The sequence below is a fragment of the Pseudomonas sp. LBUM1661 genome (genome assembly GCF_059695925.1).
The window spans coordinates 6,610,875-6,666,621 of sequence record NZ_CP166794.1 but is presented as its reverse complement, the minus strand read 5'-3'; the positions used below and the strand labels follow the sequence as shown (position 1 = coordinate 6,666,621).

Genomic DNA, 55,747 nt, shown 5'->3' with positions numbered 1-55,747 from the left:
CACCGGGCAATGCCGGTTTGCCGCGGATAGATAGGCAAAAGGCACCTTTCGGTGCCTTTCTGGCTGTTGCATCACCCGGTGGCAGCGGGCTTGCTCGCGAAAGCGGTGTATCAGCCAACATGGATGTCGAATGATATGGCCTCTTCGCGAGCAAGCCCGCTCCCACAGGGGATCTACTGCGTCTCAGCGGCGGCGTTTTTCCAGCGAGTAAACAAACGGTGCAACGATTTCGATGGAGCCGTTGTTCAACATGTCGGCCGGTGGCTTGGGCAGCGGTTGGGCGCGTTTGATCATTTCCAGGGTGGCCCGGTCGAGATCGGCAGTGCCGGAGCCGCCCACCAGTTCGTACGACAACACGTTGCCTTCGGCGTCCACCACGAAGCGCAGACGGTTCATGCCTTCCTTGCCCCGCGCCTGTGCACTGGCCGGGTACTTTTTGTACTTGGCCAAGTGAGCGAGCAGGGTGCCTTGCCAACTGGCCTTGGCCGCTTGCTGCGCCGGCGATGGGCCCGGTGCCGGTTGTGCGGATTTCTCCGTCGGCGCCTGAGTCGGTTGCGCGTCGCTCGGTTTTTCCTCGGACGGCTTCTCTTTTGGCGGCTCGGGCTTCTTTTTCTCCACAGGCTTGGGCGGTTGAGGCTTCGGCTTGGGTTTGACCGGTTTCGGCACGACGATCTCGGCTTTCGGTACTTCAGCCAGTTTCGGGATCGGCAGTTCTTCCACCGGGGCAGGTGGCTGTGGCGGCGTTATGACCTTCGGCGGTGCCGGTGGTGGCGGGGCTGGAACGGGGGCCAGCTCGACCATCATTGCCTGGGGCGGCAGTTCGATAGGCGGGCGGGCGGTCCAGTTCATCGCCAATGCAATGGCCAGCGCGTGAACGCCCAGCACCACGGCCAGGCTCCCGCTATAACGCGTCAGCTTATGGCGCGTCGTGATCATTTCTTGGCTGCCGTCTCGAGTCCGACCAGACCTACCTTCAGGTAACCGGCGGAGCGTAGGTTGTCCATCACGCTCATCAGGTCGCCGTAATCCACGCCTTTATCGGCCTGGAAGAAGATGGTCGTGTCTTTCTTGCCCTGGGTCTTGGCGTCCAATGTGGCGCCGAGTGCGTCGGCCTTCACTTCGTCTTCGCCGAGGAACAGGCGTTGGTCAGCTTTAACGCTGAGGAACACCGGTTTCTCCGGCCGCGGTGCCGGTTTGGCGCTGGAGGCAGGCAGGTCAACCTTGATGTCCACGGTGGCCAACGGGGCGGCCACCATGAAGATGATCAACAGCACCAGCATCACATCGATGAACGGCGTGACGTTGATTTCGTGGTTCTCGGCCAGATCGTCGTCTGCGCCTTCTTTCAAATGCAGGCCCATGGCCGATTACCCCACTTTCACCATGTGCGGTTGCGAGCTGCGCTCAGGCTGGTGGTCGAGGTCACGGCTGACCAGCAGCAGGACTTCTGCCGACGCGTCGGACACTTGCGCCTTGTAACCGGCGATGGAGCGGGCAAAGACGTTGTAGATCACCACGGCCGGAATCGCGGCCACCAGGCCCAACGCAGTGGCCAGCAAGGCTTCGGCAATGCCGGGGGCCACGACGGCGAGGTTGGTGGTCTGGGTTTTGGCGATACCGATAAAGCTGTTCATGATGCCCCACACGGTACCGAACAGGCCGACGAACGGCGCAGTCGAGCCGATGGTGGCGAGGACGCCCGTGCCGCTGCTCATGTTGCGACCACAGGCTGCGACCAGGCGCTCGAGGCGGAAGGCCACGCGTTCCTTGATGCCTTCTTTTTCGCGGCTGTTGGTCGACAGGCGCATTTCTTCCAATGCGTCATGCACCAACAGGTTGGCGAGGGTGCCGGGCTTGGCGGCGGTAGCGCTGGCTTCTTTGAGGGTGGTGGCTTTTTTCAGATGGACGATTTCAGTGCGCAGGCGACGCTTGGCGCCCATCAGCTCGAAACCCTTGGCGATCCAGATCGTCCAGGTGATGATCGACGCAATGGCCAGGCCAATCATCACGATTTTCACGATGATGTCGGCGTTCTGGTACATGCCCCACGGCGACAGGTCGTGGGCCATGCCCAGGGTGTTGTCGGCTTCGAGGACTTCAGGAACGTCTTCGGCGGTGGTGTCTACAGCCTGGGCCGGGTCGGTTGCAACCGGGGTCACGGCCGGAGCGGCGGGATCGGCGGGTGCTGGAGCCGTGGCGGCGGCCGGCGTGGCTGGCGCTTGTGCATCAGCGAAGGCGGCGGTCGGTGCCAGCATCAAGCTGAGCAGCAGGGCGGCCACCGCGCTCCAGGCGCGAGGTCGTTTGGTTGGCGAAGCGGGGAATTGATTGCGTGTCATGCTGGCCGGACCTGAGAAAGAAAAAGGGTAAATGCTCTTCCAGGCCTCGCGAGGCCGAGAACAAAAGTGGCGGGCATTATTGCAAGTAATTCTTGTTAACAAAAGTAATAGAGTTTCTTTTTTTCCTCCATTGCTAGCCGCTCGTCCATTGCCGGCGCTAGTCTGTGCCTTTCTGACGGGAGTTTTCTGATGTCCGCGCCATCTGTTTTAATCGCCGGTTGTGGTGATGTCGGCAGTCGTCTGGCCACCCAATTGTTGGCTTTAGGGTGGGAGGTTCATGGCCTGCGGCGTGACGTCTCGCGCCTGCCCAAGGGTGTGATTGGCGTCGCTGGCGACTTGTTTAATGAAGACTGCCCGCAGACGTGGCCAGTCGGTGCGGTGGATTACCTGGTGTATTGCGCAGCCGCCACCGATCACGATGAAGCCGGTTACCGCGCCGCTTATGTGCAGGGCTTGCAGCATGTGCTGGAGTGGCTGAGCGACTATGGGCAGGTGCCCGATCGGCTGCTGTTCGTGTCCAGCAGCAGTGTGTATGGGCAACAGGAGGGCGAGTGGGTCGACGAGACTTCGCCGACCGTGGCGGCCGGGTATTCCGGGCAGGTGATGCTCGAAGCCGAGCAGGTCGCCCTCAACAGCGGTATCCCGGCGAGCATTGTGCGATTGACCGGTATCTACGGTCCGGGGCGCGAATGGTTGCTGACTCAGGTTCGTCGCGGCTATCGGGTGGCGGTCGATCCACCGCTGTACGCCAACCGCATTCATGCCGACGACGCGGCGGGATTGATGGCGTGTCTGCTTGAGGCGGACCGGCGCGGCGTGGCCCTGGATGACATCTACATAGGCGTCGATGATGCGCCGGCAGCGCTGGCGGACGTGGTGGGTTGGTTGCGCGAGTATCTGGGCGTGACCGAATGGTCCGAGGATGCGAGCGTGCGGCGTACCGGCAGCAAACGCTGCAGTAATGCCCGGGCGAAAGCCTTGGGTTGGGTGCCGAAGTATCCGAGTTTTCGCGAAGGGTATGCCGCGATTCTGGAAGGGCGCTGCTGAAATCCAGTTTCATACAAACAACCGTGGGAGCGGGCTTGCCCGCGATGGCGGTGTAACAGTCAGCCTGGATGCCGACTGTTATGGCCTCATCGCGGGCAAGCCCGCTCCCACAGAGTTATCTGTTGGCTTCAGATCCGGGTTACTGCTTCTCGAGCAACCACTTGCGTTCACCCGGCGTGAACTGCGGCATTTCATCCGCCTGCGCCGTGTTCACCGCCTGGAGAATCTCCAGCTCCTCGCCCTTGCGCGCAAAGATCCAGGTATTGCCCTGGCCGTTCAGTTGCAACCACATGTTGTCGTTGCCGCCGCTCATCGAAGCGCAATCGCCCGCCAGGCAAAGGGCATAACGGTCCGCACCGGGCAAACCGGCAACCTGACCGTCGGCCTGGAACTGCACGGTATTGCCTTCACCCGGACCGCTGACGACTTTCCAGCTCCCACCCATGTAAGCGGAATACAGCGCACGTTCGAAGCTCGCGCCGATCGGTGCGCCCTCGGGCACCGGGATCAGCGCGCGGTCGAAGACCTGTGCCGATTCGTTCTCGGTCGCGGATTGGCTCAGTTGCTTGCCATCACGCTTCAGCTCACTGCCGGAGCTGCCATAAAAATCGACTTTCCAGGCGCCGGACGCTTCGCCCAGCAGCTTGCCTTCGACGTTTTCAAAACCGTTGGTGTAGCGGGCCTGACTGGCCTTGGTGTTGACGTCCCATTCCAGGTTCGGGCCATAGGCCTGGAGTGCTTCACGCAGAGGGCCGCCTTTGGAAGCAGCATCGATCGCCACCTGATTGATCCAGGTGCCGCTGATATCACGGTCGGCAGGGTTGCTGGCACAACCGCCCAAGAACAGGGCGACCAGCGAGAGAACTAGCGCTTTGCGCATGGTGGAATCCTTTCAGAACGCCTTTTATACGTACTGCAGCGGCGCAGCCACACAAGGGCTGCGCCGCACGCATTTACTCGATGACCAGAATGGCATCCATTTCAACCTGCGAACCCTTTGGCAGGGCGGCTACGCCGATGGCGGCGCGGGCAGGGTAAGGCTGGTCAAAGTACTTGCCCATGATCTCGTTGACCTTGGCGAAGTGGCTCAGGTCGGTGAGGAAGATGTTCAGTTTGACGATGTCCTTGAACGAACCACCAGCGGCTTCGGCCACGGCTTTGAGGTTCTCGAACACCTGGACGGTCTGGGCTTCGAAGCCTTCAGCCAGTTCCATGGTTTTTGGGTCCAGCGGAATCTGACCCGACATGTAAACGGTGTTGCCAGCCTTGATCGCCTGGGAGTAAGTACCGATGGCGGCCGGGGCCTTGTCGCTGGTGATAACAGTCTTGGTCATGAATGACTCCTTGTAATAGTGGGCTCAGGCGCGCATGCGGGTGATGCGAATCACCCCGGTCAGTGCGCGCAGTTTCTTGATCACGCGGGCCAGGTGCACGCGGTCGTGCACGCTGACCACCAGTTGGACCACGCTGATGCGACCATCGCGTTCGTCCATGCTGATTTTTTCGATATTGCCGTCGGCCGCGTTGACGCTGCTAGCCAGCAGGGCGATCAAGCCGCGCTGATGTTCCAGCTCGACGCGCAGTTCGACGTTGAATTCGCCGGTGACATCCTTGGCCCACGAGAGCTGGATGCATTTTTCCGGGTTGTGGCGGATTTCGCTGATGTTGCGGCAGTTGTCCAGGTGCACGACCATGCCCTTGCCCGCGGACAAGTGGCCGACAATCGGGTCTCCGGGAATCGGCGTGCAGCATTTGGCGTAGCTGAGCACCAGGCCTTCAGTGCCGCGAATGGCCAACGGACCTTCGGCGCTCGGCAGCTGTTCGCCTTCGCCGAGCAGGCGGCGGGCGACCACGTACGCCATGCGATTACCCAGGCCGATGTCTTCGAGCAGGTCTTCGATCAGTTCGAGGCGGTACTCGGCGAGCATCGCCTTGACGCGCTCGGCCGGGACTTTTTCCAGGGAGCTGTCGAAACCGTTGAGGACCTTGTTCAGCAGGCGTTCGCCGAGGCTGATGGACTCGGAGCGGCGTTGCAGTTTCAGTGCATGGCGGATGTGGGTCCGCGCCTTGCCGGTGACCACGAAGTTGAGCCACGCCGGGTTCGGCCGTGCGCCGGGAGCGCTGACGATCTCGACCGTGGAGCCGCTTTGCAGCGGTTCGGACAGCGGCGCGAGACGACGATTGATCCGACAGGCGATGCAGCTGTTGCCCACGTCGGTGTGTACTGCGTAAGCGAAGTCGACCGCCGTGGAGCCTTTTGGCAGCTCCATGATCCGGCCTTTGGGCGTGAACACGTAAACCTCGTCCGGGAACAGGTCGATCTTCACGCTTTCAATGAATTCCAGCGAGTTGCCGGCGCGTTGCTGCATTTCCAGCACGCCTTTGACCCACTGGCGGGCGCGGGCATGCGTGCCTTTTGGCTGCTCGTCGCCGCTGGATTTGTACAGCCAATGGGCGGCGATGCCGTTGTTGGCCATCTCTTCCATTTCACGGGTGCGGATCTGGATCTCGATCGGAACCCCGTGCATGCCGAACAGCGTGGTGTGCAGCGACTGATAGCCGTTGGCTTTGGGGATCGCGATGTAATCCTTGAAGCGACCCGGCAACGGTTTGTACAAATTATGCACAGCACCCAACACGCGGTAGCAGGTATCGACTTTGTCGACGATGATCCGGAACGCGTAGACGTCCATGATCTCGTTGAAGGCCCGACGCTTGCCGCGCATTTTCTTGTAGATGCCGTAGAGGTGCTTCTGGCGACCGCTGACCTCGCCCTGGATTTCATCGATGGCCAGGCAATGGCTGAGGGACTCTTCGATCTTGTTGACGATTTCCTTGCGATTGCCCCGGGCGCGCTTGACCGCCTGGTTGATCCGCGCGGAACGCATCGGGTGCATGGCCTTGAAGCCGAGGTCTTCAAATTCTATGCGGATGGCGTGCATGCCCAGCCGGTTGGCGATGGGCGCATAGATTTCCAGGGTTTCCTTGGCGATCCGTCGGCGTTTTTCCCCGGACAAGACTTCCAGCGTGCGCATGTTGTGCAGGCGGTCGGCGAGCTTGACCAGGATCACGCGAATGTCGCGGGCCATGGCCATGGCCATTTTCTGGAAGTTTTCAGCCTGGGCTTCGGCCTTGGTCTCGAAGTTCATCTGGGTCAGTTTGCTGACCCCATCGACCAGTTCGGCCACGGTTTCACCGAACTGCGCTTGCAGCGCTTCCTTGGCAATACCGGTGTCTTCGATCACGTCATGCAGCATTGCAGCCATCAAGCTCTGATGGTCCATGTGCATGTCGGCAAGAATATTCGCCACCGCAAGAGGATGCGTGACGTACGCCTCGCCACTGCGGCGGCGTTGGCCGTCGTGGGCTTGTTCGGCGTAGAAGTACGCTCGGCGGACCAGGTTGACCTGGTCCTTGCCGAGGTAGGTCGATAAGCGATCGGCGAGGGCGTCTATGCTCGGCATGATGACTCCTGCCGTTCGTTGTGACCCCGCGCCGTGCTACGTCGACCAGGCATAGGCTTAGACTGCCTCGTTGGACTCGTCCTCGAACGCTGCGAACAGCGGTTCGTCTTCGACGATTTCAGCGTTGGCGATGAACTCGTAGCTCATCAGGCCTTCAGCGATTTCACGCAAGGCTACAACGGTAGGCTTGTCGTTTTCCCACTGAACCAGGGGCTCTTTGCCGCCGGTGGCCAGTTGACGGGCACGCTTGGTAGACAGCATGACCAGCTCAAAGCGGTTTTCCACGTGGTTTAGGCAATCTTCAACGGTTACGCGGGCCATGGTATTCCTCGGAGCGAATGCAATATGCGCGCTGCCCGGTTGGGCGAGCGGACTCGACAGTTTAAAAAATCACCAGCGTTTAGGGAAGCGCTGATTTTTTGACCAAGCCCTTCAACGCGCTGCAAGCACCAATGTAAAGCGCTCGCAGCGGTTTTGGGAAGCGCTGTTTAGCCGAGCAATTCAGCCAAAAGTTTTCCGTTACGCTGCTGCTGACGCTTCTGATGCAGCTGGTTTGCACGGAAAATCGCCTTCAGATCGTCTAAAGCGTGGGCGAAATTGTCGTTGATGATCAGGTAGTCGTAGTCGACGTAGTGGCTCATTTCGCTGACGGCTTCACGCATGCGCCCGTCAATGATCTCGTCGCTGTCCTGGCCGCGATTGGTCAGGCGCTGGTGCAAGGCCTCCAGGGACGGCGGCAGAATGAAGATCGAACGCGCCTGGGGCATCAACTTGCGCACTTGCTCGGCGCCTTGCCAGTCGATTTCCAGGATCAGGTCATGGCCTGCGTCCAGGGTCTGCTGCAAGTGGCTTTGCGAGGTGCCGTAGAGATTGCCGAACACTTCGGCGCGTTCCAGGAAGTCACCGTGTTCGCCCATCTTCACGAACGCTTCGCGGGTGACGAAGTGGTAGTTCACGCCGTTCACTTCACCGGGGCGCATGGCCCGGGTGGTGTGGGAGACCGAGACGCGGATCTCCTGGTTGGAGTCGGTCAGGGCCTTGACCAGGCTGCTCTTGCCCGCGCCCGAAGGGGCGGAAATGATGTAAAGGGTGCCGGTGCTGTGGGTCATGTCGGGGTGGCCTTACTCTATGTTCTGCACTTGTTCGCGCATCTGCTCGATCAACACTTTGAGGTTGACCGCCGCCTGGGTGCTGCGCGGGTCGAAGGCTTTGGAGCCCAGTGTGTTGGCTTCGCGGTTGAGTTCTTGCATCAGGAAGTCCAGGCGCCGACCGGCCGCACCGCCGGATTTGAGCACCCGGCGAACTTCAATGATGTGAGTGCTCAGGCGATCCAGTTCTTCGGCGACGTCGCTTTTTTGCGCGAGCATGACCATTTCCTGTTCCAGCCGCTGCGGGTCCATCTCCGCCTTCATGTCGGTAAAGCGGTCGAGGACTTTCTGGCGCTGGGTGGCGAGCATCTGCGGGACCAGCTCTCGCAGGGTCACCACGTCGCCTTCAATGGATGTCAGGCGATCGTTGATCAACCGCGCCAGCTCCGCGCCTTCGCGCTCGCGGCCAGCCTTGAGTTCTTTCAGGCCTTCATTGAACAGCGCCAGCGCTTCGGCATTCAAGGCTTGCGGGTCGGTGGCGTCACCCACCAGCACGCCGGGCCAGGCCAGGACTTCCAGCGGATTCAACGCGGCCGGATTTTTGATCAGGCCAGCGATGGTCTCGGCGGCGGCGACCAATTGCGCGGCGCGCTCGCGGTCCACTTGCAGCGGTTTGTCGGTGTTTTCTTCGGTGAAGCGCAGGGTGCATTCGAGCTTGCCCCGGGAGATTCCCTGGCGCAGCGCTTCGCGAACCGCGCCTTCGAGGTCGCGAAAGGACTCCGGCAGGCGCAAGTGGGGTTCCAGGTAACGGCTGTTGACCGAGCGCAGTTCCCAGCTAAGGGTGCCTTGGGCGCCGGCTTTCTCGACGCGGGCGAAGGCGGTCATGCTGTGCACCATGGAGGTACCTCGCAATGCAGGTTCGTGCGTTACCAAAGGTTTCGCAGACCTGATCTATATGAATTTAAGCCGAGCGGCAGCAAAGGCGCAGGATTGTAGCGCAGTGGGGGGGATGCGCCCAAACACACGGAGTGACAAAGGCCTGCAGACCGTCGGCAAAGCGCTGTTCAGGGCCTTCAGTCGTCGGCGGATTTTTTTAACAAGTGCCCAGTCGTGGCCAGCGGCTCTATAATGCTCGGCAGTTTTCCGTCCCCCGTACAGGTATTCCCTATGAAACGTCCAAGTGGTCGCGCTGCCGATCAGCTCCGCTCGATCCGCATTACCCGCAACTACACCAAACACGCCGAGGGTTCTGTACTGGTCGAGTTCGGTGATACCAAAGTCATCTGCACCGTCAGCGTCGAGAACGGCGTGCCACGGTTCCTCAAAGGTCAGGGCCAGGGCTGGTTGACCGCCGAATACGGCATGCTGCCGCGCGCCACCGGCGAGCGTAACCAGCGTGAAGCGAGCCGCGGCAAGCAAGGCGGTCGCACCCTGGAAATCCAGCGCCTGATCGGTCGCTCCCTGCGGGCTTCGCTGGACATGTCCAAGCTCGGCGACGTCACCCTGTACGTCGACTGCGACGTGATCCAGGCAGACGGCGGCACCCGCACCGCGTCCATCACCGGTGCCATGGTTGCGCTGGTCGATGCCTTGAAAGTGATCAAGAAGCGTGGCGGCCTGAAAGGTGGCGACCCGCTCAAGCAAATGATCGCTGCCGTTTCGGTGGGCATGTACCAGGGCGAGCCGGTGCTCGACCTCGACTACCTGGAAGACTCGGCTGCCGAGACCGACCTGAACGTGGTGATGACCAGCACAGGCGGCTTCATTGAAGTGCAGGGCACTGCCGAAGGCGCACCGTTCCAGCCGGAAGAGCTGAACGCTATGCTGGAGCTGGCGAAGAAAGGCATGAACGAAATCTTCGAACTGCAAAAGGCTGCACTGGCCGACTGATCGGACCCGCTCCAGACAAGGAGGACGTATGAGTGACGAACAACAGCTGCTTCCCACCCCGAGCAAAGAGGTTCGGCAGTGGGCGATGTTTTGTCACCTGTCCGCCTTGCTGGGGATCTGGATTCCGTTCGGTACGCTGATCGGCCCGCTGATTCTCTGGCAGATGAAGCGCGAGATGGACCCGTTCGTTGATGCACAAGGCAAGGAGGCGCTGAACTTTCAGATCACCGTCGCCATTGCCTCGGCCATTTGCTTCTTGCTGATGGTGGTGATCGTCGGGTTCTTCCTGTTTGGCCTGGTTGCGATTGGCGCGTTGGTACTGACGATCATTGCCGGGGTGAAAGCCAATGAAGGGTTTCCTTATCGTTACCCATTTACCTGGCGGTTGATCAAATAAGCTTCGAACAAATCCCCTGTGGGAGCGGGCTTGCTCGCGATAGCGGTAGATCAGTCAACTTCAATGTTGAGTGTTAAGCCGCCTTCGCGAGCAAGTCCGCTCCCACATTGCGATTTAAAACAAATGCCCTGACTTGTCGGGGCTTTTGTTTTTTTGCAATAGGACTTTTCTGAAACGCTATACAGCGGTCGCTATTTAAGTTGAATGCTGAGTCCCTAAAAGTCTGATTGTCTTCCTTACACTTCTAGTCACAACTGCACGGCTTCAGCACCGCCTATAGGCTTGGCAATAAGACTGGGTGGTTGATAAAGTTGCCCGACGTAATATCTTTAAAGAAATATTTCGATACGTTCAGACCATTGACGGTCCCTGAATCTAATACCAATCAGTGTTGAGAAGAATCAACCTGTTCAAGAGACGTGCACAGGTAAAAAGTTCGCCTCTGAATGTATACCTAAGAATATTCCAATGCTTCAGCTCGATTTCTACGGAACACTTGTGGCCGCCTCGTTAGTACTTTTACTCGGGCGCGGACTTGTTACACATGTCGGTTTTTTACGTGCCTACAATATCCCCGAACCAGTAGCAGGCGGCCTGGTAGTTGCCTTGGGTCTATTGGCTTTGCGAGCCCTTGATATTGAAGTCCGATTTGATACTTCACTTCAGACGCCTTTGATGTTGGCGTTTTTTGCCACCATTGGCTTGAGTGCGGACTTCGCCAGCCTGAAGAAAGGCGGGCGCGTAGTGGGGGTTTTTGTACTGGCGGTGACCGGACTTCTGGTGGTCCAGAATGCTTTGGGCATAGGGCTCGCAAAGGCGTTGGGACTCGATCCTTTAATGGGACTGCTGACCGGCTCGATATCGTTGGCGGGCGGCCACGGAACAGGCGCTGCGTGGGGAGCGACGTTCAGTGAGAAGTTCGGTCTGGCTTCCGCTTCTGAACTGGCGATGGCCTCTGCGACGTTTGGCTTGGTACTTGGCGGTTTGATTGGCGGTCCGGTCGCTCGCCTGCTCATCAAGCGTTTCCAGACACCCGGCTGCCAACAAGAAAAGCCACGGCTACCAAAGGGTTTTGAGCAGCCGAACAAAGAGCGCTCGATCACGCCATTTTCATTTATCGAGACACTTGCCCTGATCGCCGTCAGCTTGCTGGCAGGTTCTTTATTAAATGGCCTGCTGCACGGAACCGCGTTTGAGTTGCCGACGTTCGTTTGTGTGTTGTTCGTGGGTGTGGTTTTACGCAATGGCCTTTCAGCGCTTGGCCTTTATCAAGTGTTTGAGCGTGAAGTCTCGGTGCTGGGTAATGTCAGCTTGTCGCTGTTTCTGGCGATCGCCCTGATGTCGCTCAAACTGTGGGATCTGGCCGCACTGGCGTTGCCGTTCTTTATCATCCTGGCGGCGCAAACGCTGGTCATGGCGCTGTTTGCGATTTTCGTGACGTTCAGAATGATGGGCAGTCACTACGATGCGGCCGTGCTGGCGGCAGGACACTGCGGTTTTGGACTGGGTGCCACACCAACGGCCATCGCCAACATGCAAGCGGTGACGCAGCGCTACGGACCTTCGCAGATAGCGTTTCTGGTGGTGCCGATGGTGGGCGCGTTCTTCATTGATATCATCAATGTCATCGTGATCAAGTTGTACCTTGCGCTGCCGTTTTTCGCGGCCGCGTGAAGGTCTGATCACGGCTAAAGATTCATAAAAAATGCCCGTATCTTGCGATACGGGCATTTTTTTAGCCGACCAGGTTCTCTCAGCGAAAAACTTAGATGGTCAACGTCCAGTCGTAGTCCACGATCAGCGGTGCGTGCTGCGAGAACCGTGGCTGACGTGGCAAACGTGCGCTGCGTACAAAGCGGCGCAGGCCTGGCGTCAGCAACTGATAGTCGAAGCGCCAACCGAGGTTGAGCATCTCCGCCTGTTCATTGTCCGGCCACCAGCTGTACTGGTCGCCTTCACGGCTGACTTCGCGCAGGGCATCGACATAACCCATGTTGCCGACAATCTCGTCCATCCAGGCACGTTCAGGTGCCAGGAAGCCCGGGGATTGCTGGCTGTCGCGCCAGTTCTTGATATCCAGCTTCTGTTGCGCCACGTACAGCGAGCCACAATAAATGTACTCGCGACGTTTGCGTCGCTGTTTATCCAGATAACGGGCGAAATCGTCCATTAGCTTGAACTTCTGGTTCAAGTCTTCATCGCCGTTCTGCCCCGAAGGGAGCAGCAAGGTCGCGATGCTGACCTTGTCGAAATCGGCTTGCAGGTAGCGCCCGTAGCGGTCGGCTGTCTCGAAGCCGAGACCGCTGATGACTGCCTTCGGTTGCAGCCGCGAATACAAAGCCACGCCACCTTGGGCGGGAACTTCGGCTTCGCAGGCATAAAGGAAGTAGCCATCCAGTTGGAAAGCTGGATCGTCCAGTTCAAAGGCGGAGGCGCGGGTGTCCTGCAGGCAGATGACGTCGGCATTCTGTGCTTGCAGCCAACTGAGCAACCCTCGCTCCACTGCAGCCTGAATACCATTGACGTTCACACTGATGATCCGCATAAATGGCCCCAAAAATCGCGTGCGTGTATGATACACGGCGTCAACCTAATTAGCTAAATCCGTGGTATTTGGGGTTTTTTTCATGCAAGCGTATCAGCGCGATTTCATTCGTTTTGCCATCGATCGCGGCGTTTTGCGCTTCGGCGAGTTCACCCTGAAGTCCGGGCGTACCAGTCCATACTTCTTCAATGCCGGCCTGTTCAACTCGGGTTCGGCCCTTGCGCAGCTGGGTCGTTTCTATGCGGCAGCCATTGTCGAGAGCGGCATTGCGTTCGACGTGCTGTTCGGCCCGGCCTACAAAGGCATCCCGTTGGCGGCCACCACGGCAGTGGCTCTGGCCGAACATCACGAGCGTGATCTGCCGTGGTGCTTTAACCGCAAGGAAGCCAAGGCCCACGGCGAGGGCGGCAGCCTGGTCGGCGCGCCATTGACCGGCGATGTGCTGATCATTGACGACGTGATCACCGCCGGCACCGCGATTCGCGAAGTGATGCAGATCATCGCTTCCCAGGATGGCGCCAAGGCTGCGGGCGTATTGATCGCCCTGAACCGTCAGGAGCGAGGCAACGGCGAGTTGTCGGCGATTCAGGAAGTGGAGCGAGACTTCGGCATTCCGGTGATCAGCATTGTTTCGTTGAACCAGGTGCTGGAATTTTTGGCCGACGACCCGCAGCTAAAGCAGCATTTGCCAGCTGTCGAAGCCTACCGCGCCCAGTTCGGCGTCTGACACCGCAGACCTGTAGGAGCGAGGCTTGCCCGCGAAGACGTCGTCACATCCAACAGATGTGTGACCGTTAAATCGCTTTCGCGGGCAAGCCTCGCTCCTACAGAGATTGTGGGGTCAGTGCAGTCTTCGCCATTTCCCCACCAGTTTCAGTGCCAGCCCCAGGTTGAACAGCGCGAACACCAGCAGGGCCAGGACGACTAACACGTACAGCGTTCGGTCCACGTCGAAATCCCACAGATCCAGTGTGCTGGTGCTCATGATCCTCACGGCGGCAGGCAAGTTGACGTAAAACAGCGCCATAAAGGCGCACGTCAGTGGTACGGCGCGACCGAGCAAAACCCCCAGCACTTTCCCCCGGCCGCGTTTTCTGGCCAGCGGACCTGACTGTTTTTCATCCAGATCCAGCGCTTCATGCAACCGTGGCCAAGCCAGGTTGAACATGAACGTGGTCAGGGCCAGCAGCAAGCCACTGACCGCGACAATGTCACTGAACGGCATTGAGCCCCAGGGTTTGGCACAACAATGCGTGGGAATCTTCGCTGATTTCGAACTGCCCGGCACTGCCCTTGCGTTTGGTGATGGGTTTGAAGGTCGGCTCGTTTTGTGTGATCAGCATGTTCAGCTCATCGCGAATCACGTCTGAACTGATCACCACCAGATAAACCGTCTGCGCATGCTCTGCCGTCTCGATCACGGCCCTCATGCTGTGTTGAAGGATCTCGTCCAGTTGATTGCGAAACCGTGAAACCGTGTTTTTCAGCAAGGTTTTACTCTGGCTCTGCGTCAGCTGGAAAATCGTCGATATCTGCGATTCAGTCGGCAACGTTTGCCCGAAGTAACTTTGGATCAGATAGAGCAAACGATCCTGCTTGGCCTCATCGGCCCTGCTGGGCATGCCGCCTTCCACCAGCATCTTCAGGTATTCGGTCAGGCTCGCCTTGGCTATCCGCTGTAGGGCATGGGCGATTTCGCCGTCGGAAATCCTCAAGGTCTTTTTGACCGGCTCCTTTTGCTCAAGGTCGAAAGCCTGGGCGTCGATCGTGAACGAGATCTGCATGGTTCGGACCTCCGCGATTAATTGGAAGGCTCGTTCGGGTACGGATCTGCCACGGCGTCGCCTTGGCCGGTGAGGATATTCCAGCCATTGAGTACGTGGGTGCCGGGTTTGAAATCCGGACACGGCGGCAGCGAAGTCTTCGATTGATTGCTGTATTCGCGTCCGCAATCTGCGCACTCGTAAGTGCCTGCTGAAACATCGCTGCCATAGGGAACGTGGTCTTTTTGCATGGGGAAGATCTCCTGTGGATTCAGGGAAGATCCTATGCAGATTGTTTCTTTTGCGATGTCGGACGTTTCGCTTACTTAAGTCGGACGATTCCGGCAGGCATAAAAAAGATCGCAGACTTCGTCAGCTCCTACAGGAATTTCGTACATTCGAAAAATCCTGTAGAGGCCGCCGAAGGCTGCGATCTTTTGACGCCTTATAAATCAGTGACGCTTGCGATTGCTGATCAAGGTCCCCACACCGGTGTCGGTGAAGATTTCCAGCAGAATCGCATTCGGTACCCGGCCATCGATGATCAGCGAGCTGCCCACGCCGCCCTGAACCGCTTCCAGCGCGCAACGGATCTTCGGCAGCATGCCGCCGTAGATGGTGCCGTCAGCGATCAGGTCGTCGACTTGTTGGGTGGTCAAGCCGGTGAGGACCGTTCCCGACTTGTCCATCAGGCCGGCGATGTTGGTCAGCAGCATCAGCTTTTCAGCCTTCAGCGCTTCGGCCACTTTGCCGGCGACCAGATCCGCGTTGATGTTGTACGACTCGCCGTTGGCGCCCACACCGATTGGCGCGATCACCGGAATGAAATCGCCTTTGACCAGCAGGTTCAGCAAGTCGGTGTTGATCCCGACCACTTCACCCACTTGGCCGATGTCGATGATTTCCGGTTGGGTCATCTCCGGCGTCTGGCGGGTCACGGTGAGCTTCTTCGCACGAATCAGCTCGGCATCTTTACCGGTCAGGCCGATGGCGCTGCCGCCATGACGGTTGATCAGGTTGACGATGTCCTTGTTGACCTGGCCGCCGAGGACCATTTCCACCACGTCCATGGTTTGCGCGTCTGTCACGCGCATGCCATCGATAAAGTGGCTCTCGATCGACAGACGCTTGAGCAGGTCGCCGATTTGCGGGCCGCCGCCGTGAACCACCACCGGGTTGATGCCGACGGCTTTCATCAACACGATGTCGCGGGCGAAGCCGGTTTTCAGCTCCTCGCTTTCCATCGCGTTGCCGCCGTATTTGATCACCAGCGTCTTGCCGACATAGCGGCGAATGTAAGGCAGCGCTTCGGACAGGACCTTGGCGGTGTTGGCGGCGGCTTCGCGTTCGAGGGTCATTCAGGGCTCCGGGTGCTTCAGAAGATCAAAACGGTAATTGGAGATCAGGGGCAACACGCTTCAACTGGACTTTGAAAACGTCCTTGATGCGCTGCAATTCAGCCTCGTCATCGGCCTCGAAGCGCAGCACCAGCACCGGTGTGGTGTTGGACGCGCGCACCAGGCCCCAGCCTTTGGCGTAGTCGACTCGCACGCCGTCGATGGTGGTCAGGTCGGCGCCTTCGCCCCACTTCGCGTCGTGCAGAGCATCAATGATGCTGAATTTGCTCTCTTCGGTCACATGGATATTGATTTCCGGCGTAGAAATATCGTTCGGGAAGGTCGCAAACAACGCTTCCGCGGTGGATTTTTCCTTGCTGAGGATCTCCAGCAGACGCGCGGCGCTGTAAATGCCGTCGTCGAAACCGAACCAGCGCTCCTTGAAGAAGATGTGCCCGCTCATTTCGCCGGCCAACAGGGCGCCGGTTTGTTTCATTTTCTTTTTGATCAACGAGTGACCGGTCTTCCACATGAGCGGACGACCGCCGTATTCCTTGATCAGCGGCGTCAGGCGACGGGTGCATTTGACGTCGAAAATGATTTCCGCGTCAGCGTTGCGCGCCAGCACGTCGCGGGCGAACAGCATCAGCAGGCGGTCCGGGTAGACGATGCTGCCGGTGTTGGTCACCACGCCGACGCGGTCGCCATCACCGTCGAAAGCCAGGCCGATGTCGGCGTTGGTTTCCTTGACCTTGGCGATCAGGTCGACCAGGTTTTCAGGCTTGCCCGGGTCCGGGTGGTGGTTCGGGAAGTTGCCGTCGACGTCGCAGAACAGCGGAATGACTTCGCAGTTCAGCGCTTCGATCAGTTGCGGAGCGATCACGCCGGCCGCGCCATTGCCGCAGTCGACCACGACTTTCAGGCGGCGGGCCAGTTTGATGTCCTGGACGATTTCGGTGTTGTAGCGATCGAGAATCTCGACCTGGGTAATGCTGCCCTTGCCGCTGCTCAGGTTGTTGGTCTTGAGGCGGTCGTGCAGGGCCTGGATCTGTTCGTTGGCCAAGGTGTCGCCAGCGATGACGATTTTGAAGCCGTTGTAGTTCGACGGGTTGTGGCTGCCAGTGAGCATTACACCGGATTTGCCGGCCAATACGTTGGCGGCGTAGTACAGCGCAGGCGTTGGCACCAGGCCGACGTCGCTGACGTGGCACCCGCTGTCGGCCAGGCCTTTGATCAGTTGTTCAACCAGTTCCGGACCGGACAGGCGGCCGTCGCGGCCAACGCTGACGTTCGGTTCGTGCTGGGCCAGGCTTTGGGCACCAATGGCGCGACCGAGCCAATAAGCGGTTTCAGCGTTCAAGAATTCCGGGACGGTGCCACGAATGTCGTAGGCGCGGAAGATGCTGTCGGGGAACTTGGGTGGGACTTGGGCTGGGTTGCTCATTACTGGAAATGCTCCATCTCGAAGGTGGCTGGACTTGCTGACGAAGAACTCGCCGGCCGGTTCAAACTGAAGGGTATGACGGCGTTTTCCACGCAGAGTTCGTGGTGTGCAAAGGCCATGCCCCCGGCGTCAGCAAGCGAATGGCCCGCCAATGCCTTGATTTTGGGCGGTAAACCTTCCAGGTGAGACCTGTGTAATTCAATGCAAAACCTGTGGGAGCGAGCCTGCTCGCGATAGCGGACTGACAGGCAACACTCGTGTTGAATGTGCACCCGTCATCGCGAGCAGGCTCGCTCCCACAAGGAAATCATCAGTGGCTACCGGAATGCCCGAAACCGCCCGCACCGCGCTCGGTTTCAACGAACTCCTCGACCATCTCGAAGTGCGCTTGAACCACTGGCACCAACACCAACTGGGCCAGACGCTCGCCGACCACCATGTTGAAGTCGGTCTGGCCACGGTTCCAGCACGAAACCATCAGCGGACCCTGGTAATCGGAGTCGATCAAACCGACCAGGTTGCCCAGCACGATGCCGTGCTTATGGCCCAGGCCGGAGCGCGGCAGGATCAGCGCGGCCAAACCTGGATCGCCAATGTAGACAGACAGGCCGGTCGGGATCAGCACGGTTTCACCCGGCTTGATCACCGTGTCTTTTTCCAGCATGGCGCGCAGGTCGAGGCCGGCGGAGCCAGGGGTGGCGTACTGCGGCAGCGGGAATTCGGTACCGATGCGGGGGTCGAGGATCTTGGCTTGCAAAGCGTGCATGTAAATTAAACCTGGTTCAGACGGTCGGCGATAAAAGTGATCAGCTGGCGAGCAATCTTGCTCTTGCTGGTCTGGGCGAAGAGTGTGGCGTGTAGCTGGCGGTCGATCACGCTGCAGGCGTTTTCTTCGCTGTTGAAGCCAATACTCGGGTTGGCGACGTCGTTGGCGACGATCAAATCGAGGTTTTTGTCTTTCAACTTGCGGGCAGCGTAGTCGAGCAAGTGTTCGGTTTCGGCAGCGAAACCGACACTGAACGGACGGTCGGCGCGAGTGGCAATGGTGGCAAGGATGTCTGGGTTACGCACCATTTGTAGTAACAAGCCGTCGCCGTTCGTAGGGTCTTTCTTGAGTTTCTGTGGGGCGACGACTTCGGGGCGGTAGTCCGCGACTGCGGCCGAGGCGATGAACAGGTCGCAGGGAATTGCGGCTTCACACGCGGCGAGCATGTCGCGGGCGCTGACCACGTCGATGCGGGTGACGCGGTCCGGCGTCGGCAGGTGTACCGGGCCGGTGATCAGGGTCACGCGGGCGCCGGCTTCCACGGCGGCTTCGGCCAGGGCAAAGCCCATTTTGCCGGAGCTGTGGTTGGTGATGTAGCGCACCGGGTCGATGTTTTCCTGAGTCGGGCCCGCCGTGATCAGCACGTGTTTGCCGGTCAGCGCCTGACGCTGGAAGCAGTCCGCCGCGCACTGGGCGAGGTCGGTGGCTTCGAGCATGCGGCCCAGGCCGACGTCGCCACAGGCCTGGCTGCCGGAGGCCGGGCCGAAGGCTTTGATGTCGCGGCTTTCGAGGGTTTGCAGGTTGGCCTGGGTGGCTGGATCGCGCCACATGGCCTGGTTCATCGCCGGGGCAACGGCGACCACGGCGTCGGTGGCCAGCACCAACGTGGTCAGCAGGTCGTCGGCAATGCCTTGGGCCAGACGGGCGATCAGGTCCGCGGTGGCGGGGGCGATCAGCACCAGGTCGGCCCATTTGGCCAGTTCGATGTGGCCCATCGCGGCTTCGGCCGCCGGGTCCAGCAGGTCCAGGTGCACAGGGTGCCCGGACAAAGCCTGCATGGTCAGCGGAGTAATGAACTCGGCGCCGCCACGGGTCATGACCACGCGCACTTCGGCGCCCTGGTCCATCAAGCGGCGAACCAGATCGGCGCTTTTGTAGGCAGCAATACCGCCGCCGACGCCCAGAACGATGCGTTTCCGATACAGCCGCTGCATAGGTCTGCCTTTCATTTCGTTGATGACTGCAGGGCGATACCCCCTCCCCAGGGATGAAATCGCCCGCAAAAAAGATGGGCTACGATATCACAGCGACCGCTACGGAACAGCGGCGCCCACATTCCAGGGAGGTGCTATGAGTATTCGTGATTGGCCGGTGGCTGAGCGGCCGCGGGAGAAGCTTCTTGAGCAGGGCCCGGCGAGTCTTTCCGACGCTGAGTTGCTGGCGATCTTTCTACGCACCGGCGTCTCCGGCAAAAGCGCGGTGGACCTGGCGCGACACCTGTTGAATCAGTTTGGCAGCCTGCGTTCGCTGCTGGAGGCTGACCAGCTGACGTTCAGCAAGCAGTTGGGACTAGGGCCGGCAAAATTTGCCCAGTTGCAGGCCGTGCTGGAAATGGCTCGGCGGCATCTGGCCGAGCGGTTGCGGCGTGATTCGGTGATGGAGAGCCCACTGGCGGTGCGCGATTACCTGAAAGCGATGCTGCGACATGAGGCGCATGAGGTCTTCGGTTGTCTGTTTCTGGACTCCAAGCATCGGGTGCTGGCGTTTGAAACGCTGTTTCGCGGCTCCATCGACAGCACCAGCGTGTACCCACGGCAGGTGGTCAAGCGCGCCTTGGCCCACAACGCCGCCGCATTGATCCTCTGCCACAACCACCCATCAGGCAACACCGACCCCAGTCAGGCCGACCGAATGCTGACCAAGCGCCTGCAAGAGGCGCTGGACTTGATTGATGTGCGAGTGCTCGACCATTTCATCATCGGGGACGGCGATCCGCTGTCGATGGCCGAGTATGGGTGGATGTAGGGCGCGCGATGCGAAGCCCCTGTGGGAGCGAGCCTGCTCGCGATTGCATTCCTTCAGTCACCGAATGTGTTGACTGACAAGACGCTATCGCGAGCAGGCTCGCTCCCACAGGGTTATGTGTTGATGTGGATTATTTGAGGCTGACCTTCGAGTAGTCCTGACGGCCGAACGGGCTGACCGAGTAACCCTCGACATCCTTGCGTGTCAGCGCGAAGGCAGTCGGATGCGCCAGCGGCAGCCACAGCGCCTGTTGCTGGATCTGCGCCTGGGCCTGTTCGTAGAGCTTGGTGCGCACACCTTGCTCGCCGGTGGTCTTGCCGGCGCTGATCAGCTTGTCCAGGTCCTGATTGCAGTAACGAGCGAAGTTGGTCCCGGACTTGACCGCCGCGCAGGAAAACTGCGGCGTGAGGAAGTTGTCCGGGTCGCCGTTGTCGCCGGCCCAGCCCATGAATAGCAGGTCATGTTCGCCAGCCTTGGCACGGCGAATCAGCTCGCCCCATTCGATCACGCGAATCTCGGCCTGAATGCCGATTTCCGCGAGGTCGGATTGAAGCATTTGCGCGCTGAGGCTCGGATTCGGGTTCAGCAGGCTGCCGGAAGGGCGGGTCCAGATGGTGGTCTTGAAGCCGTCCTTGAGCCCGGCCTTGGCCATCAATGCCTTGGCCTTTTCCACGTCATGCGGGTAGCCCGGCAAGCCTTTGGCGTAGCTCCAGGTGTTGGGCGGGTACGGGCCGTTGGCGGGCTCGGCGGTGTCTTCGAACACAGCTTTGACGTAGTTGGCCTTGTCGAACGCGAGGTTGATCGCCTGGCGTACTTCAGGTTTATCCAGCGGCGGATGCTGGCTGTTGATGCCGACGAACGCCGTCATGAAGGCGTCAGTCTTTTCGACTTTCAGCGTCGGCTCTTTCAGCGCGGCCTGTACGTCCAGAGGCTTGGGCGACAGGGCAATCTGGCACTCGTTACGGCGCAATTTCTGCAAACGCACGTTGGCATCCGGCGTGATGGCGAAAATCAGCGGGTCCACCGAAGGCTTGCCACGGAAGTAATCCGGGTTGGCCTTGTAGCGGATCGAAGCGTCTTTCTGGAAACGCGTGAAAATGAACGGGCCGCTGCCGATCGGCTGGCTGTTGAGCTTTTCCGGGGTGCCGGCCTTGAGCAGTTTGTCGGCGTATTCAGCCGAGTAGATCGAGGCAAAACCCATGCTCAGGGTCGCGAGGAAGGTCGAGTCCGGGTGATCGAGGGTGAAGCGCACGGTCAGCGGGTCCAGTGCGTCGATCTTCTTGATCAAGGCCGGCAACTGCATCGACTGGGCGTGCGGGAAGCCGCTCTGGGCGACCTTGTGCCAAGGGTGCGCCGGGTCGAGCATGCGGTCGAAGCTGAATTTCACGTCTTCAGCGGTCAGTTCGCGGGTCGGGCTGAAGTATTCAGTGCGATGGAATTTCACCTGCGGGTGCAGCTTGAACACATAAGTCAGGCCATCGGGCGTGACTTCCCAGCTGTCCGCGAGGCTGGCGACCACTTTGCCGCTGGCGGTATCGAAATCCACCAGACGGTTCATCAGCACGTCGGCCGAGGCGTTGGTGGTGGTCAGCGAGTTGTATTGCACCACGTCAAACCCTTCCGGGCTGGCCTCGGTGCAGACGCTCAGGGCGGCGGCGAAAGCCTGTGGGCCCAGCAGAAGCGGGGCAAGCAACAGCGGTAGGGCAGCGAGGCGCATGGTCGGATTCCTTTACAGATCGAAGGCCCATCTGCAAGTGCAGTCTGGAAAAGGCTTACCCTAGTGGGCTCTTTTGCAAATGACTATCCCCTTTTTCATTTTAAGGGGACTATGTGCGATTGTTTTCTGTGGGCGCTGCCTGAGAAAACCCTGAATCGGCCTGTTGGCCAATTCTCTGCGACGAGCGGTCTGCATCGACGATAGCCTTTATCCAAGGCGCTTGAAGCCTGAAAAACGGGGTTTTTATCAACTCGGCGCACACGGAATGTTGTTGCTCTCCAGTCTTTCTGGTATAAAGCAGCGCTCTTTTCTAGGGGCCCGGTTCCTTCACTGTAGGTGTAGCCGGTAAGACCTCTAAAGAAACGCGGCGCCTGGCGCCAAATGACTGAGAGATTAAGCGGCCAACCCATGCCGGGTTGGGCATGTGGTTTTAGAGGGCTGAGGCATGTCGAGAGTCTGTCAAGTTACCGGTAAGGGTCCGGTGACTGGGAATAACATTTCCCACGCAAACAACAAAACCCGTCGTCGTTTCCTGCCGAACCTGCAGCATCACCGCTTCTGGGTTGAAGAAGAGAAACGTTTCGTGCGTCTGCGCGTATCTGCCAAAGGCATGCGTATCATCGACAAGCGTGGCATCACTGTCGTGCTGGCCGAAATCCGCAAAGCCGGCAAGATCTAAGGGAGCTAATCATGCGTGAATTGATTCGTTTGATTTCGAGCGCCGGTACTGGTCACTTCTACACTACCGACAAGAACAAGCGTACTACCCCGGACAAAATCGAGATCAAGAAATTTGATCCGGTTGTTCGCAAGCACGTGATCTACAAGGAAGGCAAAATCAAGTAATTGATTTTTCCCTCTTACGAAAAAGGCCCGTATCGCGAGATACGGGCCTTTTTTGTTGCCTGTGGGTTATGCGTTGCCTGTCAGGCCCTCATCGCGAGCAGGCTCGCTCCCACATTGGAATACGGTCAACTGTGGGAGCGAGCCTGCTCGCGATAGCGTCGGCACAGACGACGCTAATTCTTAGGCTTTCTGTTCAAACGCCACATAGATCTTGCGGCACGTTTCCAGCACTTCCCACGTGCCCCGGAACCCGGCCGGGATGACGAAGCGGTCCCCTGCGCGAACGGTCTTGCTGTTGCCGTCGTTGTCGCGCAGCACGGACACGCCCTGAACGATTTCGCAGTATTCATGCTCGGTGAAGTTCACCAGCCATTGGCCGATTGCGCCTTCCCAAACACCGGCGTTCAATTGACCGCAAGGGCTGTTGTAGTGGTTGTAGACTACTTGCTCAGGGTCGCCCTTGAGGACTTTTGCCTGGTCTGGCCGATAGCGATCGGGCTGGGTAGTGGCCTGGCTGAAGTCGACGATATCCTGGATGCTCATTGTTGTTATCCCCCGTGATTGCGGCGCGATGACTGGAAAGACTCAAAGTCTATGTTTATTAAAATGAACATCGCAAGGCCGTTTGACGGCGTTATGTCAAATATATTGAAACTTCACCTGTCGCTGGTTTAGGGTGGCAGGTGCCTTGGGCCGATAAGCAGGCTGGCCAGGCAGAATTCCTGAGACCGCCCGCGAAGACCGCGGGGCGCTCGTATTCAACAAGAGGAGGACACTCGTATGACCACCCTGACTCGTGCCGATTGGGAACAACGGGCTCGCGATCTGAAGATCGAAGGCCGTGCCTACATCAATGGCGAATACACCGATGCCGTCTCCAGCGAGACCTTCGAGTGCATCAGCCCGGTCGATGGCCGTCTGCTGGGCAAGATTGCCAGCTGTGACGCCGCCGACGCCCAGCGCGCTGTTGAAAACGCCCGCGCCACCTTCAATTCCGGCGTCTGGTCGCGCCTGGCGCCGACCAAACGCAAAGCCACCATGATTCGCTTCGCCGGCCTGCTGAAACAGCATGCCGAAGAGCTTGCCCTGCTTGAAACCCTCGACATGGGCAAGCCGATCAGCGATTCCCTGTACATCGACGTTCCCGGCGCGGCGCAAGCCCTGAGCTGGAGCGGCGAAGCCATCGACAAGATCTACGACGAAGTGGCTGCCACGCCGCACGATCAGTTGGGTCTGGTCACCCGCGAGCCAGTCGGTGTCGTCGGCGCCATCGTGCCGTGGAACTTCCCGCTGATGATGGCCTGCTGGAAGCTCGGCCCGGCGCTGTCCACCGGTAACTCGGTGATCCTCAAGCCGTCGGAAAAATCGCCGCTGACCGCCATCCGCATCGCTGCGCTGGCCGTTGAAGCCGGTATTCCGAAAGGCGTGCTGAACGTGCTGCCGGGCTACGGTCACACCGTCGGCAAGGCCCTGGCCCTGCACAACGACGTGGACACCTTGGTGTTCACCGGTTCGACCAAGATCGCCAAGCAGTTGCTGATCTACTCCGGCGAATCGAACATGAAGCGCGTCTGGCTCGAAGCCGGCGGCAAGAGCCCGAACATCGTGTTCGCCGATGCGCCGGACTTGCAAGCGGCCGCTGAATCAGCTGCTGGCGCCATCGCCTTCAACCAGGGCGAAGTCTGCACCGCCGGTTCGCGTCTGTTGGTAGAGCGTTCGATCAAGGACAAATTCCTGCCGCTGGTGATCGAGGCGCTGAAAACCTGGAAGCCGGGCAACCCGCTGGACCCGGCGACCAACGTCGGCGCGCTGGTGGACACCCAGCAGATGAACACCGTGCTGTCCTACATCGAATCCGGCCACACCGACGGCGCCAAACTGGTGGCGGGCGGCAAGCGCATTCTTCAGGAAACCGGTGGCACTTACGTTGAGCCGACGATTTTCGACGGCGTGAGCAACGCGATGAAAATCGCTCAGGAAGAAATCTTCGGCCCCGTGTTGTCGGTGATCACTTTCGACACGGCCGAAGAAGCCATTGCGATTGCCAACGACACGCCGTACGGCCTCGCCGCAGCGGTGTGGACTCAGGACATTTCCAAGGCTCACCTGACCGCCAAGGCACTGCGCGCCGGTAGCGTTTGGGTCAACCAATACGACGGTGGCGACATGACGGCGCCGTTCGGTGGCTTCAAGCAGTCCGGCAACGGCCGCGACAAGTCGCTGCACGCGTTCGACAAGTACACCGAGCTGAAGGCGACCTGGATCAAGTTGTAAGTCGTTAAAAGAGGCCTGTTGCACTGACAGGCCTCCCAAACGACACAGATCCCTTGTGGGAGCGAGCCTGCTCGCGATAGCGGTGTGACAGTCGACGAAAATGTTGAATGTTGTACCGCTATCGCGAGCAGGCTCGCTCCCACAGTGTTTTGTGGTGTCGATAAAAATATCCACAGGAGCGTGGAACATGCGTTGGGCGACTTATTTCGCCGTGTTGGCGTCTGTCTTGAGTGTCGGCCTGGCCTTGGGTGTCAGCATGCCGCTGGTGTCATTTCGCCTGGAGGGCTGGGGTTATGGCTCGTTCGCCATCGGCGTGATGGCGGCGATGCCGGCCATTGGCGTACTGCTCGGCGCGAAGATTTCCAGCCATCTGGCGGCGCGTCTCGGCACGGCCAATCTGATGCGCCTGTGCCTGTGGGCCGGGGCCGTGTCCATCGGCTTGCTGGCGCTGTTGCCGAGCTATCCGATCTGGTTGGTACTGCGGCTGATGATCGGAGTGATCCTGACGCTGGTCTTCATCCTCGGCGAAAGCTGGATCAACCAACTGGTGGTCGAGCAATGGCGCGGACGACTGGTGGCGCTGTATGGCAGCAGCTATGCGCTGAGTCAGCTGGCCGGGCCGTTGCTGCTTGGCGTTCTGGGCACCGAGCACGATTACGGATTCTGGGTCGGCGTCGGTTTGCTGATGACGGCGCCGCTCCTGTTGCTGGGCCGCAGCGGTGCGCCCTCCAGCGAGGCCAGCAGCGTGACTTTTGGCGACCTGTTGACCTTCTGCCGGGGCCTGCCGGCGATTGCCTGGGCGGTGTCGCTGTTTGCGGCGTTCGAAGCGATGATCCTGACCTTGCTGCCGGTCTACTGCCTGCGTCAAGGCTTCACCACGGAAATTGCCTTGGCGATGGTCAGCACGGTGGTGGTCGGTGACGCGCTGCTGCAATTGCCGATCGGCGCGCTGGCGGATCGTTTGTCGCGGCGCACCTTGTTTACCGGGTGCGCGGTGATCTTGCTGCTGTCGAGCCTGGCGATTCCGCTGTTGATCGACACGCTATTGATCTGGCCGTTGTGGGTGCTGTTCGGCGCCAGTGCCGGCGGTTTGTTCACCTTGTCGCTGATCTTGATCGGCGAGCGTTATCGCGACGATGCGCTGGTGCGGGCCAATGCGCATATCGCGCAGTTGTGGGGGATTGGTTGTCTGGTCGGGCCGCTGGCGGCCGGGGCTGGCAGCCAGTGGATCAGCGGGCACGCATTGCCGCTGCTGATGGCGGCCGGTGCGTTTGGCCTGGTGATTTTGCTGATGCGCCAGGGAGCATTCGGCACGGTGGCCGAGCCTGCTTGAAACCTGTGGGAGCGAGCAAGCCCGCTCCCACAGGGTTACAACATGCGCTCAAGACCGACGGTGGTGCTGAACCACGCATTGAAGCGCCGCCACCAGCTCCCCGGTTCCTTGGTCAGGGTGTGCAGTTTGCCGTCGTCTTCGGTCACCCAGACGACGTGGCCCTGTTCCAGTTTCGCCTGATAACTCAAAGGCGGCGCCATGCCCTGCATGGCCAGTTCACGGACGTAGGCAGCGAATTCCGGACTGTCCACCAGCACCCCGACTTCAGTGTTCCACAGCACCGAGCGCGGGTCGAAGTTGAACGAGCCGATGAAGGATTTCTGCTGATCGAAGATGATTGCCTTGCTGTGCAGGCTGGAGTCGGAACCGCGGTAAGACTTGCTGTAAAAAATGTGCGGACCACTGCCGCCGCCTTCACCGGGTTGGCGACGCAATTCGAACAACTTCACGCCATGCTCCAGCAGCGCCTTTCGATAGGGCGCATATCCGCCATGCACCGCCGGCACGTCAGTGGCCTCCAGTGAGTTGGTCAGCATGCTCACCGAGACTCCGGCGTCGGCGCGACCGGTCAGGTACACCAGCCCCGGTTGGCCGGGAACAAAGTAAGCCGAGATCAGGATCAACTCTTTCCTGACGTTGGTGAGCTCGGGAGCCAACTGCGTGGTGAGCAGCAGTTGTGGGTCAGGTTCACCGTCGGCCAGCACCTTGCTCGGCGCGTCCCACAGCGCCTGGTTCCAGGCCCAGATCAGCTCCCGACGCCAGATGTCCATGCGTGGGTCTGTCCGGTACGTCATCAGGCGCTGATAGAGCGCGTGATTCTGCTTGCGCGTTTCCTCCAGCGATTCTTCCAGCCGGGTGCGAGTGTTCTCCAGATCCTTGGCCGTCGGTTTGCTCGAGAGGAATTGGTCGATCGGCTTGCTCAGGGCGCTGTTCCAGTACTGGTCGAAACTGTGTCCCAGTTGCTCGGCGACCGGGCCGACGCTGAGCATGTCGATGTCGGTGAAATTCAGGTTGGGCTCGGCATCGAAATACTCGTCACCCAGATTGCGTCCACCGACGATGGCCACGCTGTTGTCCGCCAGCCACAGCTTGTTGTGCATACGTCGATGCTGCTGCGACAGGTTTAACAGGCGGCCCATCGTGCGGGTCACGCCGGTGGCACGGCCAAGGTGCAGCGGGTTGAACAGGCGGATCTGGATCTGCGGATGCGCCGCCAGCGTGGCAATGATCCGGTCCAGTCCGTCACTGGTGGTGTCATCGAGCAGGATGCGCACCCGCACGCCACGGTCGGCAGCCTTGAGCAGTTCGTCCACCAGCATCCGCGTGCTGATGCCGTCATGGACGATGTAGTACTGCAAATCGAGGCTGCTTTGCGCGTTACGGATCAGTTCGGCGCGGGCGGTGAAGGCTTCGGTGCTGTTGGACAGCAGGCGAAAGCCGGACTGCCCCTGATGGGGCGCAGCTTGAGCCTGGATCGAACGGCCGAATGCCGAATCACTGGCAGGCAGTGCCTGGCTCGGTTCGCGCTGAACGTCGAAGCTGGCGCAACCGCTCAGGAACGAGGCGAGGAGCAGAAAAGCGAGCAGGGGCTGTCTGACTCTCACGTGGGATCGTTCCGATTGGCGGTTGGGGTCGGCATATGGACGCTGGTTTCCCGAGAAAGGTCAGTCGGTAATGCTGTCAGTTTCCGCCAGCAGTTTGATTGCCGCTGTGCCGACCTTGCGCACCGCTTCTTCAATCTGCGGTGTTGGCTTGGCAGCGTAGTTCATCCGCAGGCAATTGCGGTACTTGCCCGAGGCGGAAAAAATGCTGCCGACGGCAATCTGTACGCCCTGGTCGTGCAAGGCCCGATTCAGTTTCAGCGTGTCGAAGCCTTCCGGCAGTTCAACCCACAGCATGAAGCTGCCTTGCGGGCGACTGGCGCGGGTGCCGGCCGGGAAATAGCGGCTGACCCAATCGATCATCAGGTCGCGATTGCGCTGGTATTGGGTGCGCATCCGCCGCAAATGCGGTTCGAAGTGCCCGGCCTTGAGGAATTCAGCAATCGCAATCTGCGGTTGCGGCGCCGTGGAACCGGTGCTGATGTATTTCATGTGCAGCACCCGTTCCAGGTACCGGCCCGGTGCAACCCAGCCGATACGCAGCCCTGGCGCGAGGGTCTTGGAAAATGAACTGCAGAGCAGGACGCGACCGTCCTCGTCGAAGGACTTGATCGTGCGCGGACGCGGGTAGGTGTAGGCCAGTTCGCCATACACATCGTCCTCAATGATCGCCACGTCGAACCGCTGTGCCAGCGTCAACAACGCGCGTTTACGCGACTCCGGCATGATGTAGCCCAGCGGATTGTTGCAGTTGGGGGTCAACTGTATGGCCTTGATCGGCCACTGTTCCAATGCCAGTTCCAGGGCATCGAGGCTGATGCCGGTCAGCGGGTCGGTGGGAATTTCCAGGGCTTTCATGCCCAGGCCCTTGAGGGTCTGCATGGCGCCATGAAAACTCGGCGAATCCACGGCGACAATGTCCCCCGGCTCGCAGATCGCGCGGATGCTGGTGGACAAGGCTTCATGGCATCCGGTGGTGACCACCAGGTCGCTGGCGCTCAACTGGCAGCCGGAATCGAGCATCAGGCGAGCGATCTGTTCGCGCAGTTCGAGGGTGCCGTGGATATTGTCGTAATACAGACCGGGCATGTCCTGACGCCGACTGATACGCGCAAGATTGCGCAGCAGTGGTTTCATGGTCGGCGTGGTGATGTCCGGCATGCCGCGACCCAGTTGCACTACATCCTTGCGCGGTACTGCGCGGATCAATTCCAGCACCTGTTCCCACTGGGAAATATCCACTGGGCGCTGCGCGGGGCGGCCAATCGCCGGCAGCTCCGGCAGTTCCCGGCTGACGGGTACGAAGTAGCCCGACTTGGGTTTGGGCATTGCCAGCCCGCTGTCTTCCAGCATCCGATAGGCCTGCTGCACCGTGCTCAGGCTGACCCCGTGCTCGACACTCAAGGCCCGCACCGACGGCAGCCGGTCACCAGGGCGATAGAAGCCCTGTTCGATACGCGTGCCAAGCAGTTCGGCGAGGTTGACGTAAAGGGTCATGGCGCAGTCTCGGTGTAGGTGATTCGGCTAACCAGTACAGATCGGGCTGAAAATCGCGATTCAGAGGTTGAAACGCGAAATCTGTATGGAATTAATACTGCTGCGTTGAATCTGTAACGCTTTTTGTCGTCCACGCATCATGAAAGCTCTGGCTACCCAAGTAAACAGGAGCAATCAAAATGAACGGCTTGAGCGATGTGCGGCTGACGTTACGCAGTCAGGAACTGGCGGCAGGGCAAAACAACGGTACGCGCGAAGCGGTCATGCGCAACGCACCGTCGGGCCTGAGTCGCTGGGGTCTGTTCTGGCATCGCCTGCACACGCGCAAGGCGTTGCTCAGCCTGACGCCGGAGCAGCTCAGGGATGTCGGGTTGAGCAGGGAACAGGCGCGGGAGGAGGGGTTGAAGCCGTTCTGGCGGATCTGAGTTCTTTAGCGTTCTTGCGGCCCAATCGCGGGCAAGCCCGCTCCCACAAGGTATGTGTCGCTCACAAATCCCTGTGGGAGCGGGCTTGCCCGCGATTGGGCCCGTGAGAACACAGGTAAACTATCAGACCAACTCCTTCAGCCGATGCCACAACATCCCCAACGCCAACAACGGCGAGCGCAAATGCTTGCCGCCCGGGAAAGTGATGTGCGGCACTTTGGCAAACAGATCGAAACCGCCGCTCTGCTGCCCACTGATCGCTTCAGCCAGCAGCTTCCCCGCCAGGTGCGTGGTATTCACGCCATGACCGGAATACGCCTGGGCGTAATACACATTCGGCTGGTCCTTTAGCCGACCGATCTGCGGCAGGCGATTGGCACCGATGCCGATCATCCCGCCCCATTGATAGTCGATTTTCACCCCGGTCAGTTGCGGGAAAACCTCCAGCATCTTCGGGCGCATGTAAGCCGCAATGTCATGCGGGTCGCGGCCCGAATAATGACAAGCGCCGCCGAACAGCAAGCGCCGATCCGCCGAGAGCCGGTAGTAGTCCAGCGCCACCCGTTGATCGCAGACCGCCATGTTTTGTGGCAGTAGCGAGTGCGCCAGTTCTTCACTCAAGGGTTCGGTGGCGATGATGTAGCTGCCGGCGGGCAGTACTTTGCCGCTGAGTTCGGGGTTGAGTTGATTGAGGTAGGCGTTGCAACCCAGGACCAGCGTCTTGGCGCGGACCGAGCCTTGCGCGGTATGAACCCTGACCTCGGGGCCGTAATCGATACGGGTCACCGCCGACTGTTCGAACAGCTTCACGCCCAGTTGCTGTGCGGCGGCCGCTTCGCCAAGGGCCAGGTTCAGCGGGTGCAGATGCCCCGAGCCCCTGTCGATCAAGCCGCCGACGTAGCGGTCGGAACCCACCACCGAGTGCATTTCATGGGCTTGCAGCAGGCGGGTTTCGTAGCGGTAACCAAGGCTGCGCAGTTCTTCGGCGTCCTCGGCGAAACCTTCCAGGTCGCGGGGTTTGTTGGCGAGGTCGCAGTAGCCCCAGGTCAGGTCGCAAGGGATCTGAAAACGCTCGACCCGCTGTCGGACGATTTCCACCGCTTCCAGGCCCATGAGTTTCATCTGACGCACACCTTCCGCGCCGATCACGTTGGCGAACTGATCGAGGCCATGACCGACGCCACGAATCAATTGCCCGCCGTTGCGGCCGCTGGCGCCCCAGCCGATCTTGTGAGCTTCGAGCAGTACCACGCTGAGGCCGCGTTCGGCGAGCTCCAGCGCCGTGTTCAGTCCCGAGAACCCGCCACCGACCACGCACACATCGGCCACCAGTTCGCCGGCAAGCATCGGATGATCCGGCTGCGGCAGGCTGCTGGCGGCGTAATAAGAAGCGGTGTGCTGAGCGCGGGCATTCATGCGCGGAATCCTGATTTTTTGCGTTTAGAAAATTTGACGGAGCATAAGCCGGACCTTCCCAGGCGGGCAACACTGGTCGGTTGGTGCTGTCTGGATCGGGGCTTTTGCGTCAGAATCCCGGCCTAGTCCGCTTTTGGTGACCGCTTCGATGAGCTGCAACAGTCAGAAAATTCGCACGCTACGCCAGCAGATTCCCTCGTTCGAGTGCGTGCCTGGCTGTCATGACTGCTGTGGGCCGGTGACCACCTCACCGGAAGAAATGTCCCGTCTGCCGCGCAAGACCCGCGCCGAGCAGGACGCGGCAATGGATGAGCTCAACTGCGTACACCTGGGGCCCAACGGCTGCACCGTGTATGACGAGCGACCGCTGATTTGCCGGTTGTTCGGCACCACCAAGACCTTGCCATGCCCCAATGGGCGCGGGCCGGTGGAGTTGATACATCCGAGGGTTGAAAAGCAGATTCATGAATACATGGCGTCGACCCGGCAGGTCCTCGTCTGAGGGAAGACCGAGTCGCCTGTAATCGCTAGCAGGCTAGCTCCCACACTGGATCTGTGTCATGCACAGAATGTGTGTCTGCTGAAGATCAACTGTGGGAGCTAGCCTGCTAGCGATGGGGTCCGACCTGGCACCCCAAAATTTCAATCCGGAATCGGCAGATTCAAGCTCTCTTTCACCTCTTCCATCACGATGTAGCTCTTGGATTCGCGCACATGCGGCAACTTGAGCAGGATGTCGCCCAGCAGCTTGCGGTACGAGGCCATCTCGGAAATCCGCGCCTTCACCAGATAGTCGAAATCCCCTGACACCAAATGGCATTCCAGCACATGGGGCAGTTTCAGCACCGCGCGTCGGAACTCTTCGAAAGTATCGCCGGATTTGTAGTCGAGGCTGATCTCGACGAACACCAGGAGACTGCCCTTGAGGTGCTGCGGATTGAGCCGGGCGTTGTAGCCCATGATGATCCCTTCGCGCTCCAGGCGCCGGACCCGCTCGGTACAGGGCGTAGTCGAGAGTCCGACCTTTTCCCCCAGCTCGGTAAAGGAGATGCGCCCGTCCGTTTGCAGGATCCGCAGGATGTTGCGATCGATCTTGTCCAGCTCACGTTTGGTCTGAGTGTTGGTACGCATAGGGGATGCGCCTCCGTGAAAAGGGTTTTTGCCGAGAATTGTCGCCAAATATAGGCACTTATATAGTGAAAAGCACTGCCTAATCTTTTTTACACTGCGCACATCAATGCTCGACAACTACGAACGTCAGCGGCAAGCCGCGATGAGGGATATGAAAATGCGCGTTATGGTCTTGGGTAGCGGCGTCATCGGTACCGCCAGTGCTTATTATCTGGCCCGTGCCGGGTTTGAAGTGGTGGTGGTGGACCGTCAGCCGGCCGCTGCCATGGAGACCAGTTTCGCCAACGCTGGCCAGGTGTCGCCAGGTTATGCCTCGCCGTGGGCCGCGCCGGGCGTGCCGCTCAAAGCCATCAAGTGGCTGTTGCAGCGTCACGCACCGCTGGCGATCAAGGCCACCGCCGACATCGACCAATACCTGTGGATGGCGCAGATGCTGCGCAACTGCACCGCCAGCCGTTATGCGGTGAACAAGGAACGCATGGTCCGTCTGTCCGAGTACAGCCGTGACTGCCTCGACGAATTGCGCGCCGAAACCGGCATTGCCTACGAAGGCCGCAGCCTCGGTACTACACAGTTGTTCCGCACCCAGGCTCAACTCGACGGCGCTGCGAAAGACATCGCGGTCCTGAAAGAGTCCGGCGTGCCGTTCGAACTGCTCGACCGCGCCGGCATTGCCCGCGTTGAGCCGGCCCTGGCCAGCGTCACCGACATCCTCGCCGGTGCCCTGCGCCTGCCGAACGACCAGACCGGCGACTGCCAGATCTTCACCACCCGCCTGGCCGAAATGGCTGTGAAGCTGGGTGTGGAATTCCGCTTCGGCCAGGACATTCAGCAACTCGACTACGCCGGTGATCGCATCAACGGTGTGTGGATCGACGGCAAGCTGGAAACCGCCGACCGCTACGTGCTGGCGCTCGGCAGCTATTCGCCGCAACTGCTCAAGCCGCTGGGCATCCGCGCCCCGGTGTACCCGCTCAAGGGTTACTCCCTGACCGTGCCGATCACTAACCCGGCGATGGCCCCGACTTCGACTATTCTCGACGAGACCTACAAGGTCGCGATCACCCGTTTCGACAACCGCATCCGCGTCGGCGGCATGGCTGAGATAGCCGGTTTTGACCTGTCGCTGAACCCGCGTCGACGCGAAACCCTGGAGATGATCGTCAACGACCTTTATCCTCAGGGCGGCGATCTGGCCCAGGCCAGTTTCTGGACCGGTCTGCGTCCGACCACGCCGGACGGCACACCGATCGTTGGTGCCACGCCGTTCAAGAACCTGTTCCTGAACACCGGTCACGGCACGCTGGGCTGGACCATGGCGTGCGGCTCCGGTCGTTTGCTGGCTGACCTGATGGCGAAGAAAACGCCGCAGATCAGCGCCGAAGGCCTCGATATTTCTCGTTATGGCAACAAAACCCAGGAGTCCGCAAAACATGTCAATCCAGCGCCAGCTCACCAATGAGCGCATGAGCCAGATCGTCGTTAACAACGGCACCGTGTATCTGGCAGGGCAGGTCGGCGACGATATGAACGCCGGGATTGAACAGCAGACCCGTGAAACCCTCGCCAACATCGAGCGTTTGCTCGATCTGGCCGGGACCGACAAGAGCCGTTTGCTGTCGGTGACGATTTACTTGAAAGACATTGATGCGCACTTCGAAGGCATGAACGCGGTGTGGGACAAGTGGCTGCCTAAAGGTGTCGCACCTGCTCGCGCCACGGTTGAATCGAAGTTGTGCGAACCGGAAATCCTGGTGGAGCTCTCGGTTGTAGCCGCTCTGCCATAAGCCTGTCAGAAAGATCCCTCTTCCGGTGCGACTGGCGGTTTACGCCGTCAGCCAGCGCCGGTTTTTTTTCCAATGACCGACCAGAAGTCTGCCGCCATGCGTCCTGCCCGTGCCCTGATCGACCTTCAAGCCCTGCGTCACAACTACCAGATCGCCCGTGAAATCACCGGAGCCAAGGCGCTCGCAGTGATCAAGGCCGATGCCTATGGCCATGGCGCCGTGCGTTGCGCCCAGGCGTTGGAAGCCGAAGCGGACGGGTTTGCCGTGGCGTGCATCGAAGAAGCCCTGGAGCTGCGCGCCGCCGGCATTCGTGCGCCGGTGTTGTTACTGGAAGGTTTTTTCGAGGCCGACGAGCTGGCGCTGATCGTCGAGCATGATTTCTGGTGCGTGGTGCATTCGCTGTGGCAGCTCGAAGCCATCGAGAAAGCCGCACTGAGTAAGCCGATCACGGTCTGGCTCAAGCTCGACTCGGGCATGCACCGGGTCGGCCTGCACCCCAAAGATTACCAGGCGGGCTATCAACGCCTGCTGGCCAGCGGCAAGGTCGCGAAGATCGTGCTGATGAGCCACTTCGCCCGCGCCGATGAGCTGCACAGTCAAGCGAGTACCGAGCAGGTTGCGGTGTTCGAAGCGGCGCGTCAGGGTTTGTCGGCTGAGATCAGTCTGCGCAACTCGCCAGCCGTGCTCGGCTGGCCGCACATTCCAAGCGATTGGGTTCGCCCCGGGATCATGCTCTACGGCGCGACGCCCTTCGAAGAAGCCAATAGCGTGGCGTCCCGCCTGCAACCGGTAATGACTCTGGAATCGAAAGTGATTTGCGTGCGTGAACTGCCGGCTGGCGAGCCGATCGGTTACGGCGCCAAATTCATCACTCAGAAACCGATGCGCGTGGGTGTTGTGGCGATGGGGTATGCCGATGGCTACCCGCGTCACGCACCGACCGGCACGCCCGTGATGGTTGCCGGGCAGCGCAGCCAGTTGATCGGCCGAGTGTCGATGGACATGCTCTGCATCGATTTGACCGATGTGCCGCAAGCCGGCCTCGGTTCGACCGTCGAGTTGTGGGGCAAGAATGTCCTCGCCAGCACCGTGGCGGAGGCTGCCGACACGATTCCTTACCAGATCTTCTGCAACCTGCGCCGGGTGCCGCTGCTCTATTCCGGGGCTTAGCCCGAAGCACGCGAACCGGAAGTCGCCTCGCCGAACAGGATTCAGGCCAAAGTGTTGTAAATACTGAACGCTGTCGCCATGATAACGCTCAATATTCCTACAACCTGAATCCTGGAGGCGCAAGCTTGGACGTCGGTGAACGACTGCAATCCATCCGAAAGCTCAAAGGTCTTTCGCAGCGTGAACTCGCCAAACGCGCGGGCGTCACCAACAGCACCATTTCGATGATCGAGAAGAACAGCGTCAGCCCCTCGATCAGTTCGCTGCGCAAGGTTCTGGGCGGGATTCCCATGTCCATGGTCGAGTTCTTTTCCGAAGAAATCCTGCAGGAAAAACCGACTCAGATCGTCTACAAAGCCAACGAGCTGATCGATATTTCCGATGGTGCAGTGACCATGAAACTGGTCGGTCGGGCTCATCCGAGCCGGGCCATCGCGTTCCTCAATGAAATCTATCCGCCGGGCGCCGATACCGGTGACGAGATGCTCACCCACGAGGGTGAGGAAACCGGGATTCTGCTGGAAGGGCGACTGGAGTTGGTGGTCGGGCTTGAAACTTTTGTGCTCGAAGCCGGCGACAGCTACTACTTTGAAAGTACCAAGCCGCATCGCTTCCGTAATCCGTTCGATGCGCCGGCGCGACTAATCAGCGCAGCCACACCCGCGAACTTCTAAGAGAAGAGGCGCCCCGCCAGCATTGCGCAGGCGCCCAGGCAGTTTTTCCGCCGTTGATAAGACCCCTTCGACTTTGGGGTTGTTTCAGAGTGGCGGGCTTACCGCTATACTTGCGCCCGCCTGCGAACCGTGGCCGTAGGCGTGACTAGCCACCATTGAGGGTGAACGCGTGAACCTAATTATGAAAATGCTGGCTGCACCAGCAACCGTATTGGCCCTTTGGGCAGTGAGCGCACAAGCAGCAACCAACGACGATATCGCTAAACGCCTTGAGCCAGTCGGCCAGGTCTGTGTTCAGGGTCAAGAGTGCAAGGGTATGGAAGTCGCTGCTTCGGCAGGCGGCGGTGGGGCCAAGACCCCGGACGAAGTGATTGCTAAACATTGCAACGCTTGCCACGGCACCGGCCTGTTGGGCGCGCCGAAAGTCGGTGATGCCGCCGCTTGGGGCGAACGCTCGAAGAAAGAAGGTGGCGTTGACGGCCTGCTCGCGAAGGCGATCTCGGGTATCAACTCGATGCCGCCAAAAGGCACCTGCGCCGATTGCAAAGACGAAGAGCTCAAAGCTGCGATCGAGAAGATGTCCGGCCTGAAATAAGCCTGCCTCTTTAGCAAAAAGCCGCTTACGAGCGGCTTTTTTGTGCCCGCGGATCCACTGAACCCCGATCCCTGTAGGAGCGAGTGTTTGGTTTTTTGAGGCTGTTCTTTGCAGCAAAGACCCGGCAAGCTCGGTCCAACCCCAATTCACGGAATGTAAGGGAGGATCAGATGGTGCAGCTGTGTTCTATCGAGCAAGCGGTCGATGACGTTTTGGCACGGTTGCCAGCGCATATCCACATGGGTCTGCCACTGGGCCTGGGCAAACCCAACCCGTTCGTCAGCGCGCTGTATCAACGGGTCGCGCAACTGCCCGAGCGGCAACTGACGATCTACACCGCCCTGTGCCTCGGCCGCCCGTCCTTGGGCGACGGTTTGCAAAAGCGCTTCCTCGAACCCTTCGTCGAGCGGGTGTTCGGTGATTATCCAGAATTGGATTTCCTCGCCGACCTGCATCGCGACAGCGTGCCGTCGAACATCCATATCCAGCAATTCTTCATGGCGCCCGGCAGCTTGCTCCACAGCACACAGGCCCAGCAGGACTACATCAGCAGCAACTACAGCCACGCCGCCCGCGACATCAATACCGCTGGTTTGAACCTGCTCGCGCAGTTGGTGGCCAGCCACGGTGAACATCCCGATCGCCTGAGCCTGAGCTGCAACCCGGACATCACCCTCGACCTGTTGCCGATGATCGCCAAACGCCGCGCGGCGGGGGAGACAATCCTGCTGGTGGGCCAGGTGCACAACGATTTGCCCTACATGCCGGGCGACGCGGAAGTCGGCATGGATACCTTCGACCTGCTGATCGACGAGAAGGACAACACCACGCTGTTCTCCACGCCGAACATGCCGGTGGGTTTCCAGGATCACTTCATCGGCCTGCACGCCAGCACGCTGGTGCGCGACGGTGGCACCTTGCAGATCGGCATCGGCGCCATGGGCGATGCCCTGACCGCTGCGTTGCTGGCGCGGCAGGCTGATAATGGCGGATACAAGGCCTTGCTGGCAGACGTGAACCTCAGCCAGTGGGCGCAATTGATTGAGCGCGAAGGTGGTCTCGAGCCGTTCGCCAAAGGCCTCTACGGTTGCAGCGAAATGTTCGTCAACGGCTTGCTGGTGCTGGCCGATGCCGGGATCGTGCGGCGCAAGGTCTACCCGGACGTGCCGACCCAGCAACAGGCGAATGCCGGCACCCTCGATGAAGCCGCGCAGACTGACGGCATCTCGGTGCATGGTGGTTTCTTCCTCGGGCCGCGCAGTTTCTATGAGCGTTTGCGCGAGTTGCCGCAGAACAAACTGCTTGAATTCAACATGACCCGCATCAGCTACATCAACGAGCTCTACGGTCAGGAAGAACTCAAACGCTTGCAGCGTCTCGATGCACGCTTCATCAACACCGCGTTCACCGTGACCCTGCTCGGCGCCGGCGTGGCTGATCAGCTGGAAGACGGGCGCGTGCTCAGCGGCGTCGGTGGGCAGTACAACTTCGTGGTTCAGGGGCACGCGCTGCAAGGCGCGCGTTCGGTGCTGCTGCTCCGGAGCTGGCGCGAGGCGGGCGGTGAAGTCAGTTCGAACATCGTCTGGGAGTACGGCCATTGCACGATCCCACGGCACCTGCGCGACATCGTGGTCACCGAGTACGGCATCGCCGACCTGCGCGGCAAGACCGATGCGGCGGTGATCGAGGCGTTGCTGAACATCAGCGATTCACGCTTCCAGCCAGGGCTGATCGAGCAGGCGCAGAACGTTGGCAAATTGCCGAAAAGCTTCCGCATCGATCCACGCTTTGCCGACAACAACCCGCAGCGTCTACAAGCCATTCAGGCGCAGCATCCGAACCTGTTCCCGGAATATCCGCTGGGCTGTGATTTCACCGAGGTGGAGCGCGATCTGTTGCGAGCGCTGAACTGGTTGAAGAGCAAGTTTAAACTCACCGAGATTCTCGAGTTGGGCAAGGCTGCACTAGATGCGCCAGAGCCTGCAGCGTTTCCCGAACATCTGGAGCGTATGCAACTGACCAACCCGGAAGGGCTGAAAGAGGATTTGTTTCAGCGGTTGCTGCTCACAGGCCTGCAGGCCACCGCACAATAACTGCCCGCCCCAAAACCAACGGTGGGAGCCAGCCTGCTGGCGATGGCATCGTGTCAGTCAACGTCTTCGTGACTGACACGATGCCATCGCCAGCAGGCTAGCTCCCACCGTTGGTTTTGGGGTGTGGCTGGGTTATTCGATGAAGGTTACAACGCCATCCTTAAGCGACTGCACCCGAGCCAGCGATTCAACCCGATAACCCTGCGCATCCAGTTCCGCACGGCCACCCTGGAATGACTTCTCGATCACGATCCCCAAACCCGCCACCGTCGCGCCGGCCTGTTTGATGATCGAAATCAGCGCCTGCGATGCCTTACCGTTGGCCAAAAAGTCATCGATGATCAGCACGCGGTCGCTGCTGGTCAGGTGGCGCGGGGAGATGGCCACGGTGCTTTCGGTCTGCTTGGTGAACGAGTAAACGGTCGCCGACAGCAGGTTTTCGGTCAGAGTCAGAGACTGATGCTTGCGCGCAAAAATCACCGGCACGCCCAGGTTCAGGCCGGTCATGATCGCCGGAGCGATGCCCGAGGCTTCGATGGTGACGATCTTGGTGATGCCCGAATCCTTGAACAGCGTGGCGAATTCGTCGCCGATCAGCTTCATAAGGGCGGGGTCGATCTGGTGGTTCAGAAAGGCGTCGACTTTCAGGACCTGGTCGGAAAGCACGATGCCTTCTTCGCGGATTTTCTTGTGCAATGCTTCCATGAAGCGTTCCTCTAATGACGCCTGTGCGTCCAGGGCTGGTTAAAAAGTAGTCGATTTTAGCGCTTTAACATCGCGCGTATGTCCGCCAATGCGGTATTGCCGCGAACGGCTTTGACTTCAACGGGTGTGTCGTCGGTGCCTTCCCATGCCAGGTCGTCCGGCGGCAGTTCATCGAGGAAGCGGCTCGGTGCGCAATCGATGATCTCGCCGTATTGCTTACGCTTGGCGGCGAAGGTGAAGGCCAGCGTCTGACGCGCGCGGGTAATGCCCACGTAGGCCAAACGGCGTTCTTCTTCGATGGTGTCGGCTTCGATGCTGGAGCGGTGCGGGAGGATTTCCTCTTCCATGCCCATGATGAACACGTAGGGAAATTCCAGGCCCTTGGAGGCGTGCAAGGTCATCATCTGCACACCTTCGGCGCCGTCCTCCTCTTCCTGCTGACGTTCCAGCATGTCGCGCAGGACGAGTTTGCCGATGGCGTCTTCGACGGTCATCTCGCCTTCTTCGTCCTTCTCCAGCGTGTTTTTCAACGCCTCGATCAGAAACCAGACGTTACCCATGCGGTAGTCGGCGGCCTTGTCGCTGGAGCTGTTGGTGCGCAGCCAGTTCTCGTAGTCGATGTCCATGACCATGCTGCGCAGGGCTGAGATCGGGTCTTCGCCGGCGCATTGTTCGCGGACCCGGTCCATGAAGCGCTTGAAGCGTGACAGGCGATCGGTGAAGCGCGCATCCAGATGTTCACCCAGGCCGATTTCGTCGGTGGCGGCGTACATCGAGATTTTTCGCTCGGTGGCGTAGTTGCCAAGCTTTTCCAGCGTGGTCGAACCGATCTCCCGGCGTGGGACGTTGATCACCCGCAGGAAGGCGTTGTCGTCATCCGGGTTCACGATCAGGCGGAAGTAGGCCATCAGGTCTTTCACTTCCTGGCGTCCGAAAAAGCTGTTGCCGCCGGACAGTCGGTAAGGAATCTGATGATGCTGCAACTTCAGCTCGATCAGTTTGGCCTGGTAGTTACCGCGATACAGGATCGCAAAGTCACTGTACGGCCGATCCGTGCGCAAGTGCAGGGTCAGCAGTTCCACGGCCACGCGCTCGGCTTCGGCGTCTTCGTTACGGCAACGGATCACGCGGATCTCGTCGCCATGGCCCATCTCGCTCCACAGCTGTTTTTCGAATTCGTGCGGGTTGTTCGAGATCAGCACGTTGGCGCAACGCAGGATGCGGCTGGTGGAGCGGTAGTTCTGCTCCAGCATGACGACTTTCAGGGACGGGTAATCGTCCTTGAGCAGCATCAGGTTTTCCGGGCGGGCGCCGCGCCAGGCGTAGATCGACTGGTCGTCATCGCCCACCACGGTGAACTGGTTGCGCGTGCCGATCAGCAGTTTCACCAGCAAATACTGGCTGGCGTTGGTGTCCTGGTATTCGTCCACCAGCAGGTAACGGACTTTGTTCTGCCACTTTTCGAGGATGTCGGCGTGTTCCTGGAACAGCTTCACCGGCAGCAGGATCAGGTCGTCGAAGTCCACCGCGTTGAACGCCTTGAGCGTGCGCTGATAGTGGGTGTAGACGATGGCGGCGGTCTGTTCCTTGGGATTGCGCGCGTTTTCCAGGGCTTCCGCCGGCAGGATCAGGTCGTTTTTCCACGAGCCGATCATGTTCTTGATCTCGTCGACGCCGTCGTCGCCCGCGTATTCCTTCTGCATGATGTCGGTCATCAGCGCTTTAACATCGGTCTCGTCGAAGATCGAGAAACCCGGCTTGTAGCCCAGCCGCACGTGTTCCTTGCGGATGATGTTCAGGCCCAGATTGTGGAAGGTGCAGACTGTCAGGCCGCGGCCTTCGCCGCCCTTGAGCAGGGTGCCGACCCGTTCCTTCATCTCGCGCGCGGCCTTGTTGGTAAAGGTCATGGCGACGATGTACTGGGCGCGGATGCCACAATTCTGGATCAGGTGCGCAATTTTGCGGGTGATCACGCTGGTCTTGCCGGAGCCTGCGCCGGCGAGCACCAAAAGAGGGCCGCCGACGTAGCTCACGGCTTCTTGCTGCCGGGGATTGAGTCGGGACATACGGGATTGTCGGAAGTCGTTTGCGAAATGGGCCGGCATTTTAACAGGCTCAGCGAATTGTGCTGCTCTCTCCGACTTGTGACGCAGCACGCGATCTCTAATTGCCGGTTTTGTTACTTTCACGCAGGATGCGCCATGGATTTGCGTTTAGTGTTGGTCATTCCTGATGCACAACGCCACATTTGATAATTGATGTCATTTGGTCATTGGTTAGCGGCGCGGCATAATGCCCGCCGCCTACATCTTTGCAGAGTCTAGGGAGCTAGCTTGTCTACGCCTGTCGAACCCTTGCGTTTGCTGCTACTGGCCGAAGAGCCGGCGTGGGCAGCGTTGTTGCGCGAGTGTCTGGCTCCGATGGGGAGCTCGGCCGTGCTGATCAGCGCGCCGAGCTGGGAGTCGGTCAGCAGTCTGTTCGATGACAACCGCAGCGCGGTGTTGTTGACGATCCCGGCGCTCCAGCCTTTGCCTGGCCAATGCAGCCTGCCGACTGTGTTGCTGCTGGAGCATGAGCCGCTGACACCACCCGACGGTGTCAGCGACTGGCTGGTGCGCGACCTGCTCGACCCCGGCATGTTGCGCCGTTGCCTGCGCCATGTGCGCGAGCGCGGCTTGCTGGAAAACACCCTGCAACGACTGGCCGAGCAAGACCCACTGACCGGCATCGCCAACCGCCAGGGTTTCCAGACCTTGCTGGCAGCGCGCCTGGTGGAAAACGACGGTCGCGGTTTGGCCCTCGGTCACCTCGACCTCGACAACTTCCGTCACGCCAACGATGCCCTCGGTCATCAGGCCGGCGACCGCCTGATCCTGCAAGTGGTCGCGCGGCTGAAAAGCCAGCTTGAGGCCGGCGATCAACTGGCGCGCCTGGGCAGCGATGAATTCGCCTTGCTGATCGACACCCGCCGCGCCCCGCAGCGCGCCGAGTGGATGGCCGAACGCATCACCGAAGCGTTGGCAGAACCTTATTGGGTCGACGGCGAAAGCCTGTTGATCGGTTCCAGCCTCGGTATCGCCCACGCCCGCGCTCAAGCCGGTGCCGACCCGCTGATGTGGCACGCCCACATCGCCATGCAGCAGGCCAAGAGCACCCAGGGCTGCACCTTTCACATCTTCAACGAACGCATCAACCGCAATGCCCGCAGCATGGCCGACCTCGAAAGTGAGCTGCGCCGGGCGTTGCGTCGCGATGAGCTGGAATTGCATTACCAGCCACGCCTGAACCTTGAGGACGGGCAGATCGTCGGCCTCGAAGCCCTTGTACGCTGGCGTCATGCCGAGCGCGGGTTGCTGCCGCCGAGCGAATTCGTGCCGTTGGCCGAGCAAAGCGGTTTGATTGTGCCACTGGGTTACTGGGTCATCTCGCGAGCCTTGCGCGACATGCAGGCGCTGCGCGAACAGGGTTTGCCGGCGCTGCACATGGCGATCAACCTGTCGTTCCGGCAGTTCCAGGACAGCCAACTGCTGTCGACCCTGAGCCGGCTGATTGCCGAGCGCGGTGTCGAGGCGCAATGGCTGGAATTCGAATTGACCGAAACCGCGGTCATGCGCCGCAGCGATCTGGTGAAGCAAACCATGGACGCCCTCGGGCGCCTGGGTGTGCGCTTCTCCCTCGACGATTTCGGCACCGGGTTCTCCTCGTTCGTGCACCTCAACAGCCTGCCGATTGCCTTGCTGAAGGTCGACAAGAGTTTTGTCGGCGGCATGGAGGAGCGCGAGGAAAATCGCAAACTGGTGCACGCGATGATCAATCTGGCCCACAACCTCAACCTTGAAGTGGTCGCCGAAGGTGTGGAAACGGCGGAGCAATTGGAGTTGTTGCGCGGGTTCGGTTGCGATCAGGTGCAGGGGTATCTGATCAGCAAGCCGTTGCCGTTGGCGGGGTTGATTGAGTACCTGACCTTCGACAGCAGCCAGCAGCCGCCACTGGAAGTCGTGGTTTAACCCATCTGGACAAAACCTGTAGGAGCGAGGCTTGCCCGCGAAGGCGTCGTATCAGTCGACATTGTTGTTAACTGACACGACGCCTTCGCGGGCAAGCCTCGCTCCTACAGGGGGCTCATTCGGTCTGAATGGCCTCGAAACTTTGTTGTGCCGGTTCGCGTCTGATCATCCGCTTCATCTTCCACTCAAACGCCAACGTCAGGCTCACCGCCGCGCACGCCAGCCCCAGCGCCAACCCCCACCAGACGCCCGTCGGTCCCCAGTGCAAATGGAAGGCCATCCACCAAGCGGCCGGCGCGCCAATCAGCCAATAGCAACCCAGGCCCACGAGGAAGGTGGTCTTGGCGTCCTTGAGCCCGCGAATGCAGCCCATGGCGATGGTTTGCGTGCCGTCGAACAGCTCGAACCACGCCGCCACCGCCAACAGGCTCACCGCGAGGTTGATGACGTCGCGAAACGCCGGGTCGTTATGGTCGAGGAACAAACCGATCAACTGGTTCGGTAGCAGCCAGAAGACCATCGCAAAACCGAGCATCGCCGCCGCGCCGAAAGCGATGCCGACCCGGCCGGCCAGCCGCGCATCGAGCAATTGCCCGGCGCCATAGTGCTGGCCGATGCGCATGGTGATCGCGTAGGAAATGCCTGCCGGGACCATGAACGCCACCGAGACGATTTGCAGGGCAATCTGGTGGGCACCCAGTTGCGTGCTGCCCATGGTGCCCATGCACAGCGCGGCGAAGGCAAACAACCCGACTTCCACCGCGTAGGTGCCACCGATGGGCAGGCCCAGGCGCCACAGTTCTTTCAAGTACTGACGGTTGGGCCGCGACAGACCCTGGCGCAATGGATACGCGTCGTAGGCCGGATGCCGACGAATGTGCAGCGCCAACGCCACGGCCATCAGGTTGGCAACAATCGCGGTCACCAGGCCAATGCCCACCAGACCCATTTTCGGCAGGCCGAACATGCCAGTAATCAGCGCATAGTTGAGCAGGAAGTTGGCGACGGTGCCGCCCAGGCTGATCACCATCACTGGCGTCGCCCGGCCAATGGCGCTGGTGAAACCGCGCAGGGCCATGAAGCTCAGGTAGCCGGGTAGGGCGAACGGCAGGATCAGCAGGAACTGCCCGGCCGCCTGGACGTTGGTTTCGGTCTGCCCGAACAGCAGCAACACCGGTTTGAGGTTCCACAGCAGCAGCCCGGCCACCAGCGCCATCAACCACGCCAGCCACAATCCGGCCTGGGTCAGCCTCGCGGCACCGACGATGTCGCCGGCGCCCTGACGGATCGCCACCAGGGTGCCGACCGCCGCGATCACGCCGATGCAGAAAATCGACACGAACGAGTAGGACGCCGCGCCGAGCCCACCGCCGGCCAGCGCCTCGGGACTCAGGCGCGCCATCATCAGGGTGTCGGTGAGGACCATCAGCATGTGCGCCAACTGCGAGGCGATCAACGGCCCCGCCAGCCGCAGGATGGCCCAGAGTTCAATACGCGCTGGATGCTTCATGATCATCACGCTCGGCAATTTAAGAGAAAAAGGAAAACCCAAAGAGATCTGGAAGGGTCGATTCTCGGCGCTCTGGAGGGTTTGCACAAAGGGATAAAAAGGATGGGTGGCATGATTAAAACTCATCTAGGGGAGTTTCTGATAAGTTGGCGGAATCCCGCTATAGGAGCTTTCCGAATGTCTCGTCGTCTTCCTCCCTTGTATGCCCTGCGCGCATTCGAAGCGGCGGCGCGGCATAGCTCGTTTACTCGCGCTGCCGAAGAGTTGTCGATCACGCAAAGTGCGGTCAGCCGGCACATTCGTACGCTGGAAGAGCATTTCGCCTGTCGGCTGTTTCATCGCAGTGGGCGCAATCTGCAATTGACCGAGTCGGCGCGGCTGATCCTGCCCGGCATTCGTGAAGGCTTCACGGCACTGGAGCGGGCCTGCAATACCCTGCGCGCCGAAGATGACATCCTGCGCATGAAGGCACCGTCCACCCTGACCATGCGCTGGCTGCTGGCGCGGCTCAGTCGCTTCCGCCATCTGCAGCCGGGCAACGAGGTGCAGCTGACCAGCGCCTGGATGGACATCGATACCGTGGACTTCAACCACGAACCCTTCGACTGTGCCGTCATTCTCAGCCACGGAAATTTCCCACTGGACTGGGAGGCGACGTTGTTGTTCCCGGAAGAGCTGATCCCGGTGGGCGCTCCCAATTTGCTGGACGACCAACCCTGGGACGTTGCACGCCTGGCCAGCACTGAACTGCTGCACCCGGCACCGGACCGTCGCGACTGGCGCAATTGGCTGGAGCGGATGGGGCTGGCCGATCAGGTGTCGCTCAAGGGCGGGCAGGTGTTCGACACGCTGGAACTGGGCATGATCGCCGCCGCCCGAGGGTACGGCGTGTCCATGGGCGATCTGCTGATGGTGGCGGAGGACGTGGCCCAGGGCCGTTTGAGTCTGCCGTGGCCGACGGCCGTCGCCAGCGGCGAGAAGTATTACCTGGTCTGGCCGAAAACCCGCCCCGGTGGCGAGCGCATGCGTCGGCTCAGCGACTTCCTGCAGGGCGAAGTCCGGGCCATGGAATTGCCAAACGTCGAACGCTTGAGCTGAATCGATAGAGCCGTCGCAGTGATGGCTTTAAGCTATATCCCGGCAAACGACTCAAGTATCCCGGTTTGCCGCCGAAAATCTGCATGTAGAACCTTCGTGCAGGTTCGACGTAATTCCCATTATTAGAAATTATGCCGAGTGCGCCTCGTGATCAGGAATGATCCGGTCACTGGGCCAGGAGCTGTCATGTCTCAACCTCGTGCCCGGATCGCCTCACAGCTTGGTCTTGCGCTCGCCGTGATACTGGCGATTGTCATCAGCGGCAGTACCGTGTTCGCCCTGCGCTCGCTGGACACGGCCAACCTCGCTACCCGCGAGGAGCACTTGGCCAGCGAGGCCCGCTTGCTGGCCGATCAGTTGAGCACCTTTCACGGCACGCTGCGTGAAAGCACCCAACGCCTGGCCGGCCTGTTCGAGAAACGCTTTAGCGCGGGGCTGAGCGTGCATCCGGACGAACCGGTGGTCGTGGCTGGCGCCCAGACGCCGGGTCTGCACCTGGGCAGCGAAGTGTTGAACAACAACTTCAAGGAAGTCGACGAGTTCAAGCAAATGACGGCGGGTGTCGCCACGGTGTTCGTGCGCAGTGGCGAAGACTTTGTTCGGGTCAGCACTTCGCTGAGCAAACAGGACGGCAGCCGGGCCATTGGCACGTTGCTCGATCACGCCAATCCGGCCTATGCACGACTGATGGCGGGGCAGAGCTACGTCGGACGCGCGTTGCTCTTCGAACGGTCCTACATGACTCAGTACACGCCCGTACGCGACAGTGGCGGTAAGGTCATTGCCGTGCTGTTCGTAGGATTCGATTACACCGACGCGCAGAACGCGCAGTTCGCCAACCTTAAACGCTTCCGCATCGGCCAGACCGGTTCTCTGGCGCTGCTTGATGAGCAGAACAAATGGTTGGTGCCGATCGCCGGCGTGCAAGCACTGGATCGGGCAGTCCCGGCGATCAATAGCCTGGCGCAGACGCCGGGCAAAGGTGAGTTCTGGAGCGACACGTCCGAAGCGTTCTACAGCATTGCTGTGCCCTTTGAAGGCGGGCCGTGGTCGGTGGTGGCGAGCATGCCGAAAACTGAAATCAGTGCCGTGACCTGGAGCGTCGGCATCCAGTTGGCGATCGGCAGTCTGCTGGCGATGTTGATCGCTGTGGGTGCGGCGGTCTGGCTGCTGCGCAGCAAACTTGCGCCGCTGGGTGATCTGGTGCGTCAGGCCGAAGCGTTGGGCGCCGGTGATTTGAGCGTGCGGTTGAATGTGTCCAGCAACGACGAGATCGGTCAACTGGCCCGCGCCTTCAATCAGATGAGCCAAGCCTTGTCGACCATGGTCGAGCACATTCGCAAGGCCTCGCAAGAGGTCAACAGCCGAGCCCAGGCGTTGTCCGGTCTGTCCGGTGGCGCCTATGAAGGGATGGAGCAGCAGTCGGGCGAGATCACCAGCATGGCCGGTGCCGTGGAAGAATTCAGCGCCACCTCGTTGAACATTGCCGACAACATGGGCAGCACCCAGCGTCTGGCGCAGGAAAACGCACAGCAAACCCAGATCGGTCGTACGTCAATGGACGAAGCGTCCTCGTCCCTGGAACAAATTGCCGGCGCGCTGAACAGCACCGCCACGGTGATCAACACCTTGGGGCAGCGCTCGCAGGAAATCGGCGGCATCGTCGGGGTGATTACTTCGATCGCCGAGCAGACCAATTTGCTGGCGCTCAACGCCGCCATCGAAGCTGCGCGCGCCGGCGAGCAGGGGCGTGGGTTCGCGGTGGTTGCCGATGAGGTTCGCAACCTTGCGTCACGCACTCGCCAGGCGACGGACGAAATTTCCGGAATGATCCAGAGCATCCAGCAGGAAACCGGCAACGCCATCAGTACCATGGAACAGGGCAATGTGCTGATGCAGGAAGGCCTGTCGCGCAACGCCAACGTTGCCACGGCGCTGGCGCGGATTGATGAGCAGAGCCGCTCGGCCGGCCAGCAATTTGCCGCGATCACTACGGCGACCCAGGAACAGAGCAGCACTGCGACGCTGCTCAGCAGCAACCTGCAAAGCATTGCTTTGGCGAACAGCGAGCAGCGGGAGGTTGTTTCCAATCTGGCCATCACCGCTAAAGAGCTGGAGAAGCTGGCGGCGGACTTGCGGCATGAGGTTGACCGGTTTCGTTGATGTACGGCTGAAATAGCTATTGCGAGCAGGCTCGCTCCCACAGTTGATTTTCGGCGGACACAAATTCTGTGCTCGCTGCTGATCTAAAAAATGTGGGAGCGGGCTTGCTCGCGAAGGGATCGACTCGATTCCCCGGTTTTAACCCCAAAAACCGCATTACTGCCACCTTGCCTTCGATGTTGTGTTTTTTAACCTTGATGAATCGTTTCAGCAAGACTATAAAATCCGCACAACTCCAAGAAAGGCTCCCATCATGTCCCCGCTCAAACTCGCTGTAACCCTCGGCGCACTGACCGCTGCCTCCCACGCCATGGCTTGGGATTACGTGCTGCTCGACACCGACAAAGCCGCCCAGAACTGGCAAATCACTAGCCAGCAACTCGGGGTGAAAACCGACAAACCCTTCTCCGTGACCCTGCGCACCTTGCACGGTGGTCGGCAGGAGGGCGTCAGCATTGTCGACATCGATAACGGCACGATGAAACTCTCGGTAGTGCCCACCCGCGGGATGAACGTCCTGCAAGCGTCGGTCGGCACTGTGCGCATGGGCTGGGATTCGCCGGTCAAGGACGTGGTCAATCCGTCCTTCATCGAACTCAACGGCCGTGGTGGCCTGGGTTGGCTTGAAGGCTTCAACGAACTGGTCACCCGCTGCGGTTACGAATGGGTCGGCCACCCCGGCATGGACAACGGCGAACTGCTGACCTTGCACGGTCGCGCCGCCAACATCCCGGCCAGCAAAGTCACCCTGCACATCGACGAAAAACCGCCCTACGCCATCAGCCTGCGCGGCGAGTTGAAAGAACAGGCGTTCAAGAAAGTCGACTTCTCGGTGCTCACCGAACTGGTGACCGAGCCAGGCAGCGTAGCGTTTGCCCTCAACGACACGCTGACCAACAACGGTGACTACCCGAAGGAATATCAGGCGCTGTATCACAGCAACTTCAGCACGCCATTTCTGGAGCAAGGCGCGCGTTTTGTTGCGCCGGTCAAACAGGTGTCGCCGTTCAACGACAAGGCCAAAGGGGATCTGCCGGACTGGCAAACCTATCGCGCGCCGACCAAGGATTACGACGAGACGGTGTACAACGTCGTGCCTTATGCCGATGCCAAGGGCGATACGCTGACCGTGCTGCATAACAAGGCGGGCAGCCTTGGGGTATCGGTGGGTTTTAATACTCAGCAGTTGCCGGTGTTCTCCCTGTGGAAAAACACCGACACACAAGGCCAGGGCTACGTCACCGGTCTTGAACCGGGCACCAGTTTTTCCTACAACCGCCGGTATCAGCGGCCGCTGAACCTGGTGCCGACGATTGGCCCTAAAGAGCAGAAGCAGTTTCAGATCAGCTACAGCTTGCTGGCGGATAAAGGAGCTGTGGATAAAGCGTTGAGTCGGGTGAAAGAGATTCAGGGTGGGCGGGAGACGGAAGTGCAGCAGGCGCCGTTGGTGGATCTCACCAAGGAGTAAAGCCATCAATGGGCGCTCGGCCGATACTGCAGCGCTTCGGCCAGATGTTCACGGGTGATGCCATCGACTTGCTGGAGGTCCGCCAAAGTCCGCGCGACTTTGAGCAGTCGATGGGCTGCCCGTAGGGACAAGGTCAAACGCTCACAGGCGGTTTCCAGCCAGGTTTCATCGGTTGTGGATAACGTGCAGTGGCGGCGCAAGCCCGGCAGATCGAGGAAGGCGTTCGCGCAGCCTTGGCGTTTATGTTGCCGTTCTCGCGCGTCGGCCACCAGGGCGGCAGCGGTGGCCGTGTCGTCTCCGGGTTTCGATGCGGGATTCAATGCGGTCGCTTCACGGGCGACGGTCAGGTGCAGGTCGATACGATCCAGCAGCGGTCCCGACAGTTTGTTGCGGTAGCGTTGAACCATGTCGGGCGTACAACTGCATTTGCCGCTGGGTTCGCCAAGATATCCACAGGGACAGGGGTTCATCGCCGCCACCAATTGAAAGCGCGCCGGGAAGCGTACGCGGTCTTTGGCGCGGGAAATCACGATGCAACCCGACTCCAATGGCTCTCTCAAAACCTCCAATACCTTGCGATCAAATTCCGGAAGTTCATCGAGGAACAGCACGCCGTGGTGGGCGAGGGTGATTTCGCCGGGTTGTGGCTGTGAGCCGCCACCCACCAACGCCGGGCCGGAGGCGGAGTGATGGGGCTGGCGGAAAGGACGCTGTGGCCAGTGGCTTAACGGTACGCAACTGGTGACGGATTGAATGGCCGCGACTTCCAGCGCTTCACTCTCGGACAATGGCGGTAACAGCCCCGGTAAACGACTGGCCAACAGGGTTTTCCCCGTGCCCGGCGGCCCGCTGAACAGCAGGTTATGAGCGCCCGCCGCTGCGATCAGCAATGCGCGCTTGGCCGAGAGTTGGCCCTGGACTTCATTCAAGTCGGGGTAGGGTTTGCTGGCATAGAGCAAACCATCGGAGACGTAGGGCTCGACCGGCGTATGACCATTGAAGTGTGCCACCGCCTCCAGCAAATGATCCACAGCAATCACCTTCAGCCCCGACGCCAGGCACGCCTCCTCGGCATTCGCCCGCGGCACCATCAACGCACGCCCGGCCTTGCGCGCAGCCAGTGCCGCCGGCAACACGCCCCTCACGGCCCGTACCGCGCCTGACAACGCCAATTCACCCAAGCATTCAATGTCATCCAGCGTCAACGTCGGCACCTGCACGCTGGCGGACAGAATCCCCAAGGCAATCGCCAAATCAAATCGCCCGCCGTCCTTTGGTAAGTCGGCGGGAGCGAGATTCAAGGTGATGCGCCGAGCGGGAAATTGCAGGCCGGAATTGATGATCGCGCTGCGTACCCGATCCTTGCTTTCCTTTACCGCCGCTTCGGGTAACCCGACCATCGTCAGCGATGGCAGACCATTGGCCAGATGGACTTCTACGGTGACGGCGGGGGCATCCACACCAATCTGGGCGCGGCTGTGGACGATGGAGAGGGACATGGTCGTTCCTTGAGTTGGCGGGAGCCGCTTCCTGCGGTTTTTGAAGGGTAGTTGTGAGGTGGCGTTTGAGCTTGGCAATTCAGGCGCAAAACTTTCGCAGAATGTTACTGGCCAAAGCCGTCACGCGATCTATAGCAGCTGGCGAAGCCTGCGTTCGGCAGCTGCTACAAAGGTTGCGCCGGGGCTGGCATTGTTTGTCGGGGGGAGGGACGAGAGCTGGTTTAGATAAGCGTCATCGCTATTCATTGATACAGCTCCTTTTGCTTAAGGGCTGCCGGCAATTGTCGCCAAACAATTGGGTGGCAGTTGTACGAGGGTTGGCGAACCGGAGCAAAAGGAACCCGGCAGACCCGAAGGTCTCCCACGCACAACCGCCATGACTCGATGTGGCGGGAACAAAGCTCCGCCATCGGATGGTCGTTGTGCGCCTTAAGCTTCCGGGTCGCCAAACCCAGTGCTGAACATTCAGCATTGGGTGAGCTTAGGAACCGGGGCTTTGTGGCGCAATCGGACGGCGGTGTGATCTTTGTAAACGTTGCCTGGAATTAGCGCTGAATGATCGTTCCCACGAGCGTGGGAACGATCAGTTACTCGGCGTCAGCAGGTGGATTCAGCTTCGCTTCCAGCTCTGCAACCTTCGCTTCAAGACTCTCCAGCCGAGCCCGGGTCCGCGCCAGCACGACCATCTGGCTATCGAATTCTTCCCGGCTCACCAGATCCAGCTTACTAAAGCCGCTTTGCAACAAAGCCTTGAACTGGCTTTCGATTTCGCTTTTCGGCAGTGGGGTGTCGCCGCTGAAGAGGCGGGAGGCGGTGCCGGTCAGGGCGTCGAGGAAGTCTTTGGGCGCGAGCATGGGAAATATCCTGTCAACAATGGCGGGCAGTGTATCACGCAGTGTCTATAGTCAATCCCGAGCGCTGGCCGTGCACGCTTTTCGCGCATGCGGACGGACGGCGTCGCACTGTTGTTGTGCGTAACGCGACAGGAGTTGTGGCGAAGTGATCGGCATCTGCGGCCAAGGGCTTGAAAACAGAGGGTTTTGTGGAGATGGCAAGCTTTCTGCTTAGTCGGTAGTGACCCATGCACTGATGCAGTCGCTGTGACGAATGCAGTGCGCCAAGCGGAACGGGGGATGCGTTTCGTGCGGAGTGGTTAGCAGGCGTCGGACGGGCAGGTAAGGCCGACGATGCGTTACAAAGCCAGGCACTGCGCTTAGACTTGAGTCGGGTTTGTTTTCCTGGGGCAAGTCCACCAATTCGGGAGAGAGTTTTCATGAAGCTAGTCACTGCCATCATCAAGCCGTTCAAACTGGACGACGTGCGCGAGTCGCTGTCCGAGATCGGCGTGCAGGGCATTACCGTTACTGAAGTCAAAGGCTTCGGGCGGCAGAAGGGTCACACCGAGCTGTATCGCGGCGCGGAATACGTGGTCGATTTTCTGCCCAAGGTGAAGATTGATGTCGCCATTGACGACAAGGATCTTGATCGGGTTATCGAGGCGATAACCAAGGCTGCCAACACCGGCAAGATCGGTGACGGCAAGATCTTCGTGGTCAATCTGGAACAGGCGATTCGCATCCGTACCGGCGAAACCGATACCGACGCAATCTAAGCCGCCACAAACCCAACGCCCCAGGAGAAAACAATATGACTCTGCGTAAACTCGCAGGGCTAGGAGCCCTGTTGTCCCTCGTAATGCCCAGCCTGGCTATGGCGGCAGACGAAGTGGCGGCCCCAGTCCTCAACTCCGGCGACACCGCCTGGATGATGACCTCGACAGCCCTCGTGCTGTTCATGACCATTCCCGGCCTCGCGCTGTTCTACGGCGGCATGGTTCGCTCCAAAAATATTCTTTCCGTGATGATGCAGTGTTTCGCCATTACCGGTCTGATCAGCATTCTGTGGGTCATTTATGGCTACAGCATCGCGTTCGACACCACCGGCATGGAGCAGGGCGTCGTCAACTTCAACTCCTTCTTCGGCGGCATGGGCAAGGCATTCCTCGCCGGTGTCACGCCATCGAGCCTGACCGGGCCCGCGGCACTGTTTCCTGAGGCGGTGTTCATCACCTTCCAGATGACCTTCGCGATCATTACCCCAGCGCTGATCGTCGGTGCCTTCGCCGAGCGGATGAAGTTCTCCGCGATGCTGATCTTCATGGGCGTCTGGTTCACCCTGGTGTATGCACCGATTGCGCATATGGTCTGGTCCGGCAACGGCGGCCTGATGTGGGACTGGGGCGTGCTGGACTTCGCCGGCGGCACCGTGGTGCACATCAACGCCGGTGTGGCCGGTCTGATTGCCTGCCTGGTACTGGGCAAGCGCAAAGGCTTCCCGACCACCCCGATGGCCCCGCACAACCTCGGTTACACCCTGATGGGCGCGGCTATGTTGTGGGTGGGCTGGTTCGGCTTCAACGCCGGTTCCGCCGCTGCCGCCAACGGCACGGCCGGTATGGCGATGCTGGTTACCCAAATCGCAACCGCCGCTGCTGCACTGGGCTGGATGTTCGCCGAGTGGATCACTCACGGCAAACCAAGCGCTCTGGGTATCGCTTCGGGTGTTGTCGCTGGTCTGGTTGCCATCACGCCAGCCGCTGGCACCGTGGGCCCGATGGGTGCTCTGGTGATCGGCCTGGCAGCGGGCGTGGTGTGCTTCTTCTGCGCCACCACCCTGAAACGCAAACTCGGCTATGACGACTCCCTGGACGCCTTCGGCGTGCACGGTATCGGCGGTATCCTCGGCGCGATCCTCACCGGTGTGTTCGCTGCGCCGTCCCTGGGTGGCTTCGGCACCGTGACCGACATCGCCGCACAAGTCTGGATCCAGTGCAAAGGCGTGGGCTTCACGGTGATCTACACCGCGATCGTCACCTTCATCATTCTCAAGGTCCTGGACGCCGTCATGGGTCTGCGCATCACCGAAGAAGAAGAGGCTGTCGGCATCGATCTGGCGCTTCACAACGAACGCGGCTACAACTTGTAAGCACGCGCATAAAAAACTTGCCCGGCTTGCCGGGCATTTTTTTGTCTGGCGTTTGTCAGTGTAGGAACTGCTGAAAGGTTTTTTCGTACACGTTTAGTGGTGTTTACGACGGGTGATTTTCTGCGGCCAATGGCTTACATGATTGAAGGAATATTAGGGCCTTTGTTTTTTCCCAGAGCGCGCTAGAATGCGCCCCGAACGTGCGGAGAACTGTATGTGGCAACAGACTCTGATTACCCTGCGGGCGAGGCCCCGGGGCTTTCATCTGGTAACGGACGAGTTACTCGCCGGCCTGCCTGAACTCAAGGCATGTCGGGTCGGTCTGTTGCATTTGTGGCTGCAGCATACCTCGGCGTCGTTGACCATCAACGAGAACGCCGATCCGGCGGTACGTCGCGACTTCGAACGATTTTTCAATCGTCTGATCCCACAAGGAACAGACGTCTATGAGCATAACGACGAAGGCCTGGACGACCTCCCGGCGCACTTCAAGGCCAGCGTACTTGGCTGTCAGCTCAGTTTGCCGATTTCGGCAGGCCGACTGGCGCTGGGGACCTGGCAAGGCGTTTATCTGGGCGAGCACCGTGATCATGGCGGTGCCCGTAAAGTCCTCGCCACCGTGCACGGTGAAGGGGCATAAGCCGCTGGTTACCAGCGGTTGTAGAATTTTTTCCAGCGGCCTTCGACAGACGGCGAAGCTGGGCTATAACTAATCTGCTTTTCGCAAGTCATGAGGTAGAACATGAGCGACGATGATCTGGAAAACGACGACCTCGAAGTAGGCGACGACGAAACCGAAGAAGGTCTGGAAGCAGCGGCGGACGACGTCGTTGAAGACGACGGCGGTGAAGCGCCCGTTCCGACCGCCAAAGGCAAAGCCAAGGCAGCGGTATCGGTCGATGAGCTGCCGAGCGTTGAAGCAAAAAACAAGGAACGTGATGCCTTGGCCAAGGCCATGGAAGAGTTCCTGGCCAAGGGCGGCAAGGTGCAGGAAGTGGAGGCCAATGTGGTCGCCGATCCGCCCAAGAAGCCTGACAACAAGTACGGCAGCCGGCCTATCTAAGGCTGCTGCTTGCTTGCTGAAAAAGCCCGCCGTCGCTGCGGGCTTTTTCATGGGTGGAGTATAAGTCTCGAATCTGCGGTGATCCCTGTGGGAGCGGGCTTGCTCGCGAAAGCGGTAGGTCAGTCAAGGTGATGTCGACTGACACGACCCCTTCGCGAGCAAGCCCGCTCCCACATTGGATTTTTGTACTCCTCAGGATCAGTGTTGGACGTTCCACCGCGCCAACAGCGCCGGCAATTCGGTCAGGCTGCGAATCTCGGCATCCGGGGCCTTGTCGGCTTCCCAGGCTTTGCCGGCCGGGTTGAACCAGATTGCCCGCAACCCCGCCTGCTGCGCCCCGGCAATGTCATCACCCGGATGATCGCCGACATGCACCGCCGTCTCGGCCGTTGCCCCGCCACGCTGCAATGCTTCGTGAAACAGTCGCGCGTCCGGCTTGGCGACGCCGATGTCTTCGGCGCACAGCGCAAACTTGAAGTAATCCGCCAGCCCTAAACGGCGCACATCGGCGTTGCCGTTGGTGACCACGCCCAAGGCGTAATGCTTGGCCAACGTCTCCAGCGTCGGCTCGACTTCAGGGAACACCTC

The 55,747-nt window shown here is 60.0% G+C and carries 54 protein-coding genes and 1 pseudogene (1 of these 55 running past the window's edge); 26 read left to right on the top strand and 29 right to left on the bottom strand.

All coding sequences use genetic code 11. The features are described 5' to 3' along the window. Positions 1-183 precede the first annotated feature (183 nt). The 3 genes from ACA057_RS30725 to exbB are packed head-to-tail and all read right to left on the bottom strand — an operon-like array spanning position 184 to position 2,336. Entirely contained in the window at positions 184-936 is a 753-nt protein-coding gene (locus ACA057_RS30725; protein ID WP_497344767.1) for a TonB family protein, read from the bottom strand. After that, a complete protein-coding gene (gene exbD / locus ACA057_RS30720; RefSeq protein ID WP_497344765.1) occupies positions 933-1,361 on the bottom strand; it encodes a TonB system transport protein ExbD in 429 nt (142 codons plus the stop codon). Before exbD ends, ACA057_RS30725 begins: the two co-directional genes overlap by 4 nt. A 6-nt stretch (positions 1,362-1,367) precedes the next feature. Further along, complete coding sequence (gene exbB, locus ACA057_RS30715) at positions 1,368-2,336, bottom strand: tonB-system energizer ExbB (protein WP_497344763.1); 969 nt, start codon at positions 2,334-2,336, stop codon at positions 1,368-1,370. Between the two features lie 189 nt (positions 2,337-2,525). On the opposite strand from exbB, the gene ACA057_RS30710 reads away from it, so the two are divergent. After that, on the top strand, positions 2,526-3,383 hold the full coding sequence (locus ACA057_RS30710) for an SDR family oxidoreductase (RefSeq protein ID WP_497344761.1): 858 nt from the start codon (positions 2,526-2,528) through the stop codon (positions 3,381-3,383). Positions 3,384-3,522: 139 nt separating this feature from the next. Here the strand turns inward: ACA057_RS30710 and ACA057_RS30705 are convergent, their stop codons facing one another. From ACA057_RS30705 to ACA057_RS30680, 6 genes are all read right to left on the bottom strand, one after another. Beyond that, positions 3,523-4,263: a hypothetical protein gene (locus tag ACA057_RS30705; protein WP_497344759.1), complete on the bottom strand. Its 741-nt coding sequence runs from the start codon at positions 4,261-4,263 to the stop codon at positions 3,523-3,525. Positions 4,264-4,336: 73 nt separating this feature from the next. Beyond that, positions 4,337-4,717 carry a RidA family protein gene (locus tag ACA057_RS30700; RefSeq protein WP_223553736.1) on the bottom strand — a complete coding sequence of 127 codons (381 nt, stop codon included), beginning with the start codon at positions 4,715-4,717 and terminating at the stop codon, positions 4,337-4,339. Between the two features lie 24 nt (positions 4,718-4,741). Next, positions 4,742-6,847: a bifunctional GTP diphosphokinase/guanosine-3',5'-bis pyrophosphate 3'-pyrophosphohydrolase gene (gene spoT, locus ACA057_RS30695; protein WP_497344757.1), complete on the bottom strand. Its 2,106-nt coding sequence runs from the start codon at positions 6,845-6,847 to the stop codon at positions 4,742-4,744. Positions 6,848-6,904: 57 nt separating this feature from the next. Then, entirely contained in the window at positions 6,905-7,168 is a 264-nt protein-coding gene (rpoZ, locus tag ACA057_RS30690) for a DNA-directed RNA polymerase subunit omega (protein ID WP_007894670.1), read from the bottom strand. Positions 7,169-7,335: 167 nt separating this feature from the next. Then, a complete protein-coding gene (gene gmk, locus ACA057_RS30685; RefSeq protein WP_497344755.1) occupies positions 7,336-7,956 on the bottom strand; it encodes a guanylate kinase in 621 nt (206 codons plus the stop codon). A 12-nt stretch (positions 7,957-7,968) separates the two neighbouring features. Further along, positions 7,969-8,832: a YicC/YloC family endoribonuclease gene (locus ACA057_RS30680; protein WP_497344754.1), complete on the bottom strand. Its 864-nt coding sequence runs from the start codon at positions 8,830-8,832 to the stop codon at positions 7,969-7,971. A 270-nt stretch (positions 8,833-9,102) separates the two neighbouring features. Between ACA057_RS30680 and rph the strand changes: the two genes are divergently transcribed. The 3 genes from rph (at position 9,103) to gltS (ending at position 11,896) form a co-directional block, all read left to right on the top strand. Then, positions 9,103-9,825: a ribonuclease PH gene (gene rph, locus ACA057_RS30675; RefSeq protein ID WP_059403877.1), complete on the top strand. Its 723-nt coding sequence runs from the start codon at positions 9,103-9,105 to the stop codon at positions 9,823-9,825. Positions 9,826-9,853: 28 nt separating this feature from the next. After that, on the top strand, positions 9,854-10,222 hold the full coding sequence (locus ACA057_RS30670) for a DUF4870 domain-containing protein (RefSeq protein ID WP_401355841.1): 369 nt from the start codon (positions 9,854-9,856) through the stop codon (positions 10,220-10,222). Between the two features lie 468 nt (positions 10,223-10,690). Continuing rightward, entirely contained in the window at positions 10,691-11,896 is a 1,206-nt protein-coding gene (gene gltS, locus ACA057_RS30665; RefSeq protein WP_497344752.1) for a sodium/glutamate symporter, read from the top strand. A gap of 91 nt (positions 11,897-11,987) precedes the next feature. Here gltS and crc read toward each other — a convergent pair whose 3' ends face one another. Then, the gene (crc, locus tag ACA057_RS30660; protein ID WP_007934608.1) at positions 11,988-12,767 is read right to left on the bottom strand and encodes a catabolite repression control protein Crc; all 780 of its coding nucleotides are present in this window, start codon (positions 12,765-12,767) and stop codon (positions 11,988-11,990) included. A gap of 82 nt (positions 12,768-12,849) precedes the next feature. Here crc and pyrE point away from each other — a divergent pair, with 82 nt between their 5' ends. Then, positions 12,850-13,494 carry an orotate phosphoribosyltransferase gene (gene pyrE, locus ACA057_RS30655; protein WP_265041728.1) on the top strand — a complete coding sequence of 215 codons (645 nt, stop codon included), beginning with the start codon at positions 12,850-12,852 and terminating at the stop codon, positions 13,492-13,494. 114 nt (positions 13,495-13,608) lie between these two features. On the opposite strand, the gene ACA057_RS30650 is transcribed toward pyrE, so the two are convergent. The 7 genes and pseudogenes from ACA057_RS30650 to coaBC form a co-directional block, all read right to left on the bottom strand. Then, the gene (locus ACA057_RS30650; RefSeq protein ID WP_497344750.1) at positions 13,609-13,992 is read right to left on the bottom strand and encodes a hypothetical protein; all 384 of its coding nucleotides are present in this window, start codon (positions 13,990-13,992) and stop codon (positions 13,609-13,611) included. Continuing rightward, positions 13,979-14,551 carry a hypothetical protein gene (locus ACA057_RS30645; RefSeq protein ID WP_497344748.1) on the bottom strand — a complete coding sequence of 191 codons (573 nt, stop codon included), beginning with the start codon at positions 14,549-14,551 and terminating at the stop codon, positions 13,979-13,981. The genes ACA057_RS30650 and ACA057_RS30645 overlap by 14 nt, the downstream gene beginning before the upstream one ends. Before the next feature lie 17 nt (positions 14,552-14,568). Next, entirely contained in the window at positions 14,569-14,781 is a 213-nt protein-coding gene (locus tag ACA057_RS30640; protein ID WP_497344746.1) for a hypothetical protein, read from the bottom strand. A 201-nt stretch (positions 14,782-14,982) separates the two neighbouring features. Continuing rightward, on the bottom strand, positions 14,983-15,888 hold the full coding sequence (gene argB, locus ACA057_RS30635) for an acetylglutamate kinase (RefSeq protein ID WP_008007602.1): 906 nt from the start codon (positions 15,886-15,888) through the stop codon (positions 14,983-14,985). A gap of 25 nt (positions 15,889-15,913) precedes the next feature. Then, positions 15,914-17,317, bottom strand: a pseudogene (locus ACA057_RS30630) (phosphomannomutase/phosphoglucomutase); the annotation flags it as partial. 304 nt (positions 17,318-17,621) lie between these two features. Next, positions 17,622-18,077: a dUTP diphosphatase gene (dut, locus tag ACA057_RS30625; RefSeq protein ID WP_059403885.1), complete on the bottom strand. Its 456-nt coding sequence runs from the start codon at positions 18,075-18,077 to the stop codon at positions 17,622-17,624. Positions 18,078-18,082: 5 nt separating this feature from the next. After that, positions 18,083-19,291, bottom strand: coding sequence for a bifunctional phosphopantothenoylcysteine decarboxylase/phosphopantothenate--cysteine ligase CoaBC (gene coaBC / locus ACA057_RS30620; protein WP_497350060.1), 1,209 nt, complete (start codon positions 19,289-19,291; stop codon positions 18,083-18,085). 136 nt (positions 19,292-19,427) lie between these two features. Here coaBC and radC point away from each other — a divergent pair, with 136 nt between their 5' ends. Further along, positions 19,428-20,102, top strand: a complete 675-nt coding sequence (gene radC / locus ACA057_RS30615; protein ID WP_497344743.1) for a RadC family protein — start codon at positions 19,428-19,430, stop codon at positions 20,100-20,102. Between the two features lie 130 nt (positions 20,103-20,232). Here the strand turns inward: radC and ACA057_RS30610 are convergent, their stop codons facing one another. Further along, positions 20,233-21,819, bottom strand: a complete 1,587-nt coding sequence (locus tag ACA057_RS30610) for an ABC transporter substrate-binding protein (protein WP_497344741.1) — start codon at positions 21,817-21,819, stop codon at positions 20,233-20,235. Between the two features lie 445 nt (positions 21,820-22,264). On the opposite strand from ACA057_RS30610, the gene rpmB reads away from it, so the two are divergent. Further along, a complete protein-coding gene (rpmB, locus tag ACA057_RS30605) occupies positions 22,265-22,498 on the top strand; it encodes a 50S ribosomal protein L28 (RefSeq protein WP_007894701.1) in 234 nt (77 codons plus the stop codon). An 11-nt stretch (positions 22,499-22,509) separates the two neighbouring features. Beyond that, positions 22,510-22,665, top strand: a complete 156-nt coding sequence (gene rpmG, locus ACA057_RS30600; protein ID WP_007894709.1) for a 50S ribosomal protein L33 — start codon at positions 22,510-22,512, stop codon at positions 22,663-22,665. Between the two features lie 180 nt (positions 22,666-22,845). Here rpmG and ACA057_RS30595 read toward each other — a convergent pair whose 3' ends face one another. Next, positions 22,846-23,208 carry a cupin domain-containing protein gene (locus tag ACA057_RS30595; RefSeq protein ID WP_497344739.1) on the bottom strand — a complete coding sequence of 121 codons (363 nt, stop codon included), beginning with the start codon at positions 23,206-23,208 and terminating at the stop codon, positions 22,846-22,848. A gap of 237 nt (positions 23,209-23,445) precedes the next feature. Between ACA057_RS30595 and ACA057_RS30590 the strand changes: the two genes are divergently transcribed. Next, on the top strand, positions 23,446-24,939 hold the full coding sequence (locus ACA057_RS30590; protein WP_123367151.1) for an aldehyde dehydrogenase: 1,494 nt from the start codon (positions 23,446-23,448) through the stop codon (positions 24,937-24,939). A 187-nt stretch (positions 24,940-25,126) separates the two neighbouring features. After that, entirely contained in the window at positions 25,127-26,272 is a 1,146-nt protein-coding gene (locus tag ACA057_RS30585) for an MFS transporter (RefSeq protein WP_497344737.1), read from the top strand. Positions 26,273-26,307: 35 nt separating this feature from the next. On the opposite strand, the gene ACA057_RS30580 is transcribed toward ACA057_RS30585, so the two are convergent. Together ACA057_RS30580 and ACA057_RS30575 are read right to left on the bottom strand one after the other, a co-directional pair. Further along, the gene (locus ACA057_RS30580; protein WP_497344735.1) at positions 26,308-27,876 is read right to left on the bottom strand and encodes a phospholipase D family protein; all 1,569 of its coding nucleotides are present in this window, start codon (positions 27,874-27,876) and stop codon (positions 26,308-26,310) included. 60 nt (positions 27,877-27,936) lie between these two features. Next, complete coding sequence (locus ACA057_RS30575; RefSeq protein WP_497344733.1) at positions 27,937-29,370, bottom strand: aminotransferase-like domain-containing protein; 1,434 nt, start codon at positions 29,368-29,370, stop codon at positions 27,937-27,939. A 179-nt stretch (positions 29,371-29,549) separates the two neighbouring features. On the opposite strand from ACA057_RS30575, the gene ACA057_RS30570 reads away from it, so the two are divergent. Further along, positions 29,550-29,795, top strand: coding sequence for a DUF1127 domain-containing protein (locus tag ACA057_RS30570; RefSeq protein WP_497344731.1), 246 nt, complete (start codon positions 29,550-29,552; stop codon positions 29,793-29,795). A gap of 123 nt (positions 29,796-29,918) precedes the next feature. On the opposite strand, the gene ACA057_RS30565 is transcribed toward ACA057_RS30570, so the two are convergent. Beyond that, positions 29,919-31,211 carry an NAD(P)/FAD-dependent oxidoreductase gene (locus tag ACA057_RS30565; RefSeq protein WP_497344729.1) on the bottom strand — a complete coding sequence of 431 codons (1,293 nt, stop codon included), beginning with the start codon at positions 31,209-31,211 and terminating at the stop codon, positions 29,919-29,921. Positions 31,212-31,359: 148 nt separating this feature from the next. Between ACA057_RS30565 and ACA057_RS30560 the strand changes: the two genes are divergently transcribed. Next, a complete protein-coding gene (locus tag ACA057_RS30560) occupies positions 31,360-31,713 on the top strand; it encodes a YkgJ family cysteine cluster protein (RefSeq protein ID WP_007947437.1) in 354 nt (117 codons plus the stop codon). 140 nt (positions 31,714-31,853) lie between these two features. On the opposite strand, the gene ACA057_RS30555 is transcribed toward ACA057_RS30560, so the two are convergent. Next, a complete protein-coding gene (locus tag ACA057_RS30555; RefSeq protein ID WP_003176896.1) occupies positions 31,854-32,342 on the bottom strand; it encodes an Lrp/AsnC ligand binding domain-containing protein in 489 nt (162 codons plus the stop codon). Between the two features lie 157 nt (positions 32,343-32,499). Between ACA057_RS30555 and dadA the strand changes: the two genes are divergently transcribed. The 6 genes from dadA to ACA057_RS30525 all read left to right on the top strand — a co-directional run bounded on the left by dadA (position 32,500) and on the right by ACA057_RS30525 (position 38,661). After that, on the top strand, positions 32,500-33,804 hold the full coding sequence (gene dadA, locus ACA057_RS30550) for a D-amino acid dehydrogenase (protein ID WP_401355878.1): 1,305 nt from the start codon (positions 32,500-32,502) through the stop codon (positions 33,802-33,804). Further along, positions 33,776-34,129: a RidA family protein gene (locus tag ACA057_RS30545; RefSeq protein WP_059403897.1), complete on the top strand. Its 354-nt coding sequence runs from the start codon at positions 33,776-33,778 to the stop codon at positions 34,127-34,129. Before dadA ends, ACA057_RS30545 begins: the two co-directional genes overlap by 29 nt. Positions 34,130-34,225: 96 nt before the next feature. Next, entirely contained in the window at positions 34,226-35,299 is a 1,074-nt protein-coding gene (gene alr, locus ACA057_RS30540; protein WP_497344726.1) for an alanine racemase, read from the top strand. A gap of 125 nt (positions 35,300-35,424) precedes the next feature. Beyond that, complete coding sequence (locus ACA057_RS30535; protein ID WP_008150195.1) at positions 35,425-35,973, top strand: cupin domain-containing protein; 549 nt, start codon at positions 35,425-35,427, stop codon at positions 35,971-35,973. A gap of 181 nt (positions 35,974-36,154) precedes the next feature. Then, on the top strand, positions 36,155-36,568 hold the full coding sequence (locus ACA057_RS30530) for a c-type cytochrome (RefSeq protein WP_497344724.1): 414 nt from the start codon (positions 36,155-36,157) through the stop codon (positions 36,566-36,568). A gap of 170 nt (positions 36,569-36,738) precedes the next feature. Next, entirely contained in the window at positions 36,739-38,661 is a 1,923-nt protein-coding gene (locus ACA057_RS30525; RefSeq protein WP_497344722.1) for an acetyl-CoA hydrolase/transferase C-terminal domain-containing protein, read from the top strand. A gap of 132 nt (positions 38,662-38,793) precedes the next feature. On the opposite strand, the gene ACA057_RS30520 is transcribed toward ACA057_RS30525, so the two are convergent. Further along, the gene (locus ACA057_RS30520; protein ID WP_007934646.1) at positions 38,794-39,366 is read right to left on the bottom strand and encodes a xanthine phosphoribosyltransferase; all 573 of its coding nucleotides are present in this window, start codon (positions 39,364-39,366) and stop codon (positions 38,794-38,796) included. Positions 39,367-39,422: 56 nt separating this feature from the next. Beyond that, on the bottom strand, positions 39,423-41,432 hold the full coding sequence (rep, locus tag ACA057_RS30515; RefSeq protein ID WP_059403900.1) for a DNA helicase Rep: 2,010 nt from the start codon (positions 41,430-41,432) through the stop codon (positions 39,423-39,425). 267 nt (positions 41,433-41,699) lie between these two features. Between rep and ACA057_RS30510 the strand changes: the two genes are divergently transcribed. Next, positions 41,700-43,373 carry a putative bifunctional diguanylate cyclase/phosphodiesterase gene (locus ACA057_RS30510; RefSeq protein WP_497344719.1) on the top strand — a complete coding sequence of 558 codons (1,674 nt, stop codon included), beginning with the start codon at positions 41,700-41,702 and terminating at the stop codon, positions 43,371-43,373. Positions 43,374-43,488: 115 nt separating this feature from the next. On the opposite strand, the gene ACA057_RS30505 is transcribed toward ACA057_RS30510, so the two are convergent. Continuing rightward, positions 43,489-44,883 carry a NorM family multidrug efflux MATE transporter gene (locus ACA057_RS30505; protein WP_497344717.1) on the bottom strand — a complete coding sequence of 465 codons (1,395 nt, stop codon included), beginning with the start codon at positions 44,881-44,883 and terminating at the stop codon, positions 43,489-43,491. 177 nt (positions 44,884-45,060) lie between these two features. Between ACA057_RS30505 and ACA057_RS30500 the strand changes: the two genes are divergently transcribed. The 3 genes from ACA057_RS30500 (at position 45,061) to ACA057_RS30490 (ending at position 49,612) form a co-directional block, all read left to right on the top strand. Then, the gene (locus tag ACA057_RS30500; RefSeq protein WP_497344715.1) at positions 45,061-45,981 is read left to right on the top strand and encodes a LysR substrate-binding domain-containing protein; all 921 of its coding nucleotides are present in this window, start codon (positions 45,061-45,063) and stop codon (positions 45,979-45,981) included. Positions 45,982-46,167: 186 nt separating this feature from the next. Next, a complete protein-coding gene (locus tag ACA057_RS30495) occupies positions 46,168-48,144 on the top strand; it encodes a methyl-accepting chemotaxis protein (protein ID WP_497344713.1) in 1,977 nt (658 codons plus the stop codon). Between the two features lie 253 nt (positions 48,145-48,397). After that, positions 48,398-49,612 carry an aldose 1-epimerase family protein gene (locus tag ACA057_RS30490; protein ID WP_497344711.1) on the top strand — a complete coding sequence of 405 codons (1,215 nt, stop codon included), beginning with the start codon at positions 48,398-48,400 and terminating at the stop codon, positions 49,610-49,612. 5 nt (positions 49,613-49,617) lie between these two features. Here the strand turns inward: ACA057_RS30490 and ACA057_RS30485 are convergent, their stop codons facing one another. After that, complete coding sequence (locus ACA057_RS30485; RefSeq protein WP_497344709.1) at positions 49,618-51,111, bottom strand: YifB family Mg chelatase-like AAA ATPase; 1,494 nt, start codon at positions 51,109-51,111, stop codon at positions 49,618-49,620. A 587-nt stretch (positions 51,112-51,698) separates the two neighbouring features. Then, positions 51,699-51,965: an accessory factor UbiK family protein gene (locus tag ACA057_RS30480; protein ID WP_401355905.1), complete on the bottom strand. Its 267-nt coding sequence runs from the start codon at positions 51,963-51,965 to the stop codon at positions 51,699-51,701. A 419-nt stretch (positions 51,966-52,384) separates the two neighbouring features. Between ACA057_RS30480 and glnK the strand changes: the two genes are divergently transcribed. The 4 genes from glnK to sutA all read left to right on the top strand — a co-directional run bounded on the left by glnK (position 52,385) and on the right by sutA (position 55,159). Further along, positions 52,385-52,723: a P-II family nitrogen regulator gene (gene glnK, locus ACA057_RS30475; RefSeq protein ID WP_002555808.1), complete on the top strand. Its 339-nt coding sequence runs from the start codon at positions 52,385-52,387 to the stop codon at positions 52,721-52,723. Positions 52,724-52,758: 35 nt separating this feature from the next. After that, entirely contained in the window at positions 52,759-54,096 is a 1,338-nt protein-coding gene (locus ACA057_RS30470; RefSeq protein ID WP_497344706.1) for an ammonium transporter, read from the top strand. Positions 54,097-54,310: 214 nt separating this feature from the next. Then, on the top strand, positions 54,311-54,736 hold the full coding sequence (locus tag ACA057_RS30465; RefSeq protein ID WP_497344704.1) for a secondary thiamine-phosphate synthase enzyme YjbQ: 426 nt from the start codon (positions 54,311-54,313) through the stop codon (positions 54,734-54,736). A 102-nt stretch (positions 54,737-54,838) separates the two neighbouring features. Next, the gene (gene sutA / locus ACA057_RS30460; protein ID WP_497344702.1) at positions 54,839-55,159 is read left to right on the top strand and encodes a dormancy-specific transcriptional regulator SutA; all 321 of its coding nucleotides are present in this window, start codon (positions 54,839-54,841) and stop codon (positions 55,157-55,159) included. A gap of 198 nt (positions 55,160-55,357) precedes the next feature. On the opposite strand, the gene ACA057_RS30455 is transcribed toward sutA, so the two are convergent. Then, on the bottom strand, positions 55,358-55,747 hold the 3' portion of the coding sequence (locus ACA057_RS30455; RefSeq protein WP_497344700.1) for an HAD family hydrolase. 315 nt of this gene lie beyond the right edge of the window; the window shows 390 of its 705 coding nt (coding positions 316-705); the start codon falls outside the window, past its right edge; its stop codon occupies positions 55,358-55,360.

Coding starts and splice junctions, on each gene's coding strand:
- ACA057_RS30725 (WP_497344767.1), bottom strand. CDS start 936: ATGATCACGACGCGCCATAAGCTGACGCGTTATAGCGGGAGCCTGGCC.
- exbD (WP_497344765.1), bottom strand. CDS start 1,361: ATGGGCCTGCATTTGAAAGAAGGCGCAGACGACGATCTGGCCGAGAAC.
- exbB (WP_497344763.1), bottom strand. CDS start 2,336: ATGACACGCAATCAATTCCCCGCTTCGCCAACCAAACGACCTCGCGCC.
- ACA057_RS30710 (WP_497344761.1), top strand. CDS start 2,526: ATGTCCGCGCCATCTGTTTTAATCGCCGGTTGTGGTGATGTCGGCAGT.
- ACA057_RS30705 (WP_497344759.1), bottom strand. CDS start 4,263: ATGCGCAAAGCGCTAGTTCTCTCGCTGGTCGCCCTGTTCTTGGGCGGT.
- ACA057_RS30700 (WP_223553736.1), bottom strand. CDS start 4,717: ATGACCAAGACTGTTATCACCAGCGACAAGGCCCCGGCCGCCATCGGT.
- spoT (WP_497344757.1), bottom strand. CDS start 6,847: ATGCCGAGCATAGACGCCCTCGCCGATCGCTTATCGACCTACCTCGGC.
- rpoZ (WP_007894670.1), bottom strand. CDS start 7,168: ATGGCCCGCGTAACCGTTGAAGATTGCCTAAACCACGTGGAAAACCGC.
- gmk (WP_497344755.1), bottom strand. CDS start 7,956: ATGACCCACAGCACCGGCACCCTTTACATCATTTCCGCCCCTTCGGGC.
- ACA057_RS30680 (WP_497344754.1), bottom strand. CDS start 8,832: ATGGTGCACAGCATGACCGCCTTCGCCCGCGTCGAGAAAGCCGGCGCC.
- rph (WP_059403877.1), top strand. CDS start 9,103: ATGAAACGTCCAAGTGGTCGCGCTGCCGATCAGCTCCGCTCGATCCGC.
- ACA057_RS30670 (WP_401355841.1), top strand. CDS start 9,854: ATGAGTGACGAACAACAGCTGCTTCCCACCCCGAGCAAAGAGGTTCGG.
- gltS (WP_497344752.1), top strand. CDS start 10,691: ATGCTTCAGCTCGATTTCTACGGAACACTTGTGGCCGCCTCGTTAGTA.
- crc (WP_007934608.1), bottom strand. CDS start 12,767: ATGCGGATCATCAGTGTGAACGTCAATGGTATTCAGGCTGCAGTGGAG.
- pyrE (WP_265041728.1), top strand. CDS start 12,850: ATGCAAGCGTATCAGCGCGATTTCATTCGTTTTGCCATCGATCGCGGC.
- ACA057_RS30650 (WP_497344750.1), bottom strand. CDS start 13,992: ATGCCGTTCAGTGACATTGTCGCGGTCAGTGGCTTGCTGCTGGCCCTG.
- ACA057_RS30645 (WP_497344748.1), bottom strand. CDS start 14,551: ATGCAGATCTCGTTCACGATCGACGCCCAGGCTTTCGACCTTGAGCAA.
- ACA057_RS30640 (WP_497344746.1), bottom strand. CDS start 14,781: ATGCAAAAAGACCACGTTCCCTATGGCAGCGATGTTTCAGCAGGCACT.
- argB (WP_008007602.1), bottom strand. CDS start 15,888: ATGACCCTCGAACGCGAAGCCGCCGCCAACACCGCCAAGGTCCTGTCC.
- dut (WP_059403885.1), bottom strand. CDS start 18,077: ATGCACGCTTTGCAAGCCAAGATCCTCGACCCCCGCATCGGTACCGAA.
- coaBC (WP_497350060.1), bottom strand. CDS start 19,291: ATGCAGCGGCTGTATCGGAAACGCATCGTTCTGGGCGTCGGCGGCGGT.
- radC (WP_497344743.1), top strand. CDS start 19,428: ATGAGTATTCGTGATTGGCCGGTGGCTGAGCGGCCGCGGGAGAAGCTT.
- ACA057_RS30610 (WP_497344741.1), bottom strand. CDS start 21,819: ATGCGCCTCGCTGCCCTACCGCTGTTGCTTGCCCCGCTTCTGCTGGGC.
- rpmB (WP_007894701.1), top strand. CDS start 22,265: ATGTCGAGAGTCTGTCAAGTTACCGGTAAGGGTCCGGTGACTGGGAAT.
- rpmG (WP_007894709.1), top strand. CDS start 22,510: ATGCGTGAATTGATTCGTTTGATTTCGAGCGCCGGTACTGGTCACTTC.
- ACA057_RS30595 (WP_497344739.1), bottom strand. CDS start 23,208: ATGAGCATCCAGGATATCGTCGACTTCAGCCAGGCCACTACCCAGCCC.
- ACA057_RS30590 (WP_123367151.1), top strand. CDS start 23,446: ATGACCACCCTGACTCGTGCCGATTGGGAACAACGGGCTCGCGATCTG.
- ACA057_RS30585 (WP_497344737.1), top strand. CDS start 25,127: ATGCGTTGGGCGACTTATTTCGCCGTGTTGGCGTCTGTCTTGAGTGTC.
- ACA057_RS30575 (WP_497344733.1), bottom strand. CDS start 29,370: ATGACCCTTTACGTCAACCTCGCCGAACTGCTTGGCACGCGTATCGAA.
- ACA057_RS30570 (WP_497344731.1), top strand. CDS start 29,550: ATGAACGGCTTGAGCGATGTGCGGCTGACGTTACGCAGTCAGGAACTG.
- ACA057_RS30565 (WP_497344729.1), bottom strand. CDS start 31,211: ATGAATGCCCGCGCTCAGCACACCGCTTCTTATTACGCCGCCAGCAGC.
- ACA057_RS30560 (WP_007947437.1), top strand. CDS start 31,360: ATGAGCTGCAACAGTCAGAAAATTCGCACGCTACGCCAGCAGATTCCC.
- ACA057_RS30555 (WP_003176896.1), bottom strand. CDS start 32,342: ATGCGTACCAACACTCAGACCAAACGTGAGCTGGACAAGATCGATCGC.
- dadA (WP_401355878.1), top strand. CDS start 32,500: ATGCGCGTTATGGTCTTGGGTAGCGGCGTCATCGGTACCGCCAGTGCT.
- ACA057_RS30545 (WP_059403897.1), top strand. CDS start 33,776: ATGTCAATCCAGCGCCAGCTCACCAATGAGCGCATGAGCCAGATCGTC.
- alr (WP_497344726.1), top strand. CDS start 34,226: ATGCGTCCTGCCCGTGCCCTGATCGACCTTCAAGCCCTGCGTCACAAC.
- ACA057_RS30530 (WP_497344724.1), top strand. CDS start 36,155: ATGAAAATGCTGGCTGCACCAGCAACCGTATTGGCCCTTTGGGCAGTG.
- ACA057_RS30525 (WP_497344722.1), top strand. CDS start 36,739: ATGGTGCAGCTGTGTTCTATCGAGCAAGCGGTCGATGACGTTTTGGCA.
- ACA057_RS30520 (WP_007934646.1), bottom strand. CDS start 39,366: ATGGAAGCATTGCACAAGAAAATCCGCGAAGAAGGCATCGTGCTTTCC.
- rep (WP_059403900.1), bottom strand. CDS start 41,432: ATGTCCCGACTCAATCCCCGGCAGCAAGAAGCCGTGAGCTACGTCGGC.
- ACA057_RS30505 (WP_497344717.1), bottom strand. CDS start 44,883: ATGAAGCATCCAGCGCGTATTGAACTCTGGGCCATCCTGCGGCTGGCG.
- ACA057_RS30500 (WP_497344715.1), top strand. CDS start 45,061: ATGTCTCGTCGTCTTCCTCCCTTGTATGCCCTGCGCGCATTCGAAGCG.
- ACA057_RS30495 (WP_497344713.1), top strand. CDS start 46,168: ATGTCTCAACCTCGTGCCCGGATCGCCTCACAGCTTGGTCTTGCGCTC.
- ACA057_RS30490 (WP_497344711.1), top strand. CDS start 48,398: ATGTCCCCGCTCAAACTCGCTGTAACCCTCGGCGCACTGACCGCTGCC.
- ACA057_RS30485 (WP_497344709.1), bottom strand. CDS start 51,111: ATGTCCCTCTCCATCGTCCACAGCCGCGCCCAGATTGGTGTGGATGCC.
- ACA057_RS30480 (WP_401355905.1), bottom strand. CDS start 51,965: ATGCTCGCGCCCAAAGACTTCCTCGACGCCCTGACCGGCACCGCCTCC.
- glnK (WP_002555808.1), top strand. CDS start 52,385: ATGAAGCTAGTCACTGCCATCATCAAGCCGTTCAAACTGGACGACGTG.
- ACA057_RS30470 (WP_497344706.1), top strand. CDS start 52,759: ATGACTCTGCGTAAACTCGCAGGGCTAGGAGCCCTGTTGTCCCTCGTA.
- ACA057_RS30465 (WP_497344704.1), top strand. CDS start 54,311: ATGTGGCAACAGACTCTGATTACCCTGCGGGCGAGGCCCCGGGGCTTT.
- sutA (WP_497344702.1), top strand. CDS start 54,839: ATGAGCGACGATGATCTGGAAAACGACGACCTCGAAGTAGGCGACGAC.